This window comes from Terrabacter sp. Soil811, from assembly GCF_001429655.1.
In the GTDB taxonomy this organism is placed as follows: domain Bacteria; phylum Actinomycetota; class Actinomycetes; order Actinomycetales; family Dermatophilaceae; genus Terrabacter.
In genome coordinates, this window is record NZ_LMSX01000001.1 from 1 (window position 1) to 57671 (window position 57671).

General features: G+C 72.4%; 49 protein-coding genes (1 of these 49 running past the window's edge). 12 read left to right on the forward strand and 37 right to left on the reverse strand.

Annotation, left to right across the window (positions count from 1 at the left end):
- Window positions 1-108: 108 nt before the first annotated feature.
- Entirely contained in the window at window positions 109-1425 is a 1317-nt protein-coding gene (locus ASH01_RS00005; RefSeq protein WP_082619310.1) for an IS30 family transposase, read from the forward strand.
- 222 nt (window positions 1426-1647) lie between these two features.
- On the opposite strand, the gene ASH01_RS00010 is transcribed toward ASH01_RS00005, so the two are convergent.
- The 11 genes from ASH01_RS00010 to ileS are packed head-to-tail and all read right to left on the reverse strand — an operon-like array spanning window position 1648 to window position 13893.
- A complete protein-coding gene (locus tag ASH01_RS00010; RefSeq protein ID WP_056769792.1) occupies window positions 1648-2784 on the reverse strand; it encodes an FUSC family protein in 1137 nt (378 codons plus the stop codon).
- A gap of 54 nt (window positions 2785-2838) precedes the next feature.
- The gene (locus tag ASH01_RS00015; protein WP_056769795.1) at window positions 2839-4845 is read right to left on the reverse strand and encodes a peptidoglycan D,D-transpeptidase FtsI family protein; all 2007 of its coding nucleotides are present in this window, start codon (window positions 4843-4845) and stop codon (window positions 2839-2841) included.
- Complete coding sequence (locus ASH01_RS00020) at window positions 4842-5342, reverse strand: hypothetical protein (protein WP_056769798.1); 501 nt, start codon at window positions 5340-5342, stop codon at window positions 4842-4844. Before ASH01_RS00020 ends, ASH01_RS00015 begins: the two co-directional genes overlap by 4 nt.
- Window positions 5339-6163, reverse strand: a complete 825-nt coding sequence (mreC, locus tag ASH01_RS00025; protein ID WP_056769801.1) for a rod shape-determining protein MreC — start codon at window positions 6161-6163, stop codon at window positions 5339-5341. Before mreC ends, ASH01_RS00020 begins: the two co-directional genes overlap by 4 nt.
- A 4-nt stretch (window positions 6164-6167) precedes the next feature.
- The gene (locus ASH01_RS00030; protein WP_056769804.1) at window positions 6168-7202 is read right to left on the reverse strand and encodes a rod shape-determining protein; all 1035 of its coding nucleotides are present in this window, start codon (window positions 7200-7202) and stop codon (window positions 6168-6170) included.
- Window positions 7203-7220: 18 nt separating this feature from the next.
- Window positions 7221-7649, reverse strand: coding sequence for a nucleoside-diphosphate kinase (gene ndk / locus ASH01_RS00035; protein ID WP_056769807.1), 429 nt, complete (start codon window positions 7647-7649; stop codon window positions 7221-7223).
- Window positions 7646-8080 (reverse strand): DUF4233 domain-containing protein, encoded by a 435-nt coding sequence (locus ASH01_RS00040; protein WP_056769809.1) that lies wholly within the window; start codon window positions 8078-8080, stop codon window positions 7646-7648. Before ASH01_RS00040 ends, ndk begins: the two co-directional genes overlap by 4 nt.
- A gap of 42 nt (window positions 8081-8122) precedes the next feature.
- The gene (locus tag ASH01_RS00045; RefSeq protein ID WP_056769811.1) at window positions 8123-8569 is read right to left on the reverse strand and encodes a hypothetical protein; all 447 of its coding nucleotides are present in this window, start codon (window positions 8567-8569) and stop codon (window positions 8123-8125) included.
- Window positions 8570-8606: 37 nt separating this feature from the next.
- Window positions 8607-9998, reverse strand: a complete 1392-nt coding sequence (locus ASH01_RS00050) for a bifunctional folylpolyglutamate synthase/dihydrofolate synthase (protein WP_056769813.1) — start codon at window positions 9996-9998, stop codon at window positions 8607-8609.
- Window positions 9995-10570, reverse strand: coding sequence for a GNAT family N-acetyltransferase (locus tag ASH01_RS00055; RefSeq protein ID WP_235509483.1), 576 nt, complete (start codon window positions 10568-10570; stop codon window positions 9995-9997). The genes ASH01_RS00050 and ASH01_RS00055 overlap by 4 nt, the downstream gene beginning before the upstream one ends.
- Before the next feature lie 38 nt (window positions 10571-10608).
- On the reverse strand, window positions 10609-13893 hold the full coding sequence (ileS, locus tag ASH01_RS00060) for an isoleucine--tRNA ligase (protein ID WP_056772389.1): 3285 nt from the start codon (window positions 13891-13893) through the stop codon (window positions 10609-10611).
- 274 nt (window positions 13894-14167) lie between these two features.
- Between ileS and ASH01_RS00065 the strand changes: the two genes are divergently transcribed.
- From ASH01_RS00065 to ASH01_RS00075, 3 genes are all read left to right on the forward strand, one after another.
- Entirely contained in the window at window positions 14168-15538 is a 1371-nt protein-coding gene (locus ASH01_RS00065) for an FAD-binding oxidoreductase (RefSeq protein WP_056769820.1), read from the forward strand.
- Between the two features lie 107 nt (window positions 15539-15645).
- Window positions 15646-16704, forward strand: coding sequence for a M28 family metallopeptidase (locus ASH01_RS00070; protein WP_235509484.1), 1059 nt, complete (start codon window positions 15646-15648; stop codon window positions 16702-16704).
- A 63-nt stretch (window positions 16705-16767) separates the two neighbouring features.
- Complete coding sequence (locus tag ASH01_RS00075; protein ID WP_056769823.1) at window positions 16768-17301, forward strand: NUDIX hydrolase family protein; 534 nt, start codon at window positions 16768-16770, stop codon at window positions 17299-17301.
- Window positions 17302-17379: 78 nt separating this feature from the next.
- Here the strand turns inward: ASH01_RS00075 and ASH01_RS00080 are convergent, their stop codons facing one another.
- Window positions 17380-19539, reverse strand: coding sequence for a hypothetical protein (locus tag ASH01_RS00080; RefSeq protein WP_156415346.1), 2160 nt, complete (start codon window positions 19537-19539; stop codon window positions 17380-17382).
- An 824-nt stretch (window positions 19540-20363) separates the two neighbouring features.
- Between ASH01_RS00080 and ASH01_RS00085 the strand changes: the two genes are divergently transcribed.
- A complete protein-coding gene (locus ASH01_RS00085; protein WP_056769829.1) occupies window positions 20364-20561 on the forward strand; it encodes a hypothetical protein in 198 nt (65 codons plus the stop codon).
- A 262-nt stretch (window positions 20562-20823) separates the two neighbouring features.
- On the opposite strand, the gene ASH01_RS00090 is transcribed toward ASH01_RS00085, so the two are convergent.
- Complete coding sequence (locus ASH01_RS00090; protein ID WP_056769831.1) at window positions 20824-22815, reverse strand: TIGR03960 family B12-binding radical SAM protein; 1992 nt, start codon at window positions 22813-22815, stop codon at window positions 20824-20826.
- Window positions 22816-22932: 117 nt separating this feature from the next.
- Here ASH01_RS00090 and ASH01_RS00095 point away from each other — a divergent pair, with 117 nt between their 5' ends.
- On the forward strand, window positions 22933-24072 hold the full coding sequence (locus ASH01_RS00095) for an MBL fold metallo-hydrolase (RefSeq protein ID WP_056769834.1): 1140 nt from the start codon (window positions 22933-22935) through the stop codon (window positions 24070-24072).
- A gap of 9 nt (window positions 24073-24081) precedes the next feature.
- Here the strand turns inward: ASH01_RS00095 and ASH01_RS00100 are convergent, their stop codons facing one another.
- From ASH01_RS00100 to ASH01_RS00135, 9 genes are all read right to left on the reverse strand, one after another.
- On the reverse strand, window positions 24082-25944 hold the full coding sequence (locus tag ASH01_RS00100; RefSeq protein WP_056769836.1) for an AMP-dependent synthetase/ligase: 1863 nt from the start codon (window positions 25942-25944) through the stop codon (window positions 24082-24084).
- Between the two features lie 145 nt (window positions 25945-26089).
- Window positions 26090-27322 carry a rod shape-determining protein RodA gene (rodA, locus tag ASH01_RS00105; protein ID WP_056769841.1) on the reverse strand — a complete coding sequence of 411 codons (1233 nt, stop codon included), beginning with the start codon at window positions 27320-27322 and terminating at the stop codon, window positions 26090-26092.
- On the reverse strand, window positions 27286-28257 hold the full coding sequence (locus ASH01_RS00110) for a bifunctional riboflavin kinase/FAD synthetase (protein ID WP_056772393.1): 972 nt from the start codon (window positions 28255-28257) through the stop codon (window positions 27286-27288). Before ASH01_RS00110 ends, rodA begins: the two co-directional genes overlap by 37 nt.
- 56 nt (window positions 28258-28313) lie before the next feature.
- Window positions 28314-29264, reverse strand: a complete 951-nt coding sequence (truB, locus tag ASH01_RS00115; RefSeq protein WP_056769844.1) for a tRNA pseudouridine(55) synthase TruB — start codon at window positions 29262-29264, stop codon at window positions 28314-28316.
- Window positions 29261-29749 carry a 30S ribosome-binding factor RbfA gene (gene rbfA, locus ASH01_RS00120; RefSeq protein WP_056769847.1) on the reverse strand — a complete coding sequence of 163 codons (489 nt, stop codon included), beginning with the start codon at window positions 29747-29749 and terminating at the stop codon, window positions 29261-29263. Before rbfA ends, truB begins: the two co-directional genes overlap by 4 nt.
- A 183-nt stretch (window positions 29750-29932) precedes the next feature.
- Window positions 29933-32848: a translation initiation factor IF-2 gene (gene infB / locus ASH01_RS00125; RefSeq protein ID WP_056769851.1), complete on the reverse strand. Its 2916-nt coding sequence runs from the start codon at window positions 32846-32848 to the stop codon at window positions 29933-29935.
- A 92-nt stretch (window positions 32849-32940) separates the two neighbouring features.
- Window positions 32941-33327, reverse strand: a complete 387-nt coding sequence (locus ASH01_RS22310) for a YlxR family protein (RefSeq protein WP_082619313.1) — start codon at window positions 33325-33327, stop codon at window positions 32941-32943.
- A 162-nt stretch (window positions 33328-33489) separates the two neighbouring features.
- Window positions 33490-34791, reverse strand: a complete 1302-nt coding sequence (locus tag ASH01_RS00130; protein ID WP_056769856.1) for a sensor histidine kinase — start codon at window positions 34789-34791, stop codon at window positions 33490-33492.
- The gene (locus ASH01_RS00135; RefSeq protein ID WP_056769859.1) at window positions 34791-35480 is read right to left on the reverse strand and encodes a response regulator transcription factor; all 690 of its coding nucleotides are present in this window, start codon (window positions 35478-35480) and stop codon (window positions 34791-34793) included. The genes ASH01_RS00130 and ASH01_RS00135 overlap by 1 nt, the downstream gene beginning before the upstream one ends.
- An 80-nt stretch (window positions 35481-35560) precedes the next feature.
- Here ASH01_RS00135 and ASH01_RS00140 point away from each other — a divergent pair, with 80 nt between their 5' ends.
- Complete coding sequence (locus tag ASH01_RS00140; RefSeq protein ID WP_056769861.1) at window positions 35561-36253, forward strand: hypothetical protein; 693 nt, start codon at window positions 35561-35563, stop codon at window positions 36251-36253.
- Window positions 36254-36274: 21 nt separating this feature from the next.
- Here the strand turns inward: ASH01_RS00140 and nusA are convergent, their stop codons facing one another.
- Together nusA and rimP are read right to left on the reverse strand one after the other, a co-directional pair.
- Window positions 36275-37318, reverse strand: coding sequence for a transcription termination factor NusA (gene nusA, locus ASH01_RS00145; protein ID WP_056769863.1), 1044 nt, complete (start codon window positions 37316-37318; stop codon window positions 36275-36277).
- The gene (gene rimP, locus ASH01_RS00150; RefSeq protein WP_056769877.1) at window positions 37318-37932 is read right to left on the reverse strand and encodes a ribosome maturation factor RimP; all 615 of its coding nucleotides are present in this window, start codon (window positions 37930-37932) and stop codon (window positions 37318-37320) included. Before rimP ends, nusA begins: the two co-directional genes overlap by 1 nt.
- A gap of 133 nt (window positions 37933-38065) precedes the next feature.
- On the opposite strand from rimP, the gene ASH01_RS00155 reads away from it, so the two are divergent.
- From ASH01_RS00155 to ASH01_RS00165, 3 genes are all read left to right on the forward strand, one after another.
- Complete coding sequence (locus tag ASH01_RS00155; RefSeq protein ID WP_056769880.1) at window positions 38066-39070, forward strand: hypothetical protein; 1005 nt, start codon at window positions 38066-38068, stop codon at window positions 39068-39070.
- On the forward strand, window positions 39067-40035 hold the full coding sequence (locus ASH01_RS00160; protein WP_082619314.1) for an aminoglycoside phosphotransferase family protein: 969 nt from the start codon (window positions 39067-39069) through the stop codon (window positions 40033-40035). The genes ASH01_RS00155 and ASH01_RS00160 overlap by 4 nt, the downstream gene beginning before the upstream one ends.
- 159 nt (window positions 40036-40194) lie before the next feature.
- On the forward strand, window positions 40195-41595 hold the full coding sequence (locus tag ASH01_RS00165) for an MATE family efflux transporter (protein ID WP_235508606.1): 1401 nt from the start codon (window positions 40195-40197) through the stop codon (window positions 41593-41595).
- Between the two features lie 24 nt (window positions 41596-41619).
- On the opposite strand, the gene ASH01_RS00170 is transcribed toward ASH01_RS00165, so the two are convergent.
- A complete protein-coding gene (locus ASH01_RS00170) occupies window positions 41620-42234 on the reverse strand; it encodes a hypothetical protein (RefSeq protein WP_156415350.1) in 615 nt (204 codons plus the stop codon).
- 90 nt (window positions 42235-42324) lie between these two features.
- Here ASH01_RS00170 and ASH01_RS00175 point away from each other — a divergent pair, with 90 nt between their 5' ends.
- A complete protein-coding gene (locus ASH01_RS00175) occupies window positions 42325-44331 on the forward strand; it encodes a thioredoxin domain-containing protein (protein ID WP_056769887.1) in 2007 nt (668 codons plus the stop codon).
- Window positions 44332-44396: 65 nt separating this feature from the next.
- Window positions 44397-45194, forward strand: a complete 798-nt coding sequence (locus tag ASH01_RS00180) for a response regulator transcription factor (protein WP_056769890.1) — start codon at window positions 44397-44399, stop codon at window positions 45192-45194.
- A 60-nt stretch (window positions 45195-45254) separates the two neighbouring features.
- Here ASH01_RS00180 and ASH01_RS00185 read toward each other — a convergent pair whose 3' ends face one another.
- From ASH01_RS00185 to ASH01_RS00240, 12 genes are all read right to left on the reverse strand, one after another.
- Complete coding sequence (locus ASH01_RS00185; protein ID WP_056769892.1) at window positions 45255-45665, reverse strand: hypothetical protein; 411 nt, start codon at window positions 45663-45665, stop codon at window positions 45255-45257.
- A 463-nt stretch (window positions 45666-46128) separates the two neighbouring features.
- Window positions 46129-46929, reverse strand: coding sequence for an FAD:protein FMN transferase (locus tag ASH01_RS00190; protein WP_056769896.1), 801 nt, complete (start codon window positions 46927-46929; stop codon window positions 46129-46131).
- A gap of 34 nt (window positions 46930-46963) precedes the next feature.
- A complete protein-coding gene (locus tag ASH01_RS00195) occupies window positions 46964-47557 on the reverse strand; it encodes an FMN-binding protein (protein WP_056769900.1) in 594 nt (197 codons plus the stop codon).
- 69 nt (window positions 47558-47626) lie between these two features.
- Window positions 47627-49048 (reverse strand): ferredoxin reductase family protein, encoded by a 1422-nt coding sequence (locus tag ASH01_RS00200; protein WP_082619315.1) that lies wholly within the window; start codon window positions 49046-49048, stop codon window positions 47627-47629.
- A gap of 50 nt (window positions 49049-49098) precedes the next feature.
- Window positions 49099-50049, reverse strand: a complete 951-nt coding sequence (locus ASH01_RS00205; protein ID WP_162263852.1) for an NAD-dependent epimerase/dehydratase family protein — start codon at window positions 50047-50049, stop codon at window positions 49099-49101.
- Between the two features lie 11 nt (window positions 50050-50060).
- A complete protein-coding gene (locus tag ASH01_RS00210) occupies window positions 50061-51632 on the reverse strand; it encodes a class I adenylate-forming enzyme family protein (RefSeq protein WP_056769904.1) in 1572 nt (523 codons plus the stop codon).
- Window positions 51629-52906, reverse strand: a complete 1278-nt coding sequence (locus ASH01_RS00215) for a cytochrome P450 (RefSeq protein ID WP_056769907.1) — start codon at window positions 52904-52906, stop codon at window positions 51629-51631. The genes ASH01_RS00210 and ASH01_RS00215 overlap by 4 nt, the downstream gene beginning before the upstream one ends.
- Complete coding sequence (locus tag ASH01_RS00220; protein WP_235509486.1) at window positions 52903-53697, reverse strand: glycosyltransferase family 2 protein; 795 nt, start codon at window positions 53695-53697, stop codon at window positions 52903-52905. The genes ASH01_RS00215 and ASH01_RS00220 overlap by 4 nt, the downstream gene beginning before the upstream one ends.
- Window positions 53691-54713 (reverse strand): 3-oxoacyl-ACP synthase III family protein, encoded by a 1023-nt coding sequence (locus ASH01_RS00225; RefSeq protein WP_056769911.1) that lies wholly within the window; start codon window positions 54711-54713, stop codon window positions 53691-53693. The genes ASH01_RS00220 and ASH01_RS00225 overlap by 7 nt, the downstream gene beginning before the upstream one ends.
- 224 nt (window positions 54714-54937) lie before the next feature.
- Window positions 54938-55720 carry a TSUP family transporter gene (locus ASH01_RS00230; protein ID WP_056769918.1) on the reverse strand — a complete coding sequence of 261 codons (783 nt, stop codon included), beginning with the start codon at window positions 55718-55720 and terminating at the stop codon, window positions 54938-54940.
- Complete coding sequence (locus ASH01_RS00235; RefSeq protein WP_056769921.1) at window positions 55717-56466, reverse strand: HAD family hydrolase; 750 nt, start codon at window positions 56464-56466, stop codon at window positions 55717-55719. Before ASH01_RS00235 ends, ASH01_RS00230 begins: the two co-directional genes overlap by 4 nt.
- Window positions 56463-57671: the 3' portion of a proline--tRNA ligase gene (locus tag ASH01_RS00240; RefSeq protein WP_056769924.1), read on the reverse strand. 570 nt of this gene lie beyond the right edge of the window; 1209 of the gene's 1779 nt are visible here — the last part of the coding sequence; its start codon lies off the right edge, out of view; its stop codon occupies window positions 56463-56465. Before ASH01_RS00240 ends, ASH01_RS00235 begins: the two co-directional genes overlap by 4 nt.

The following is a 57671-nucleotide window of genomic DNA, read 5'->3' on the forward strand; positions in this document are numbered from 1 at the left end:
TAGAGCCGTGGGGGTTTGATGGGAGCCGTCGAGTGAGCGCGCAACCACACTCGAGTGAGGGCGGTCTCAGATCGTCTGCGCAACACGGATGTCGTGTGAGGCGGGACGATGACTGCAGGGCTGAGGCGGTATTCGTGGGGTCAGCGGGAGCAGGCGTTGGGGTTGCTCGAGGCGGGCTTGTCGGGGCTGGAGGTGGCTCGGCAGGTCGGGGTGGACCGGTTCGCGGTCGCTCGTTGGGCCAAGGTGGCCGGCATGAGGATGCGGATGGGACCGGTCGGTGGATTGGTGGGTGGCCGGGTCGATGGCCGGGTGGGCGGTCTGGTCAACCCGACGGTCGCGACGCCGTCAGCGCCGTCAGCGCCGTCAGCGCCGTCAGCGCCCTCGGCGGCGTTGGTGCATGGCGACTTCACCGACGCTCGGGGCCGGTTGACCGAGGCCGGTCGGGGCCTGATCGCGGTGCGGCTACGTGAGGGCCGCTGCCCGGCGCAGATCGCGGCCGAGCTGGGCGTGCACCGCGCGAGCGTGACCCGCGAGCTGCGCCGCAACCGCGTCGCCGGGGTGTACTCGGTACGGGTCGCCCAGGCACGCACCGTCACCAACCGGGCCCGCCCGCAGCCGCGGAAGCTGGACCGGCCCGAGCACGCCGGCCTGCGCACGGTCGTCCTCGAGGGATTGACCTCGCACTGGTCCCCGCAGCAGATCCAGGGCGAGCTGCTCGCGCGGTTCCCCCACGATGAGTCCATGCGGATCTCCCACGAAACTCTCTACCAGGCCCTCTACGTGCAAGGCCGCGGCAGCCTGCGCGCCGAGCTGGCCCGGGAGAAAGCCCTGCGCAGCGGGCGCACCTCGCGCGTACCGGCCTCGAAGCTGGCCGCCCGGCCCCGTGGGAAGTCCTGGGTCGGGGACGCCACGATCACCGCCCGACCGGCCGAGGCCACCGACCGCGCCGTCCCCGGGCACTGGGAAGGCGACCTGGTCATCGGCGCCCGCGGCTCCAGCGCCCTGATCACCCTGGTCGAGCGGGCCACCCGGTACGTGATGCTCGCGCGGCTACCGGGCCGGCGCGACGCCGCCACCGTCACCGACCGGCTCACCGCGATGATCACCACGCTGCCCGCCCACCTGGCCAAGACCCTGACCTGGGACCAGGGCGCCGAGCTCGCCGACCACGCCCGGTTCACCGTCGCCACCGACTGCAAGGTCTACTTCTGCGACCCGCACTCGCCCTGGCAACGCGGCACCAACGAGAACACCAACGGCCTGATCCGAGAGTTCTTCCCCAAAGGCACCAGCTTCACCACCGTCACCGACGAGCAGATCGCCCACGTCGAACAACTGCTCAACACCCGCCCCCGAGCCACCCTCGGCTTCCACACCCCCGCCCATAAACTCAACGAACTACTCAACGTTGCGCACACGCCCTGAAACCGCCTACTGCTCAACACCCGCCCCCGAGCCACCCTCGGCTTCCACACCCCCGCCCATAAACTCAACGAACTACTCAACGTTGCGCACACGCCCTGAAACCGCCGAGCGCGCAACCACACTCGAGTGAGCGCGCAACCACACTCGAGTGGGCGCGCGACCACACCCGCTGGGACAGGGCGCTCACTCGACTGGGACGGAGCGCTCACTCGAGTGGGTGGGTCAGGGGTCTCTGGGGCGCTCGGGTGGGAGGGCGGCGATGGCCTCGTCGACGTCGAGACCGGTGACCTGGAGCAGGTCGACGACGGTGGAGCGGACCTGGGCGAGCACCGTCTCGGTCGCGAGGCTCGGCGTGCGCGGCACCTCCCCCGTCGCCGCGGCCACGGCCAGCAGCGCCGGCCGACCGATCTCGGGAGAGGCGTTCTCGGACAGGGCCCGTCCGATGACGTCCGTCGCCGACGCGAGCTCGAGCAGCAGGGTCTCGTAGCCGGGCGGCAGCTGCTCTCCGCGCCCGACCGCGACCGTGACGCGGCGGACGAGCACGCGGGTGCTCCGCACCGCGCGGTCGAGTGGCTCGACGAGGTCGACCATCTTGCGCACCCCCGCCGCGTGGTGACGCTTGAAGGGCGACGAGGTGATGACCGACAGGCCCTCGTCGGCTGCCTGCCGCAGCTCGCGCAGCAGCGACTCGGTGCCTCGGGCCGAGGCCAGCACCTCGGCCGCCCCCTCGACGTCGCCGTCGTGGGCGCTGGCGGCCGCCCGGCGGAGCAGCTCACCGATCTTGCGGACGGCCTCGGCGGCGGCGACCCGGGGCCGCCGCAGTGGCGCCTGGGGCACGACCGTCGCGGCGACGAGGGCGATGCCGCCGCCGATGAGCGCGTCGGTCCACCGGCCGAAGGCCTGGCCCGGGCTCGCGACGAGAGCCGCGATGACGATGCCCTGGACGGCCGACTGGGTGACGATGACCGGGCCGCCGTCGAGCAGGGTCGCGATCGCCATCGACACGAGCACCACGGCGGCGATCTGCCACGGACCGCTGCCGGCGACGTGCACGAAGACGTCTGCCGTGAAGACCCCGACGGCGACGCCGATCGCGACCTCGAAGACCCGCCGCAGCCGCTGACCGTAGGACATGCCGAGGCAGACGACGGCGACGATGGGGGCGAAGAAGGGGGACTTGTGGCCGAAGACGTCGGTCGCGAGCCACCACGCGACACCCGCCGAGACGGCGCACTGGACGAGGAGGAAGACGCGCGAGCGCAGCCGCTCGAACCGGGTGCGGACGCTGAGCCGGCTCCGGTCCCAGGCCCGGTCGAGCGCCTCGACGACCGGGGCGTCGCTCCTCAGGTAGTCGTCCACGAACGCGCCTCTCGGTCGGTCCCTGCGGCGGGTGCCACCGGGGAGCGGAGGGGGCTAGAGCCCCAGGGCAAGGATCGCATCGAAGATCTGTCGCACGGCAGGGGCGGCCACCTTCGAGCCCGAGCCACCCTGGCCGACGACGACCACGACGGCATACTTCGGCTTCGTCGTCGGTCCGTAGCCGGCGAACCAGGCGGTGGCCTGCTTGCCGAAGACCTCACCGGTCCCCGTCTTGCCCGCGAGCGGGTAGCGGTCCTGCGGGAAGCCCTTGAAGGCCGTGCCGGCCGACCCACCGGGTCGGGTCACGTCGCCCAGGGCCGAGCGGACGTATGCCAGCACGTCGCGTCGCAGCGGCACCGTGGCCACCCGCTTCGGCGCGATCACCGTCGTCGCGCCGGCAGCCGTCCGGTAGCCGGCCGCCACCTGCGGCTGCCACAGGGTGCCCCCGTTGGCGATGGCGGCGTAGACCCCCGCCATCTGGAGGATCGTCACGGCCGTGTCACCTTGTCCGATGGAGAAGTTTACGGCGTCGCCGGCGCGGTACTGGTAGCCGGCCGAGCAGTTCTCGGTGGCAAGCCGCTCGAGGTAGTCGGCGCGCGCCCGGTCGGTGCGGGCGACCTCGGGGTAGCCGGTGCTCGCCCGCCGGCACGTCTCGCCCTTCGTCGCGAGCCAGGACTGCTCCTTCCAGGCGCGGTCCGGGACGCGTCCGGCCGCCTCACCCGGCAGGTCGACGCCGGTGCGCCGCCCCAGTCCGAAGGCCTTCGCCATCGAGACGAAGGGGTCGGCGGCGCTGACCGGCGCGGCGAGGCCGCCCTGCTCGAGCCACGCGGCATACGCGAGGCGGTAGAAGACGGTGTCGCACGAGACGACGAGGGCGCGGTGGAGGTCGATGGGGCCGTAGCCCCGCGACTCGAAGTTGTTGAAGAGCCGACCGCCGACGGACACGTTGGGCGAGCAGTCATACGTCCCGTCGAGCCGGGCCCCGGAGTTGACGGCGGCGGGCACCGAGATGACCTTGAAGGTCGAGGCCGGCGGGAACGTCTCGGCCGTCAGCCGGGAGCGCAGTGGTGTGCCGGCCCGCTCGTCGGTGAGGCGGGCGAGCTCGGTCGTGCTGATGCCGCCGGAGAAGACGGCGGGGTCGTAGGACGGGTAGCTGGCTGCCGCGACGACGCCACCGTTCGTCACGTCGACGACGACCGCGGCCGCCGTGTCGGCGCGCAGCTTCTGCGCCCGGGCTGACGCGACGGCTCGCACGAGCGCGGCCTCGGTGCGGGCCTGCAGCCGGGCCTCGAGGTGGGTCACGACGTCGCGCCCCGCGACAGGGGCGGTCGAGCTGACGGTGTCGGTGACGATGCCCCGGGGGTCGATGGCGACGACGGTGCGTCCGTTCGTGCCGCGCAGCACCTCGTCGTACTGCGCCTCGAGTCCGGAGCGCCCGACGACGTCCTCCGCGTCGATGCGCCCCCCGCTCCCGGTCACGTCGTCGGCACCGGCCCGGGCGACCCAGCCGAGCAGGTGGGCGGCGAGGGCTCCGTCGGGCCGGGGGTAGGCCCGCGCGGGCTCGGTCGTGACGCCGACGCCGGGGTACTTCTCGGGCTGCTCGAGCAGCGTCAGCGCCCGGCGCGCGTCGACGCCGGTCGCGACGGGGATCGGCACGTAGGGCGATCCGTTGAAGCACGCCGGGGCCGGCGGCGCCCCAGCCGTGCCGCAGAGCATCGTCTTGCCCCACAGACGCTCGAACGGCTGCCCGACCGCGGTCGCGAGACGGGTCACGAGGTCGCGTCCGCCGTCGTCCGCCCCGACGAGCACCGAGCGCTGCACCGTGACGACGGTGTCGAAGGTGTTGGCGACGAAGGGCGTTCCGCTGCGGTCGAGGATCCGGCCGCGCAGCGCGTGCTCGGTGACGGTGCGCGTGTTGACCGTGACCGCGGCGCGGGCCAGCTCGGGCCCGTCCACGAGCTGGAGCTGTCCGAGACGACCGAGCAGCAGCCCGAAGAGTGTGACGAGCAGGACGAGCACGACACCGGCGACGCCGACCCGACGGCGCGGGCCGCGCCTCACCCGAGCCTCCGCCGCACGAGGGCCCGGTCGAGCCCGAGGAAGGCCGGCAGCAGCAGACCGCCGACGAGCACCGTCACGAGCAGCCGCCACAGCCCGTCGGTCAGGTCCACGCTGCCCTCGGCGAGCACGGCCGAGCCGAGGCGTCCGACGAGGACGACGGCAGCGGCGGCAAGCAGCGCCGCCGGGGCGCGCAGCGACGAGCGCGACGACGCCCTGCGGAAGAAGCCCGCGACGAGCCCCGCGAGCATCATGACGAGCGGGGCCAGCCCGAGCGGGCTGCCGACGGGTGGGACGAGCTCGACGACCCACCCGGCCAGCAGCCCCACGAGGGCACCGTGCACGGGACCCCGGAGCACGGCGGTCGCCACGACCCCGACGAGCACGAGGTCGGGCACCCACCGGGGCTCCGCACCGAGACGCGGCAGCAGCGTCGCCACGACGAGGGCAGCCACGAGGACGTATGCCGTCCGCAGCACTCCCAGAAGCGTCGGCCTCATCGTCGGGCGCCCACCGTCGGACGCGGGGTCGTGCGCGGGGTCGGGACGAGGACGGCGACGACGTCGATCGCGTCGGGGTCGACGCTCGGCCGCACCGTGGCACCACGCGTCAGCTGGCCCCGGTCGGGGTCGACGGCGGTCACGGTGCCGACGACGATCCCGGCGGCATACGGCGTCTCGTCGACGCTGCCGAGCGTGCGCACGACATCGCCGACGACGGGGGTGGACGGCGCGATGCCGACGAGCCGGAGCGAGCCGCGGGGGCGGGACTCCGAGTCCCCCGGTGCCGACGGCGACACCGTGCCGAGCGTGCCGGCGGGGCCGACGCGCACTGCCACGACCGAGGCGGCGCTGCCGAGCACCTGCACGTCGCTCGTCCACGGCGACACGGACACGACGCGACCGACGAGACCGTCGGCCGCCACGACCGTCGAGTCGACCCGGACCCCGTCCTGGGAGCCGACGTCGATCGTCACGCTCCGGCCGCCGAGCGCGCTGACGTCGGTGGCGACGACGCGGGCGGGCAGGAGCGTGCGCCCCGTCGTGGCGCTCGATCCGAGCAGCTCGTCGAGCCGTCCGAGATCGTCGAGGTGGTGCTGCTGTTCGGCGGCAGCGGCACGCAGACGGACGTTCTCGCTCTCGAGGGCGGCGAGGTCGTCACGCGGCGCCCCGGCGAGGGCCCGTTGGACCGGCCCCAGCACGAGCCCGCCGGCCCGGCGCACCCCGTCGGCGACCGCGAGGTGGGCGAGGTCGGCGACGAGCAGGGCGACGGTGAGCGTGGCGAGGACGACGAGGAGACGGCGGCGGACGGTCGGCTGCATGCGACTAGAGGCGGTGGTCCCCGACGAGGACGCGCTCGAGGCTGGCGAACTCGTCGACGCACCGGCCGGCGCCGCGGGCCACGGCTCGGAGCGGGTCGTCGGCGACCTGGACCGGCACGCCGAGCTCGTGGCGCATCCGCTCGTCGAGGCCGCGCAGCAGGGCACCTCCCCCGGTCAGCGTGATGCCGCGGTCGAGGATGTCGCCGGCGAGCTCGGGTGGGCACACGTCGAGCGTCGCGCGGACGAGCTCGATGATCTGCAGGACCGGCGTCTCGATGGCTCGGCGCACCTCGACCGAGCTCACCTGGACGGTCTTGGGCAGGCCGGTCACGAGGTCACGTCCGCGCAGCCGGGTCGTCAGCTCCTCGCGCAGCGGGAAGACCGACCCGACGGCGACCTTGATGTCCTCCGCGCTGCGCTCGCCGAGCAGGAGGGAGTACTCGCTCTTGACGTAGCCGATGAGGGCCTCGTCGATCTCGTCGCCGGCGATCCGCAGCGAGCTCGACGTGACGATGCCGCCGAGGCTGATGACCGCGACGTCGGTCGTGCCGCCGCCGATGTCGACGACCATGCTCGCCGCCGTCTCGTAGACGGGCAGGCCGGCACCGATGGCCGCCGCCATCGGCTCCTCGATCATGTAGACGCGTCGCGCACCGCACCGGGTCGCGGCGTCCTCGAGGGCCCGGCGCTCGACACCGGTCACCTCGCTCGGCACGCAGAGCACCATGCGGGGGCGGACGAGTCGCGAGGTGCGCACCTGGTCGATGAACCACCGCAGCATCCGCTCGGTCTCGTCGGCGTCGGAGACGACGCCGTCACGCAGGGGCCGGACCGCCCGGATGGTGCCCGGCGCGCGGCCGAGCATCTCCTTGGCCCGGGTGCCCGCGGCGACGAGCCGACCGGTGCCCACCTCGACGGCCACGACCGACGGCTCCTCGACGACGACCCCGCGACCCCGGACGTGGATCAGGGTGTTGGCGGTGCCGAGGTCGATCGCGAGGTCACGCCCCAGGGGGCGCAGCCACGGTCGGGAGGTCATGCCGCGATTGTGCCCCGATCAGCCCTCGAGATCGGGGAACCAGATGCCGATCTCGCGTGTGGCGGACTCGTGGGAGTCGGATCCGTGCACGATGTTCTGCTGGACCTTGGTGCCCCAGTCGCGGCCGAGGTCGCCGCGGATCGTGCCGGGTGCGGCGTCCGTCGGGTTGGTGGCGCCGGCGAGGCTGCGGAAGCCCTTGACGCAGTCCTGGCCCTCGACGACGACCGCCGTGACGGCACCGGAGCTCATGAACTCGACGAGCGGCTCGTAGAAGGGCTTGCCCTCGTGCTCGGCGTAGTGCGCGGCGAGCTGCTCACGGGTGGGCGTCAGCACGGAGAGGGCGACCAGTCGGTAGCCCTTCCCCTCGATGCGACGCAGCACCTCACCGGTGAGGCCGCGCTGGAAACCGTCGGGCTTGACGAGGACGAGGGAACGTTCGGTGGTCACCCGTCCACCCTATCGGCCGCCTCGCCGTCGGCCGCCTCGCCGTCGGCCGCGGCCGCTTCACGACGGGCCACGACGGCGTCGACCTGGGTGCCCTTGACGAGACAGGTGACCCACAGCGCGAGGAAGAAGAGACCGACGATGAGCATCATCGGCACGACGAGAGCGCTGAGCAGGGTCAGCACCTGGACGACCCAGCCGAGCGTGACGCCCCACGGGCGGCGCATGAGCCCGGCGGCCACGATGCTCAGCGCGCCGAGCCCGAGGCCGACGACGAGGTATGCCGTGCTCGGCCCGCTCCCCTCGTCGGTGGCCGCGACGGCCCGGGCCACGAGGGCACCGAGCAGGATGCAGATGGCCTGGCCGCCGAGCACCGTCGCGAGCATGCGGAAGGTGAACTTGCCGGTCTGGCCGTAGAAGATGATCGAACGCATCGGTGTGTGTCTGCCTCGGTGTGGGTCTCGTGGCCGGTGGGCTCAGTAGTTCTGGGTGGTGTCCCAGGTGCGGATGATGGCCTGGGCCTCGGCCCCGCTCGCCCCCGTCGCCTCGGCGTAGAGGCTCATCGCGTCCTCGCGCCGACCGGCGACGATGAGCTCGCTGATGCGCGACCGGGCCTCGTCGGTGAGCCGGCCGTCGGTGTAGGACGCCGCCGCATCGCGCACGCCCGGCCCCTGGCCCGGGACGAACCAGCTGTCGACGGCCCGCTTGGCGTCGGCGAGCGGAGCCCCGGTCGCCTCGCGGTAGATCTTGATGGCGTTGATCTTGTGACCGGCGCTGATCTCGCGGCTCACCCTGGCGCGCACGGTGTCCGTCAGGCCGACGAGCTCGCGGTCGGGGTCCTTGCGTCCCATGACCCGTCCCCACACGACGACTGCGACGACGACGATGACGACGATGAGGACGAGCTTCACCAGGGGATGCATGGGGCCAGCCTAAGTCGGGGTCGAGGAGGGTCGGGGGTCAGAGGTCCGTGTGGCCGAGGAGCATCCGGACCTCGCCCGCGGTGATGACCGACCCCGTGGCGACGACGCCGCCACCCATGCCATCGGCCTCGGCGATGGTCACGGCCTGCTCGAGCGCATCGGGCAGGTCGCGGACGACCGTCACCCGGGACTCGCCGAAGAGCTCGACGGCGAGGGCGCCGAGGGCCTCGGGCCGCATCGCGCGCGGGGACGAGCTGCGCGTGACGACGATGTGGTCGAGGGCCGGCTCGAGCACCTCGAGCATCCCGGCGGCGTCCTTGTCGGCGACGATGCCGACGAGCCCGACGAGACGGGTGAAGGAGAACGCCTCCCCGAGCGCAGCCACGAGGGACCGGGCACCGTGCGGGTTGTGGGCCGCGTCGACGAGGACGGTCGGTGACCGCCGGACGATCTCGAGGCGCCCCGGCGAGGTCATCCCCGCGACGGCCGCGGTCAGCACCTCCGGCTCGATGCGCTGCTCGCCGCCACCGAGGAAGGACTCGACCGCCGCGACGGCGGTGGCGAGGTTGCTCGCCTGGTGCGCGCCGTGGAGCGGGAGGAAGAGGTCGGCGTACTCCCCCGCGAGACCTCGGATCGACACCTGCTGGCCACCGATGGCGACCTCGCGGGCGAGAACACCGAAGTCGTTGCCCTCGAAGACGATCCGGGCCCCGCCGACCTCCTCGACACGGTCGAGGAGGACGCGCGCGACGTCCTCGTCCTGCACGCCCGAGACGGTGACGGAGTCGGCCTTGATGATGCCGCTCTTCTCCTCCGCGATGGAGACGACGTCGTCACCGAGGAGGTGGGTGTGGTCGAGGTCGACGGGCGTCACGACGGCGACCTGGGCGTCGATGACGTTGGTGGCGTCCCACGAGCCGCCGAGACCCACCTCGATGATCGCGACGTCGACGGGGGCGTCGGCGAACGCGGCGTAGGCGAGGGCGACGAGCACCTCGAAGAAGTTCATCCGGCGACCGCCCGACTCGAGCGACCGGGCGTCGACGAGCTCGATGAGGGGCGCGACCTCGTCGTAGGCCGCGATGAACTTCTCACGCGGGATCGGCTTGCCCGACAGGGTGATCCGCTCACGGATGTCGTGCAGGTGGGGCGACGTGAAGCGGCCGGTGGACAGCCCGGTCTCGCGCAGGATCGAGTCGATCATGCGGCTCGTCGACGTCTTGCCGTTCGTGCCGGTCAGGTGGATCGAGGGGTAGGTGCGCTGCGGGTCGCCGGCGAGCTCCATGACCGCGCGGATGCGGTCGAGCGACGGACCGATGTCGTTCTCGGGCGCCCGGGCGAGGATCTCCTCCTCGATCTCGCGCATCCGCTTCATCTCCTCGAGGTTGCGCGCGGCCTCCACCGCGGCGGCGTCCGGGCGGCCGTTCATGCGGACTCCCCCGTGCCCAGCTCGCGGACCATCCACACGCTCTCGGGCAGGCCCGATCCCGGGGCCTCTCGGTGCGTCTCGACGAAGCCGTGTCGCGCGTAGAAGCGCGCCGCCTGCTGGTTGCCCTCGAGGTAGGAGAGCGTGATCCGCGGGTGCTCGTTCTCGCGGGCCCGCTCCACGACGGCGTCCATGAGGCGCGAGCCGATCCCGTGCCCGTGGTGGCCGGGCAGCACGTAGAGCTTCCACAGCACGAACGACTCGTCCTGGGGCCCGAACGTCGCGACCCCGACGACCTCGTCGTCCTCGACGGCCACGAGGGTGCGGCCCTTGCGGATGGAGTCGGTGACGACGTCGCTCGTCCACCACTTCGCGAGACCCATGGCGACGTACTCGGGTCCGGCGATCGGCTCGTAGGTCGCGAGCCAGGTCCGGTGCCCGACGGACAGGACGCCCGCCAGGTCGTCGCCGACGGCGCCGCGCACGATCACCCCGTCGGTCGGCTGCGTGTCGGTGCGAGCCCCGGAGTCGGCCAGGTTGGAGTCGGTCGGGTCGGGGTCGGGGGTCGTGCTCACGTCGGCAGCCTCCAGCTCGTCCTCGCGGTTCGCGGCGATCATCGCTTGACCACGAGGATCGTCGCCGGGTGGTTGTCGCCGACGAGGACGTCGGTCGGCGTGCCCGGCAGCCCGTCGGGCAGGGCGTGGTCGGGTCCGGCCGCGGCGAACTGCGTCGCGAGCGTCTCGCCGACGATGAGGTCGCGGTGCGTCACCGTGGCCTCGAACACCTCGGCACCGCCCTGGACGGTCAGGCTGATGCGGTCGCTGACGTGCAGGCCGGTGTCGCGCCGGGCCTGCTGCACCGCGCGGACGAGGTCACGGGCCAGGCCCTCGGAGGCCAGCTCGGACGTCACGGTCGTGTCGAGCACGACGAAGCCACCCGACGGCAGCATCGCCGTGGCCCCCGCGTCGGCGTCACCGGCGACGACGGTCTCGAGGGCGTACTCGCCCTCGACGAGCGCGAGACCCCCGGACGTCACCGTGCCGTCGGCGTCGACGGTCCAGTCGCCCGACTTGCTGCCCTTGATGGCGCGCTGGACGTCCTTGCCCAGGCGAGGACCCGCGGCGCGGGCGTTGACGGTCAGGCGCTGGCTGACACCGAAGTCGGCCTCGCTCGCCGTCGCGACGTCGACGAGGGTCAGCGCCTTGACGTTGAGCTCGTCCTGGATGATCGCCCGGAACGGCTCGAGGCTCGCGGGCTCGGCCGCGACGACGGTCAGCTCGGCCAGCGGCAGGCGGGCACGCAGGCCCCGGGCCTTGCGCAGGCTCGAGCCCGTCGAGCAGATCTCCCGCGCCCGGTCCATCGCGACGACGAGCTCGTGGTCGGCCGGCAGGTCGTCGACCGTCGGGTAGTCGGCGAGGTGCACCGAGCGCTCGCCCGTCAGGCCGCGCCAGATCTGCTCGGTCACGAGCGGCAGCAGGGGCGCCGTGGCACGCGTGACCGTCTCGAGCGCGGTCCACAGGGTGTCGAAGGCCGCGAGCGACTCGTCGGTCTCGCCGCCCCAGAAGCGGTCGCGGGAGCGGCGGATGTACCAGTTGGTCAGGACGTCGAGGAAGCCGCGCATCGTGTCGCACGCCGCCGCGATCTCGTAGGCGTCGAGCTGCTCGGTCATGTCGCCGACGAACTCGCGCAGCTTGGCGAGCAGGTAGCGGTCGAGGACGTCCGTCGAGCTCGTCGAGCGCTTGGCCTCGTAGCCCTCCCCGCCGCGCGCCGTGTTGGCGTAGAGCGAGAAGAACGACCACGCGTTCCAGAGCGGGATCATCACCTGGCGCACGCCGTCACGGATGCCCTGCTCGGTGACGACGAGGTTGCCGCCGCGCAGGATCGGGCTGCTCATGAGGAACCAGCGCATCGCGTCGGCGCCGTCGCGGTCGAAGACCTCGCGGACGTCGGGGTAGTTGCGCAGCGACTTGCTCATCTTCTGGCCGTCGGAGCCGAGCACGATGCCATGGCTGACGCACGTCTTGAAGGCGGGCCGGTCGAAGAGGGCCGTCGCGAGGATGTGCAGGGTGTAGAACCAGCCGCGCGTCTGGCCGATGTACTCGACGATGAAGTCACCCGGGAAGTGGTGCTCGAACCAGTCGGCGTTCTCGAACGGGTAGTGCACCTGGGCGAAGCTCATCGAACCGGAGTCGAACCAGACGTCGAGGACGTCCTCGACGCGGCGCATCGTCGACCGGCCCGACGGGTCGTCGGGGTTCGGACGCGTCAGGCTGTCGATGAAGGGGCGGTGCAGGTCGGTGACCTCGACGCCGAAGTCACGCTCGAGCTCCTCGAAGGAGCCGTAGACGTCGAGGCGCGGGAACTCCGGGTTGTCGGACTTCCACACCGGGATCGGGCTGCCCCAGAAGCGGTTTCGCGAGATGGACCAGTCGCGGGCGTTGGCGAGCCACTTGCCGAACTGGCCGTCCTTGATGTGCGAGGGCGTCCACTCGATCTCCTGGTTGAGCTCGAGCATCCGCTCCTTGATCTTCGTGACCTCGACGAACCACGACGAGACCGCCATGTAGATGAGGGGCTCGCGGCAGCGCCAGCAGTGCGGGTAGCTGTGGTCGTAGGTCTCGCGGCGCAGCAGCACCGTGCCGGCCGTGACCGAGCCGGTCTCTCCCTCGCCCCGCGTCGCCGCCTTGAGGTGGTCGATGATGTGGGCGTTGGCGTCGAAGACGTGCATGCCCTCGTAGTCGGTGACGGGCCAGAGGAACCGGCCGTCGGCGCCCACGGGGACGACGGGCTCGATGCCGGCCGCGTCGGTGACGATCTTGTCCTCCTCACCGAAGGCGCCGGCGGTGTGGACGAGCCCGGTGCCGTCCTCGGTGGTGACGAAGTCCGCGGGGAAGACCTGGTGCGCGCGCTCGTGTCCCTGGTAGTACGAGAAGGGCGGCGTGAAGGAGCGGCCGAGCAGGTCACGGCCCGTGAGCCGCTCGACGACGCGCTCGTCGAGCGTGGACAGGTCGACGTCGGCCCCGAAGAGGTCCTTGGCGTAGGCCGCTAGCCGGGCCGCACCGATGACGTAGCGCTCGGCCGTGCCGGTGACGTCGGACTCGACGACGACGTAGTCGATGTCGGGGCCGACCATGATGCCGAGGTTGGCCGGCAGCGTCCACGGCGTCGTCGTCCAGACGAGCGCGAGCTCGCCGGTCTCGAGCCGCAGCCCGATGGTGACGGCGGGGTCCTGACGCATCTTGTAGACGTCGTCGTCCATGCGCAGCTCGTGGTTGGACAACGGCGTCTGGTCGTTCCAGCAGTAGGGCAGGACGCGGAAGCCCTCGTAGACGAGGCCCTTGTCGTGCAGCTGCTTGAAGGCCCAGATGACCGACTCCATGTAGGAGGGCTCGAGCGTCTTGTAGTCGTGGTCGAAGTCGACCCAGCGCGCCTGGCGCGTCACGTAGTCGCGCCACTCGCCGGTGTACTTGAGCACCGAGCTGCGGCAGGCGTCGTTGAACGTGTCGATGCCGAGCTCGACGATGTCCTGCTTCGTCTTGAGACCGAGCTGGCGTTGCGCCTCGAGCTCGGCGGGGAGGCCGTGGGTGTCCCAGCCGAAGCGGCGCTCGACGCGCTTTCCGCGCATCGTCTGGTAGCGCGGGACGATGTCCTTGACGTAGCCGGTGAGCAGGTGGCCGTAGTGCGGCAGGCCGTTGGCGAAGGGCGGTCCGTCGTAGAAGACGAACTCGTTGGAGCCGTCGGTGCCCGCGTCGCGGCCCTCGACCGAGGCGATGAACGTGCCGTCCTCGTCCCAGTACTTCAGGACCCGCTGCTCGATCTCGGGGAAGCGCGGGTTGGACGGGACCCCGCCCGTCGTGGACTGGTCGGCGTCGTTCGTGGTGACCTTGGGATAGGTCATGCTCGTGGTCTCCTGCGTTCGCGTCTGTTGGTCGCTCGTCTCTGCCACGAGGACGACGTCTCCTGCCGGAGGCTGCCGCGGTACCACCCCGCTTGCCGCACGTGCCCGCCCGCTCGGGCAGACGGCATACGGCCGCTCTTGTCGAAGGCTGTGACGGGCCCACCCGTCCGGTTCTAGTGGGGGTCACCCGCCGAGGAGGGTGACCCTGTTCTTCCGGAGGCTCGCCGCTGATACACGGCTCCGACGCCTGTGCCCTCCAGTCTAGCCTGTCAGCATGCCCAGCCTGCCCGAGCAGATCGCCCATCGTGAGGTCACCGACGCGGACGTGCGCCGGTCGTACGCGCTCGACGCGACCGTCGCCCTCGCTCCCCCACCCGACGACTTCGCCGTCATCCGGGCGCGCGACGTCAGCGATGTCGTGGCCGTGCTCGAGCACGCCCAGGCCACCGGCACCGCGGTCGTCCCGCAGGGAGCGCGCACGTCCCGGTCGGGCGGTGCCGTCGCCACCGAGGACTGCATCGTGCTCAACGTCGAGGCGCTCGACACCATCCACGAGGTGAACGAGCTCGAGGGGTATGCCGTCGTCGGCCCCGGCGTCGTCAACGCGGACCTCAAGCGTGCGGCGGCGTCGGCAGGCCTCTTCTACGGGCCCGACCCCGCGTCGTGGGAGACGTGCACCATCGGCGGCAACATCGCGACGAACGCCGGCGGCCTGTGCTGCGTCAAGTACGGCGTCACGTCCGACTGGGTCAAGGCCCTGCAGGTCGTGCTCCCGGGCGGCGAGGTCATGCGCACGGGTCACCGCACCGCCAAGGGCGTCGCCGGCTACGACCTGACCGGCCTCTTCGTCGGGTCCGAGGGCACGCTCGGCGTCGTCACCGAGGCCGTCGTGCGGCTCGAGCCGGCGCCCGACCCGGCCCTGACGGCCCTGGCCGTCTTCGACTCGCTCGACGCCGCCGTCGCCGGCATCGTCGCGCTGCGCCGCGACCCGCACCGCCCGTGCCTGCTCGAGATCATCGACCGCACGAGCGTCCGGGCCATCCAGGCGTTCGGCGACTTCGGGTTCCCCGACGACTGCGCCGCCGTGCTGCTCGTGCAGTCCGACCGCCCGGGTCACGTCGCCGACGACGTCGCGAGGTATGCCGCCCTGCTGGAGTCCGCGGGGGCGACCGACGTCGCGGTGGCCGACGACGCGCAGGAGTCGGAGGCGCTGCTCGCGGGGCGCCGCGTCATGAGCACCGCGTTCGAGGCGATGGGCGGTCGCCTCGCCGAGGACATGTGCGTGCCGATCGGCCGGCTCGCCGAGTTCGTGCGCGGCATCGAGGCCATCGCCGAGCGCCGGTCGGTGCTCATCCCGGTGAGCGGCCACGGCGGCGACGGCAACCTGCACCCCTCGATCGTCTTCGCCCACGACGACCCCGACAGCCTGGCGCGCGCGTGGGAGGCCTTCGACGACCTCATCCGGCTCGGGCTGTCGCTCGACGGCACCATCACCGGCGAGCACGGCATCGGGTCGGTCAAGGTGCCGTGGCTCGGCCTCGAGCTCGGGGACGCCGAGCTCGACCGGCAGCGTCGCCTCAAGGCCGTCTTCGACCCGCTCGGCATCATGAACCCGGGCAAGGTCTTCGCGGTTCCCGGCGCCTGAGGCCCGCGGCGCGGGTTTCGTGGAGTCGTGTCGGCACCAGGCGCCGGTGGATCTCCACGACCCTGCGGCTCGGCGGCCACCCACAGGTGACCGGGTTAGCGTGCCGGATGGCCGCCTCGACCCGTCGCCGGCGCCGGTCGCGCACCGCGCTGGCCGTCGTCGCCCTCCTCGCGGCTGCGACCGCGTGCACCGGCGGAGCCCCGGGTCCCGGGTCCGAGGGCGCGTCCCCCTTGTCCGCGCCGACCTCCGCGCCGACCTCCTCGCTGCCCTCGGCGTCGACGGCGGCGGCCGCCCAGACGCCTCTGTCGACCTCCCCCTCCGACTCACCCTCGCGCTCGGCCTCGCCTGTGCCCCCACCCCGCGCGCACCCCTTCGACGTCGACACGGTGCTCGGCGGCATCCGTGCTCTGGCGGGGATCGGTCCGCGTGACGCGGCGAGCCCGGCGAGCGACCGGGCTGCGGCCTACGTCGCGGGGCAGCTGCGTGCAGCCGGCTACCGCGTCACCCTCCAGCCCGTCGCCGTGCCCGCCGGTGTGTCGTGGGGCGTGCGGGTCCCCGCCGGCACGACGGTGGACGTCGTCGCCGACCCGCCCGGCTTCGACCCGACGCAGCCGCACGTCGTCGTGGGCGCGCACCTCGACACGGTGCCGCAGTCGCCCGGGGCCGAGGACAACGCGTCCGGGCTCATGGTCATGGCCGAGGTGGCCCGGATGACGCTCCAGCAGCCCGGCGCGCTCCCCGTGCGGTTCGTCGCGTTCGGTGCCGAGGAGGCGCGGGGCGGCAACGGCACGCTGTACGCGTTCGGCTCGCGGCACTTCGTCGCCGGACTGGGCGCGTCCGAACGTCGTGCGGTCCGCGGCATGGTCGCCCTCGACCGGGTCGGCGTGCGAGCCGCTGCGGTGCCGGTGTGCCACGTCGGCGGCGCCGACACCTCCCTCGCGGACGCGATCCGTCGCGCGGCGGTCCCCGTCGCCGCGACCAGGGCGTGCGTCAACAGGGCGAGCGACCACGTGTGGTTCGAGAGGGTCGGCATCCCCGCCGTCCGGCTCGGCAGCGTGCCGTATGCGGCATACCACTCGGCCACCGACGTGCCCACCGTCGTGGACCGGCGGCAGCTCGCCCGCTCGGGGGCCGTCCTCTGGGCGTGGATCCGGTCTCTCCGGTGACCCCCGACGCGCCGCGGATGGACCGCGCCTGGGCTCGGCGCACGCGTTTGGCAGGATGACGTCATGACCGAAGTGGACACGACGGGTGCGTGGCTGAGCCGCGAGGACCTCGACAACGCCCGTGACCGACTGCCGATCCTCTACGTCCACGCCATCCCGGTCCGCGTCGACGACCGCGGCGTCGTCACCCACGTCGGGCTGCTGCTCCGCGCCGACAGCGACGGCGGCATCGGCCAGGAGGTCGTCGGCGGTCGCGTGCTCTACCACGAGCGCATCCGCGACGCCCTGACCCGGCACGTCGAGAGCGACCTCGGTCCGATGGCGCTCCCGCGCATCCCCCTGTCGCCGCAGCCGTTCACGGTCGCCGAGTTCTTCCCGACGCCCGGCGTCACGCCCTTCCACGACCCGCGGCAGCACGCCGTCTCACTCGCGTTCGTCGTCGCCGTCATGGGTGACTGCCGGCCTCAGCAGGACGCCCTCGACCTCTCCTGGGTCACACCGGAGGAGGCCGCGTCTCTCGCCGTGCGCGGTGAGATGCCCGGCTCGCACGGCGTCCTCGTCCGGCAGGCCCTGGCCCACGTCGGATACCCCGTCTGAGCACCGAGCACGAGGAGAGGGCCCCGGTCGGTGACCGGGGCCTCTCCCTTTCTCGCTCAGGTCGTCACGCGACGGGGGTCACGGGAACACCGTTCCCGGACCAGCGTCGTTGGTGAAGTCCAGCGCCGTGGTCTCGGCGCAGTTGCTCTGACGTCCCGTGAACGTGTTGCTGCCCGTGGCGTAGGTCACGTACCAGGCAACGGTGCTGTCCGCGCTGACGGACACACTGGTGTTGTTGGTCGCCGCCGACTCGGACTGTGCCCCACCGGCGATGCTCTTCGACTCCTTGTACAGCAACCCGCCACTGCCGACGGTGTCACCGTGCAGCTGGCAGTTTGCCAGCGTGTTGTAGAGCCGGAAGGTCACCGTGCCGCCGCTCGGCAGGTTCTTGCCGGCCACGGACGACGCGACGGTGGCGGAATCGTTCGGGAAGACCTTCTGTGCCGTCGTGATCGTTGTCGGAATCTGCCGGACCACCACGTCCTCGTCCGTGTCATTGCACGCGGTGTTGTGGTCGGAACTCAGGGTGTTGGGGCTGTCCCCGCCGTATGCCGCCACCCAGTGGTAGGTACCCGGAGCGTCCGGCGTGAAGCTGACCGGGCCATAGGTGCCGTCACCGCTGACGGGCGTCACGCCCTGTGGGTTGGTCCCTGTGCCTGTTGCGAGCGTGCTGCAGTCCGCCTTGTACAGGGTGAAGGTGATCGTGCCGCCGGCCGGGCCGCCTGGGGTCGTCGGGTTGATCGACCCGTTGGTGCCGATGCCCCCGCTACCCGGTCGGTTGGCCGTGCCGGTCAGCGTTGCCGTGTCCGTCACAGGTTGACCGAAGTCGACAGGCCCTGCTCCGGCCTGAGTGTCGAGGGTCGTCGGACGCGGGTTCACCACGAAGCACTCAGACGTGCTCGTGCTCGGCAGGCCCGTGACGGGGTCGATGCCAGGATCGCTTGAGCCCGGCACCCCGGCGGTCGCGTCGCCCGAGAAGACCGCGCGCCAGCAGTAGCGCCCGGCCGAGGTGACCGTGACCGGATCCGATGTGTAGGTGCCAGATGTGGTGACCGCCTTGGGCGACCCCACCTGGCTGCCGCCACTGAAGCAGTTCGTCGTTGAGGCGAGCGCCAGTGGTCCACAGATGCTCCACGTGATCGTCCCACTGAACGTCGAGATCCCGTTGACGGTGAGCAGCGCGGAGTCGGTGACTCCCGAGATGGTGCCCGAAGCCGGAATGGTGACCGGCGCCGAGATGCTCGGCGCCGTGACAGTCGTCGAGGTGCACTCGCCGAGAGTGCCGAGCGAGTAGTCGAACAGCGTCGCCGTCAGCGACTGCGACGACCGCGTGTCAGCCATGAACGTGTTGAAGCACTTGCCGCCGAGGCCGGTCGCAGTCAGGTTCAGGCCACCCTCGAAGAACTCCGTCGAGCGCAGAGAGCTTCCGGTGCCGTCTTGCTTGTTTGCGGTCGGCCATGGGGTCGAGATCGTTCCGCTGTTGACGGTCGCGCAGGCGTTGTCGTTGGCTGCGGTGGACTTGCAGTCGGCGCCATGGGCCGAGGCGACCGGGGTGGGGTTCAGCGTGCCGTTGGCGCCGCCGTTCCAGCGGTAGGCGTCAATGTTGCTCACGACACCGCCGTTGGTGAAGGCTGACACGATGAGCAGGTCGCCATCCGTGTGGACTCCGCTGAAGGTTGCGGTGCCGCCGTTGTCGTCACAGCCAACGTTCTGGTCCTGGAGGAACCAGAACGCGACGTTTGCATCACCGGTGTTGGCGTTGCGCTCGAGCGCGAAGTAGAGGATCTGGTCGCCGTTTTGAGCGGTGTACGCCGTGGCGTACGAGTTCATCACGTCGATCTTGCTGTTGACGTTGGCCGAGGCCGTGCACTGCCAGCCACTGATGGGCAGCGTGTCCTTGCTACCCGTCGTGAACGTGGTCTCGTCGCTCGTGTTGAACGTACCGTTGGCATTCGTGACGAAGTCGCGGTCGAAGACCGCGGCCGTGAAGCCGGTCGGAAGCGGGTTCTGCTTCGCACCGGCCGCGGTGAAGATGCTGTTCCAGTCGACGGACTGCGTCGTCCCGCCGACGGTGGTCGTGCTCGACGCGACGACGTCGCCATCGAGCTGGAACGTCTCGTCATGTACAGCGAAGGCTGCCGGCACGTTGCCGGCAAACATCATCGCCGCACCGACCGCGATGCCGGCCGTAATGGCCTTGAGTGTCCGCCTGCGCGAACTCTTCTTGGGTATACCCATGTTGCTTGCCCCTTGAGGAACTGAAGCCCAGTGGTGAGCGCCCGCGCTGCCCCCCTCCGCCGCTCGGTCGCGAGTCAGCCCCCGAGACCTGATGCAGTGCGCCGGGCTCCGTCACCCGTCGCCAGCTCGGCGTCCCTCCCGAGGCGCCCCGGTGTCCGCGTGTCGCCGGCGGCGCCGGCCGGAGCCTGCCACGGCAAGCGCAGCCCTCGGCCGCGAACATCCATATCCGATGGTAGAGACGGGTCTTGATAAACGCAGGTCAATCCGAAATGCTGCGCATTCTCTGGGCATTCCCTCCGACAATTCCCGTCTTGTCGTGACGGCCTCCGAATAGGCACCTCTATATCCATATTTTCACATCAAGGTGCGAAGCGTCGCGACGAGAGCGGATATGTCTGGATGTGGTTGCCGCCAGAGGCGTCTCAGGTCGACCGCTTGCCCGGACCGGGCCGGACAACCGCCCTTTCCTTGGACAGCCCGGCCCTTCCAGATGCAAAAGCGGACACGTTCTCCTTGCTTCAATTCCCTGACAAAAGCCGCTGGCTTCGGGATTCACTCATCGGCCTTCGGCTCATGGCTCTATTTCGTTAACGACAGTGCCGGAGCAGTCACGTCCGGGGCCGCGGACGATCCGTGATGCGGGGCCATCCCCGCGTCGGCCGTGGGCCGGCAGTGTCGTCCAACCCGGATCGGGGGCCGGATCACCGGCACACAGTGGAGACACGAGCACGAGTCGTTCATGGATCGTCCCTCGGGGAAAGAACAGCACGTCGCCCAACCCCTCGAACCCACGTCGCCGCAAGGGCATCGCTGCCCTCACCGGCGTGGCCCTGGCTCTGGGTGTATCCGTCGTCGTGGCGCCCATAGCACGTGCGGCCGACGAACCCTGGGCCATCGACGGCACCGTCGCCGACGCGGGCGCAACGCTGTTGGAGCCACCCGTCGAGCCCTTCGGCAACGTCAAGGACGCCTGCGGGCAGCACCCGCAGGCCGCCCACGAGGAGACCGTGAACGGTGACTGAGCGCCGCCGGCAGTTTCGAGCCGAGCAGTTTCGAGCCGAGGAACGGCCGCGTCCAGGCGAGCCTCTCCGCAAGCCCGATCTCGGCAGGCGGCTTCACCTGCCCGAACGGACAGCGCCTCGTGCTCGCTGCCGTCTCCTACTCGAACATCGTCATGACCGACACGACGAACAGCACGAGCGTCTCCGTGCCTGACACGTCGCGCGAATTCTTCGCCGTCTGAAGGCACTCCGGACGGGCGCATGCCGTGACCGGCCGGGGGGCTCAGTGCTGGTGCTCGAGGAGGTCCTCCCGGCCGGAGCCGAGGACCGTGAGCGGCAGCAGGGTCTTGCCGGTGGGCCCGATCTCGATCTCGGTACCCATCTGCGGGCAGACGCCACAGTCGAAGCACGGGGTCCAGCGGCAGTCGTCGACCTCGGTCTCGTCGAGCGAGTCCTGCCAGTCCTCCCAGAGCCAGTCCTTGTCGAGACCGGAGTCGAGGTGATCCCAGGGCAGCACCTCGGACTCGCCGCGCTCGCGCGTGGTGTACCAGGCGAGATCGACCGGCACGTCGGCGAAGGCCTCGTCGGCGCTGCGCATCCAGCGCTCGTAGGAGAAGTGCTCGCTCCACCCGTCGAAGCGGCCGCCGTCGCGCCACACGGCCTCGATGACCTTGCCGACGCGGCGGTCACCGCGGGAGAGCAGCCCCTCGACGATGCCGGGCTGGCCGTCGTGGTAGCGGAACCCGATGGACGACCCGTAGCGCTTGTCGGCGCGGATCGCCTCGCGGAGCTTGGCCAGGCGCGCGTCGGTCTCCTCGACGCCGAGCTGCGAGGCCCACTGGAACGGCGTGTGCGGCTTGGGCACGAAGCCGCCGATCGAGACGGTGCAGCGGATGTCGCGGCGACCCGAGACCTGTCGGCCGGTCTCGATGACCTTCTTGGCGAGCTCGGCGATCTGGAGCACGTCCTCGTCGGTCTCGGTGGGCAGGCCGCACATGAAGTAGAGCTTGACCTGCCGCCAGCCGGCGCCGTAGGCCGCGGCGACCGTGTTGATGAGGTCCTCCTCGGACACCATCTTGTTGATCACCTTGCGGATGCGCTCGGACCCGCCCTCGGGTGCGAACGTCAGGCCCGAGCGGCGACCGTTGCGGGTCAGCTCGTTGGCGAGGTCGATGTTGAAGGCGTCGACGCGGGTCGACGGGAGCGACAGGCCGGTCTGGGTGCCCTCGTAGCGGTCGGCGAGCCCCTTGGTGAGGTCGGCGATCTCCGAGTGGTCGGCCGAGCTCAGCGAGAGCAGGCCCACCTCCTCGAATCCCGTGGCGGCCAGGCCACGCTCGACCATCTCGCCGATGCCGGTGATCGACCGCTCGCGCACCGGGCGCGTGATCATGCCGGCCTGGCAGAAGCGGCAGCCGCGCGTGCACCCGCGGAAGATCTCGACGGACATGCGCTCGTGGACCGACTCGGCGAGCGGCACGAGAGGCTGCTTGGGGTACGGCCACGCGTCGAGGTCCATGACGGTGTGCTTGGACACGCGCCACGGCACGCCCGTGGCGTCGGCAGCCGGCGCGACCCGCTGGATCCGCCCGTCGGGCAGGTAGGAGACGTCGTAGAAGGCGGGGACGTAGACGCCACCGGTGCGGGCGAGGCGCAGCAGCACCTCGCGGCGACCGCCGGGCCGGCCCTGGGCCTTCCACTCCCCCACGATGTCGGTGACGGTGAGGACGGCCTGCTCGCCGTCGCCGACGATGGCGGCGTCGATGAACGAGGCGACCGGCTCGGGGTTGAAGGCCGCGTGACCGCCCGCGATGACGATCGGGTCGTCGACGTCGCGGTCGATCGCGTGCAGCGGGATGCCGGCGAGGTCGAGCGCCGTCAGCATGTTGGTGTAGCCGAGCTCCGTCGAGAAGCTGAGGCCGAAGAGGTCGAAGTCACGCACCGAACGGTGCCCGTCGACGGTGAACTGCGGCAGGCCCGCCTCCCGCAGCTGCGCCTCCATGTCGGGCCACACGGCATACGTGCGCTCGGCGAGGGCGTCAGCGCGCTCGTTGAGGACCTCGTAGAGGATCATGACGCCCTGGTTGGGGACGCCGACCTCGTACGCGTCGGGGTACATCAGCGCCCACCGCGTGGTCAGCTCCTCGCCGTCGGGGCCGTGACCGCCGACGTGCCAGTCCTTGACCGTGGAGTTGAGCTCGCCGCCGACGTACTGGATGGGCTTGTTGACCCGCTCCAGCAGGGGCTCGAGGGCGTTGAACAGGGACTCTCCGGGCATCCCGCCATGGTACGTGGGTCTGCCGCTGCACCGAAAACACGGCGAACCGCCCACCCTCGGCCAAGGCCCGGACACGCCGGGAACCCGGACCTAGTCTGGGTGGGCGGAGGTGGAGAGGTGGCGACGGTGCCGACGGCGATCCACGTGGAGGTGCTGCCCGCGCGACTGGGCGACTGCCTCCTCGTCGAGTGTCAGCGCCCCGACGGCACGACGTGGCGGATGCTCGTGGACGGCGGCCCTCCGGACACGTGGCCCCTCCTCGAGGCGCGGCTGCGCCGCCTCGACCCGGGTGACCGGCACATCGACGTCGCCGTCATCACGCACATCGACAACGACCACATCGGCGGCATGCTGCCGTTCCTCGCCAGCGACCTGGCCGCCGACGTCGGGGACTTCTGGTTCAACGGGCGCCCGCACCTCCCGGTCACGGGGCCCGACCGGCCCCGCAGCGTCGACCAGGGCGAGAGCCTCGTCGCGGCGCTCCGCGGCTCCGATGGAGACCCCCTGGCCGGCGGGCCCGCCGCGCTGGCGTCCCGCACCCGCGCCCTGCCGTGGAACGCCGCGTTCGGTGGCGGGCCGGTCGACACCGGCGCCGCGGGCGGCTTCGTCGAGGTCGCGGTGCCGGGTGGGCCGACGGTGACCGTGCTCTCCCCGACGACGAAGCGGCTCACCCGGCTGGCCGACACGTGGTCGAAGAGCCTCCGTGCTGCCCTCGGCGCACCCGACCGCGACGTGGGTCTCGACGTGCTCGGGCCCCTCGACGACCTGGAGCACCTCGCCGACACACGGACGCCCCAGGACTCCTCGGTGCCCAACGGCAGCAGCATCGCCCTGCTCGTCGAGCATCGCGGGGCGAGCGTCGTGCTCGGCGCCGACGCCTACGGCGGCGTGCTCGCGGCGGCCCTGCAGGGCGTGGCCCGGGCCCGTGGGGACGAGACCCTCAGCGTCGACGCGTTCAAGCTGCCCCACCACGGCAGCGAGGCCAACGTCGTCGCAGCCCTGCTCCGGGCGGCACCGGCCCGGCACTACCTCGTCTCGACGAACGGCGACGTCTTCCACCACCCCGACGACGCGGCCGTGGCCCGGGTCGTGCTCGGTGCCCCGGCCGGACCGACCCTGTGGTTCAACTACCGCACCCCACGCACCGAGCGCTGGGCCGACCCGCGACTCGTCGCGAGCCACGGGCACCACGTCGCGTTCCCCGACCCGGGGCGCGCCGACGCCGGGGCCGTCATCGACCTCCCGGCGCGGCGCTGAGCCTCGGCGTCAGGAGCCGTCGTACATCGCGTCGAGCTCGGCGCGGTGCTTCTCGGTGACGGCCTTGCGGCGCAGCTTCATGCTCGGGGTGAGGTCGCCCTCCTCGACGGTGAGGTCCTTGTCGAGGATGGTGAACTTCTTGATCGTCTCCCAGCGGTTGAGCCCGTCGTTGAGCTGGTCGACGTAGCGCTGGACGAGGGCGTGCGCCTGCGGCGAGGCCACCACCTCGGCGTACGTCTTGCCGTCGAGCCCGACGGTCGGGGCCCATCCGGCCACCGCGTCGGGGTCGAGCGTCACGAGCGCCGTCGCGTAGTTGTGGCCAGCCCCGTGCACGAGGAACTGGCTGACGAAGGGGCACAGTCCCTTGAAGCGGGCCTCGATCTCGGCCGGGGCGATGTACTTGCCGCCCGAGGTCTTGAAGACGTCCTTCTTGCGGTCGGTGACGTAGAGGAAGCCGCGCTCGTCGATGCGCCCGATGTCGCCGGTGTGGAACCAGCCGTCCTCGGTCAGCACCTCGGCGGTCGCCTCGGGGTTGTTGTGGTAGCCGCGCATGACGCCGGGGCCCTTGACGAGGATCTCACCGTCCTCGTCGGCGATGCGGACCTCCGTGCCCGGCAGCGGCCAGCCCACGGAGCCGTACTGGTACGAGCCGTGCTCGGGGGCGTTCACCGTCGTGCCCGATGACGTCTCGGTCAGGCCGTAGCCCTCCTGGACGAGCAGGCCGACCGACCCGAACCAGCGCGCGACGTCCGCGTTGAGCGGCGCGGAACCGCTGATCATGAAGCGGACCCGCCCGCCGAATCGCTCCTGCACCTTGTGCAGCACGAGCTTCGTCGCGAGCGCGTGCCGGCGCTGGAGGCCCGACGAGGGCTGCTCACCGCGGGCCTGCACGTCGCGCAGCTCACCGCCCACCTTGAGCGCCCAGTCGATGAGCTTCTTCTTGACCCCCTTCTCGCCGGCGAACATCAGGGCGATGCGTCCGTGCGCCTTCTCGAAGATGCGCGGCGGGCCGGCCATGAAGGTCGGCTTGATGACGGCCATGTTCTCGACGATCTTGTCGACCCGGCCGTCGACGGCGGTCGGGAAGCCGATCTGGAGCCCGGTCGCGACGAGCATCTTGCCGAACACGTGCGACAGCGGCAGCCAGAGGAACTGGAGGTCGTCCTTGGTGAAGGTGCCGATGGCGTCGATGACGGCGCCCTCGTAGACGACGCTGTCCTGGACGAGGCGCACGCCCTTGGGCCGCCCGGTCGTGCCGGACGTGTAGATGACGACGGCGAGGGACTCGGGACCGAGCTGGTCGATGCGCGAGTCGACGAGGTCGGGCGTCGCGGCCAGCCACTCGCGGCCGCGCTCGGCGAGCTCGTCGGTGGTGATGACCCAGCCGTCGTCGCTGCCCGGTCCGGTCAGGGCGATGACCTGCCGGACGCCCGGCACCTCCGAGCGCACGTGCTGGAGCTTGGCGACCTGCTCGGCGTTCTCGGCGAAGACGATGCCGCTGCCGGAGTCGGTGAGGATGTAGGCGACGTCCTCGGCGATCGTCGTCGGGTAGACGGTCGTCGTCGCACCGCCGGCGCAGATGACGGCGAGGTCGGCGAGGATCCACTCCACGCGGGTCGTCGACGCGATGGCGACGCGGTCCTCCAGCGCCACCCCGAGGCTGACGAGCCCGGCGGCCCACTGCTCCACGACCTCGTGCGTCTGCCGCCACGTCAGCGTGGTGAGCTCGCTCGACCCCTCCGCGAAGTAGAGGTAGGCCGGCGCGTCGGGCGTGGCCCGGACCCGGCTGCGGAAGAGCGCACCCACGCTGGGAGCGCGTCCGTCGAGGACGTTCTGGTCGACGTCCCGGTCGGCAAGGGCCTGGAGGGGCATGTGGACTCCTTTGTCACTGCGGTTGCGCGTCATCGGCGTCTGCGGGCGACCGCCATGCCGGGATGATGTCAACAATCGTCGTGCCAGTCACGCATCCGTCGGCGTCCACGTCGAAACGTGACCCCTCGGTAACCGGAGGCGGGGCTCAACCCCGCCGAAGGCGACCCGCGACGGGTCGTCCGCCTCGCCGCTGCGACGCCGCGGCGACGTTGCCGACGAGGCCGACGGCGATCCACGAGGCGATGAGCGAGGAGCCACCGCTCGACACGAACGGCAGCGGCAGCCCCGTGACGGGCATGAGCCCGAGGTTCATCCCGATGTTCTCGAAGGCCTGCACCCCCAGCCAGACGGCGACACCGATCGCGACCAGGCGCCCGAACGCGTCGGCGCGGCGCGCCACGACGACGCACCGCACGACGATGAACCCGATGAGCACGACGAGCCCTGCCGCGCCGAGGAAGCCGAGCTCCTCCCCCGCGACGGAGAAGACGAAGTCCGTCTCCTGGAAGGGGATGAACCCGCCCTGGGTCTGGCGACCCTCGAAGAGCCCCTGGCCGCCGAGCCCGCCCGAGCCGACGGCGATGCGCACCTGCCGGGTCTGGTAGCCGATACCCTGCGGGTCGAGCGAGGGATCGAGGAAGGCGCGCAGCCGGTTGCGCTGGTAGGCCGACAGGACCGGCGTCAGGAAGGCAGCAGCCACGGCCGCCGCGCCGGCCACGAGGACGCCGAGCGTCCACAGGGCCGGGGCGCCGGCCGCCGCGATGATGACGACCGCCATGGCGACGAGCACGAGCGCAGAGCCGAGGTCGGGCTGGGCGAGCACGAGAACCACCGGTATGCCGGCCACGACCCACGCGAGCGCGACGTCCCGGTGGCGCTGGCGCAGCCCGCGCTCGGCCCGCTCCGCGAGGAGCATCGCGAGCCCGATCGCCAGGGCCACCTTCATCAGCTCCGACGGCTGCAGGCTCATGCCGCCCGGCAGCCGGATCCAGGAGCGCGAGCCGTTGACGGTCGACCCGAGCGGCGAGACGACGGCCGCGAGCCCGAGGACGGCAAGGACGTAGACGACGGGAGCGACCGCCCGCACCACGCGCACGTCGAGCCGCGTCACCACGGCGGCGCACGCGATGCCGACGCCCAGCGCGACGAGCTGCTTGAGCGCCGCGGTCCCGCCGACCGACGCGCGGGTGGCCGACCAGACGAGGACGACGCCGACGACCGACAGGCCGAGGGCGCCGATGAGCAGTCCGAGGTCGACCCGCAGCCACGACGGCCCGGCGGGGCCCCGTACCGCCCGACGGCCGCCCGCGGAAGGCCGCGTCGGCGGCAGGAGCGGCCCGGCTACGACGGGACGATCGCCGAGAGGATCTCGCGACACCGGACCACGTCCTGGGCCATCTGCTCGACGAGGGTGTCGATCGACTCGAACTTCAGGGTGGGACGCAGGTGCGAGACGAACTCCACCGCGACGCGCTCGCCGTAGAGGTCGAGGTCGGTGCGATCGAGGACGTAGGCCTCGACCCTGCGCTGATGACCGTCGAACGTCGGGTTGGTGCCCACGGAGACGGCCGCCGGGAGGGTGCGGTCGGGGGCACCCTCGTCGAGGCCGAGACGGACGAGCCACCCGGCATACACCCCATCGGCCGGCACGAGGCCCTCGTGGTCCTGCGAGAGGTTGGCCGTCGGGTAGCCGAGCTCGCGGCCCCTGTGGTCGCCGTGCACGACGGTGCCGGTGACCCGGTGCGGACGGCCGATGATCTGGGCGGCGTGGTCGACGTTGCCGGCGAGCAGCTCGGCGCGCAGCTGCGTCGAGCTCCAGCGCGCGCCCTCGTCGGCCCCCTCGCCGATGTCGTCGAGGGCGATGACCTCGAAGCCGTGCGCGGCGCCGAGCTCGCGCAGCGTGCCGACGTCGCCGGAGTTGCGCACGCCGAAGCGGGTGTCCTTGCCGACGACGACGGCGCAGGCACCGAGGGCGTCCACGAACGTGCCGCGGACGAACTCCTCGGGGGTCTGCTGGGCGAAGTCACGCGTGAACTCGATGACGAGCACCGCGCCGACGCCCACCGACGCGAGCGCGTCCAGTCGCTGCTCGAGCGACATGACGGCAGCCGGGGCGCGGTCGGGGTAGAGCACGGCGATCGGGTGCGGCTCGAAGGTGACGGCCACGGGAAGGGCCCCGCGGTCGGCGGCCTCGCGCACGACGCGCGTCAGGACCTCGCGGTGCCCGCGGTGCACCCCGTCGAAGTTGCCGAGGGTGACGACGGTGGGCCCGAGGTCGGCCGGGATGTCGTCGAGTCCGTACCAGCGCTGCACGGCGACCACTGTAGTGGCCCCGTCGGAGCGGACGTCCGAGGGCTCGGGCACGAAGCTCAGGCCCCCGCCCCGGACGCGGCGAAGACCACCTTGGCCCGGGCGGTCGGACGCGTCTCGTCGAGCACGGCGACGAGACGCCCGTCGGGGTCGATGGCGGCCACCGCGTCGGAACCGTCCACCGCGCTCTGGATGCGCTGGCCGTAGCCGAGGGCGACGGCCTCCTCGGCCGTCACCTCGTGGACGGGCAGCTGCGCCCGGGCCGCGTCGGCGATCAGGAGCAGGGGTATGCCGTCCGGCCCGTCGGTCTCCGACGTGGCCGTGAGGTCGTCGAGCGAGACCGCGGCGTCGAGCCCGAAGCGGCCGACCCGCGTACGCCGGAGCGCCGTCAGGTGGCCGCCGACGCCGAGCGCCTCGCCGAGGTCGCGGGCGAGCGCGCGGACGTAGGTGCCGGACGACACGTCGACCTCGACCTCGACGTCGACGACGTCGATCGGGGGGCCCACCTCGACCGTCGCGGTGCCGGGGCGCACCGAGAGCACGTCGAAACGGCTCACCGTGACCGGGCGGGCCGGAAGGTCGACCGAGTCGCCCTGCCGGACGCGCGTGTAGCTGCGCACACCCTTGACCTTGATGGCGCTGACCGAGCTCGGCACCTGCTGGATGTCGCCCGTCAGGGCAGCGACGGCCGCGGGCAGGGCCGCCTCGAGCGCGGGCACGTCGTCGACCCCGAGCGCCTGGGTCGTCTCACCCTCGGCGTCGTCGGTGAGGGTGGCCATCCCGAGACGGATCGTGGCGGCATACGACTTGTCGCAGCCGACGAGGAAGGTCAGCAGCTTCGTGCCGCGCTCGACGCCGAGCACGAGGACGCCGGTCGCCATCGGGTCGAGCGTGCCGGCGTGGCCGACCCGGCGCGTGCCACAGAGACGACGGGCACGCGCGACGACGTCATGGCTCGTCCATCCGGCCGGCTTGTCGACGACGAGCAGGCCACCCGAGCGGTCGGTCATCGGGCGTCGACGTCCGCGTCCACCTCGGCGTCCACGTCGTCGCTGTCCTCGTCGTCCGCCGAGCGGTCGACCGGCTTGCGGTAGGGGTCGGGGTCGCCGGCGGGCTTGGCGTTGGCCGCGGCGCGGGCCAGCTCCTCGTCCCTCGCCCGCGTCTGGGCCACGAGGTCCTCGAGGTGGGCGGCGCCCTCGGGCAGCGCGTCGGCGATGAACTCGATCGACGGCGTCAGACGGATGCCGATGCCCTTGCCGACGGCCGAGCGGATGCGGCCCTTGTTGGCCTCGAGCACCTCGGCCGTGGCCTGGCGGTCCTCGTTGCTGCCGAAGACGGTGTAGAAGACGGAGGCCTGCTGGAGGTCACCGGTGACGCGGGCGTCGGTGATGGTGACGAAACCGAGGCGCTCGTCCTTGAGCCGGAACTCGAGGTACTCGGCGACGATGACCTTGATCCGGTCGGCGATCTTGCGGGCGCGGGCGGGGTCAGCCATGGCTACCTCTTTCGTGTGCTGTGCGGTCGGGCCGTGACAGCCGGGCCGACGTGGTGTTCACCCTAGTAGCGGGCCGGGGGCCCCGCGCATTCCCACCCGGGCGTCCGCGGGGCGGGTGGGGACCGCCGCGGACGGCGACGGCGCCGACCCCCGTGGGGGCCGGCGCCGTCGGACCGGTCGAGCTCAGGCGCGCGGCTTCTCGCGCATCTCGAACGTCTCGATGACGTCGTCGATCTCGATGTTGTTGAAGTTGCCGAGGTTGATACCGCACTCGAAGCCCTCGCGGACCTCGGTGACGTCGTCCTTGAAGCGACGCAGACCGGTGATCTCGATGCCCTCGCCGATGACGGTGCCGTCGCGGATGATCCGCGCACGGGTCCCGCGCTTGATCTCGCCGGAGCGCACGAGCGAACCCGCGACGTTGCCGAACTTGCTCGACTTGAAGACCTCGCGGACCTCGGCCGTGCCCAGCTGGACCTCTTCGTACTCCGGCTTGAGCATGCCCTTGAGCGCTGCCTCGACGTCGTCGATCGCCTGGTAGATGACCGAGTAGAAGCGCATGTCGACGCCCTCCCGGTCGGCCAGCTCGGCGACACGCTCCGCGGGGCGGACGTTGAAGCCGATGATGATCGCGTTGTCGACCGTCGCGAGGTTGACGTCGTTCTGCGTGATCGCACCGACACCGCGGTGGATGATCCGCAGGTCGACCTCGTCGCCCACGTCGATCTTGAGCAGCGCGTCCTCGAGCGCCTCGACCGAACCCGACACGTCACCCTTGAGGATGAGGTTGAGGGTGTCGACCTTGCCCGCGGCGAGGGCCTCGTTGAGGTCCTCGAGCGAGATGCGCTTGCGGCGCTTGGCGAGGCTCGCCGCACGCGACGCGGCCTCACGACGCTCGGCGATCTGGCGCGCGGTGCGGTCGTCGGGTGCCACGAGGAACGTGTCACCGGCGCCCGGCACCGACGTCAGACCGAGCACCATGACCGGACGCGAGGGACCGGCCTGCTCGACGTTGTTGCCGTGCTCGTCGAGCATGGCACGCACGCGGCCGTGACCGCTGCCGGCCACGATCGAGTCGCCCACGCTGAGGGTTCCCGACTGGACGAGGACGGTCGCGACCGGGCCGCGGCCCTTGTCGAGGTGCGCCTCGATGGCGACACCACGGGCGTCCTTGTCGGGGTTGGCCCGCAGGTCGAGAGCCGCGTCGGCGGTGAGCAGGACGGCCTCGAGGAGCCCGTCGATGTTCGTGCCGTTCTTGGCCGAGACGTCGACGAACATCGTGTCGCCGCCGTACTCCTCAGCGATGAGGTTGTACTCGGTCAGCTGCTGGCGGATCTTGGCCGGGTTGGCGTCCGGCTTGTCGACCTTGTTGACGGCCACGACGATCGGCACGTTGGCCGCCTGGGCGTGGTTGAGCGCCTCGATGGTCTGCGGCATGACGCCGTCGTCGGCGGCGACGACGAGGATCGCGATGTCCGTCACCGACGCACCACGGGCACGCATGGCCGTGAAGGCCTCGTGACCGGGGGTGTCGATGAACGTGATGGCGCGCTTCTCGCCCTCGTGCGTCGTGGCGACCTGGTAGGCACCGATGTGCTGGGTGATGCCACCGGCCTCGCCCTCGGCGACCTCCTCGGAGCGGATCGCGTCGAGGAGCTTCGTCTTTCCGTGGTCGACGTGGCCCATGACGGTCACGACCGGCGGACGCGCCTCGAGGTCCTCGTCCTCCTCGGCCTCGAGCTCGGCGTCGAGGTCGATGTTGAACGAGCCGAGCAGCTCGCGCTCCTCGTCCTCGGGCGACACGACCTCGATCTCGTAGCCGAGCTCGGCGCCGAGCACCTTGAAGGTCTCCTCGTCGAGGGACTGCGTGGCCGTGGCCATCTCGCCGAGGTGGAACAGCACGGTGACGAGCGACGCCGGGTTGGCGTTGATCTTGTCGGCGAAGTCGGTCAGCGAGGCACCACGACGGACGCGGATGGTCGTCTTGCCGTCGCCACGGGGGACGCTGACGCCACCCAGGCTCGGCGCCTGCATCTGCTCGAACTCCTGGCGCTTCGCGCGCTTGGACTTGCGGCCTCGGACCGGACGACCGCCGCCGCGACCGAAGGCACCAGCCGTCGAGCCACGACCGCCACCGCCACCGCGAGGACCGCCGAAGCCGCCGGGGCGACCGCCACCGGGGGCGCCGCCGGGGCCACCACCGAAGCCACCACGGCCACCGGCGCCACCCGGGCCGCCACGGCCGGGGCCGCCGGCCGGGCGCTGGCCGGGACGGCCGACGGTGCTGCGCTCGGGCATCATGCCCGGGCTGGGACGCGGACCACCGGGACGCGGGGCGCCGCCGGGAGCACCCGGACGACCGCCTGCGGCGGGGGCACCGGGACGCGGGGCGCCGCCGGGAGCACCCGGACGCTGGCCACCCTGACCGCCCTGGCGCTGCTGCGGACGCGGCATGCCCTGGCTCGGGCTGAACGGGTTGTTGCCCGGACGCGGCGCGGTGTCGCCACCGGGACGCGGGGCGCGGGACTGGCCCATGCCCTGGCTCGGGGCGAACGGGTTGTTGCCCGGACGCGGCTGACCCGGACGGGGCGCCGGACGCGGGGAGGCCGGGACGCCGGAGGTCTGCTGACCACCGTCACGGCTGGACTGCACCCGAGCCGGAGCCGACGCCGCAGGAGCGGCGGGGGGCGGAGCAGCCGGGGCCGGAGCCTTCGGTGCCGGGGCGGCGGGTGCGGGAGCTGCCTTGGCGGGGGCCGGAGCGGCTTCGCGGGCAGCAGGTGCTGCGGGAGCAGCCGGGGCGGGAGCCGCCGGTGCTGCGGCTGCGGGAGCGGCCGGCGCGGGGGCCGACGGCGCCGGAGCAGCCTTCTGGGGCGCGGCGGGGGCCGCGCTCGTGGGGGCGGCCTTGGGGGCCGCCGGCTTCTTGTCGCCGCTGGACGAGCCTTCCCGGGGGAAGGTCTCGATGATCTTGCGGACGACGGGGGGCTCGATGGTCGACGATGCCGACCGGACGAACTCTCCTTGGCTCTTCAAGTGTGCGAGCAGTGTCTTGCTCTCGACTCCGAGCTCCTTTGCGAGCTCGTAGACCCGGACCTTAGCCACATCTCTCCTGTTCCTGGTCCGGCCTGAACAGGAAGTGGCCGAACCGTGGGTTATTGCTGGGGCTTGCTCATCGCTGAGTACTCATCGGGTGCTCATAGCGTTTTCAACCCGCCTTGGTTCGTTGACTGATCTCTGACTGATCGGTGCGACCCGTGTGGGGCACCGGAGCGTTGCTGCGCGTCCTGGACTCCGAGATGTCGTGCCACCGCGCTGACGTCGAGGGCGACCTGCAGGCGCAGGGCACGTCCGAACGCCTTGCGGCGCACTGCCAACTCGAAACAGTCGGGCGTCGGGTGCAGCCATGCACCACGTCCCGGCATCCGGTGTCTCGGGTCGGGACGGAGCGTGACCGGGGAGGTGTCCCCGGCATCTCTGTCCGTCGCCGCGACCACTCGCAGCAGAGCCGACCAGCTATCCATTCCTCGACATCCCACACAGGTGCGGGACGGCTCAGCACGGAGTCCAGTCCGGTCGGCCACAGGTAAGTCTACCGCGCCACAGCGCGAGACCGCGCATCGGGCATCCTCCCCCGCCTGGAAGAGGGGCCGAACCCGTGCTGCCCTGCCATCGTATGCGTGGGGTGCGGACGCGGCGCACGATCCCTGCTCGTCCGTCGTCGCGCGACTCCGCCCGGGTCGCTCTCAGCCTGGGCGTGTACCGCTCCCTGGTCGCAGGGGTAGGGAGACCTCCACCAGAAGGCCGCCCAGGTCGGAGCGGGCCAGGGCGACCGAGCCACCGGCGGCCTCCGCGACCCGACGGGTGATGTCGAGCCCGAGACCTGTCGACCCACTGCCGCTGCGGCCCCGGTCGAGGGCGGACTCGGCGGCGCCCGGCCCGCCGTCGGCCACGGTGAGGTGGGCCCGGCCCTCGTCGACGCGCACGGCGACCTCGACGCCCGCCCCTTCGGGCGTGTGCGCGAAGACGTTGTCGAGCAGCACGTCCACGACGTCGCTCACGTCCTCCTCCGGGACGTCGACGACACACGGACCGTCGGGGCCCGTCACGGCGAAGGCCCGTTCCTGGTCCTGCGCGAGGGGCTCCCAGAAGGCGGCTCGTCGGCGGACGACGACCCCGAGGTCACACCCGCTCGGCATCGCACGGCGCAACGGGCGGCGGGCCTCGTGGACGATGGCGTCGACGCTGCGCTGGAGCTCGTCGACATGGTGGCGCAGCCGCCTGGAGACCTCCGGGTCCGTCACGAGGTCGCTGTCGAGCCGCAGGGCGGTGACCGGTGTGCGCAGTCGGTGACCGAGGTCGGCGACGGCCGCACGCTCGGACGTCACGAGCACGTCGATGCGGTCGGCGAGCTGGTTGAGCGCCCCCGCGAGCTCGACCGTCTCGGGTGGCCCTTCGGGGACGGCACGGGTGCCGAGCTCGCCCTCGCGGATGCGGTGGGCGACCGCCGCCAGCCGGGTCACGGGCACGCTCACGCGGCGGCCCAGACGGAGGGCGATCACGGCCGCCACCCCGACGAGGAGCAGCCCGAGACCGATGATCGTGGCCCAGGCGGCCGCGACCCCCTGACGCAGCTCGTCGTTGCTCACGGTGGACTCGACGACCGTGACCCCGCTCTCGGTCTGCACCGGGATGATGACGTCGAGACCCGTGTCGGTGCGATGGGTGAACGCCGTGCGGGTCGACTTCGCCTGGGCGACCTCGGCGTCGTCGTCTCCCACCGAGGTGTCACGACCGATGACCCGGCCGGACGGCGTGTGCACGGCAACGACCATGCCCTGCGCCGTGAAGAGCCCGACGGCCTCGGAGAGCACCTGCTCGCTGTCGACGCTGGCGACGACGGTGGCGACGCTGTGCGCCTGTTGACGGGCCCGGTTCACGGCACGGTCCTCGGCGACGTTCGACACGAGCAGGCAGAGGGGGATGATGAAGGCGACGACGACCGCAGACGTCGTCGCGGCCACGAGCCACGTGATCTGACGACGCATCAGGGCACGTCCTCCGGGGCCGCCAGCCGAACCCCCACCCCTCGGACGCTGTGGAGGTACCGCGGATGAGCCGCCGACTCGCCGAGCTTGCGACGCAGCCACGACAGGTGCACGTCCACGGTGCGCTCGCCGCCTCCGTAGACCTGCTGCCACACCTCCACGATGATCTCGCGCTTGGTCACGACCTCACCGACGCGACCGGCGAGCATGAGGAGGAGGTCGAACTCACGTCGCGAGAGGTCCACGGGCACGTCGTCGAGGGTCACGCCCCTGCGGGACGGCTCGATGACGAGACCACCGACGGTGATCCGCTCGTCGGCGTGGGCCGGTTCGCTGCGCCGCAGCACCGCCCGCATCCGGGCCTCGAGCTGGTCGAGGGTGAAGGGCTTCGGCACGTAGTCGTCGGCCCCCGAGTCGAGGGCGCGGACGATCGAGCCGTCGTCGTCACGCGCCGTGACGACGATGACCGGGGTCGCGGTGACCGAGCGCAGCATGGTCAGCACCGTGTGGCCGTCGACGTCGGGCAGGCCCAGGTCGAGCAGGACGACGTCCGGGTGCTCGTTGAGCACCTGCTCGAGCCCGCCGAGCCCGCTGGCGGCGCTCGACACGGCGTGCCCACGGCCGGTCAGGGCCCGTACGAGCGATCCCCGGATCGCGGGGTCGTCCTCGATGACGAGCACGTGGGTCACACGCCTCACGGTACGCCCGGGCCGACCTGCGCAGACCCGGTCGTGACGCATCCGCCGGGCCCGCGGGACGGGGGTCCGCGATGACGTCGGGACGCGCGGGTCCGCTGCGCCTCGCGCTCGGCTGGCTGACCGTCGTGGCGGTCACCGCCACGGTGACGACGACCGTCGTGACGCGCGTGGGTCAGGACGTCGCGGGCGAGCTCGAGCAGCCACTCCCCTCCGCGACGGCGACCCTGCCGAGCACCACCGTAACGTCCACGGCCGGCGGCACGCTCGTGCCGGGCCCCACGACCACGGGGCCGTCGCCGGACCCCGCCCTGCTCCCGCCTGCGGAGCCGGGAGGCACCCAGACCCAGGCACCCCACGAGGCGTCCACCCGCAGCGCGGACACCGTCGCGCCGATCGGCCCGGTCGTCGCCGGCCGGACCGACAGTCCACCCGTCGACGGGGACACCTCCGCCGCGGCGCCGGGACCCGAGGGTCCGTCGTCCACCTCGGACGCACCCGCCGGGTCCCGCACCACCGCCCAGCATGACGGGAGGGCTTCCACGAGTCCCACCGCAAGCTTCTCGACGACGGGCGGCTCCCTGACGGCCCGTTGCGGGGACGGTCAGGTGCAGCTGCGCTCGGTCACCCCGAGCAACGGCTACCGCTACGAGGTGGAGCGCGAGGACGGCGGCATACGGGCGACGTTCAAGAGCGACTCGCGCGAGGACCGCCTCCTCGTGACCTGCCGCTCCGGCCAGCCGGTCCTCGTCCTCAAGGACTCCTGAGCCCGTCGGCGCGAGCCGACCTCAGGAGCCGTCGGTCGTCCCGCGCCCCGCTGCCGCGTCGGCGGCCTCGGTGTCGGGACGGATGTCGATGCGCCATCCGGTGAGCTTGGCGGCGAGGCGGGCGTTCTGGCCCTCCTTGCCGATCGCGAGGCTCAGCTGGTAGTCGGGCACGACGACCCGCGCGGCGCGGGCCGCGGCGTCGACGATCTCGACGGACTGCACCCGGGCGGGCGACAGGGCGGCCGCGACGAAGGTGGCGGGGTCGTCGGCATAGTCGACGATGTCGATCTTCTCGCCGCGCAGCTCGGTCATGACGGCACGGACGCGGGCGCCCATCGGGCCGATGCACGCGCCCTTGGCGTTGACGCCGGCGACCCGGCTGTGGACCGCGATCTTCGTGCGGTGTCCGGCCTCGCGGGCCAGGGCGGCGATCTCGACGGTGCCGTCGGCGATCTCGGGCACCTCGAACTTGAAGAGCGTGCGCACGAGGTTGGGGTGGGTGCGGCTCAGGCCCACCTGGGGGCCCTTGGGCCCACGCTTGACGCTGACGACGAAGCAGCGCAGGCGCTCGCCGTGGACGTAGCGCTCGCCCGGCACCTGCTCGGCCAGCGGCAGGATGCCCTCGACCGTGCCGAAGTCGACGAGGACGTTCCGGGGGTCCTGGCTCTGCTGGATGATGCCGGAGATGACGTCACCCTCGCGGCCCTTGAAGTCGCCGAGGATCGCCTCGTCCTCGAGGTCGCGCAGGCGCTGGACGATGACCTGCCGCGCCGTCGAGGCGGCGATGCGGCCGAAGCCGACCGGGGTGTCGTCGAACTCGGGTCCGGGCTCGCCGCGCTGCGGACGCTCGCCCTCCTCGGTGACCGGGAGCAGGTCGCCCTCCTCACGGGCCCAGACGATGACGTGGCCGGTCTTGCGGTCCAGCTCGACCCGCGCGATGCGCTGGCTGCCGTCGGTGCGGTGGTAGGCGACGAGGAGCGCCTGCTCGATGGCGGGGATGAGCACGTCGAGGCTGATGTCGCGCTCCCGTTCCAAGGCGCGCAGGGCTGCGAGGTCGATGTCCATCAGTGGTCCCCTTCCAGGGCGGACGTCTCGTCCGGGTCGTGGGTGTCGTCGTGCGCGTCGTCGGAGGCGTCGTCCCCCGCGTCGTCGACGGCGGCGTCGTTCGTGGTCTCGGCGCGCGTGAACTCGACCTGCACGGTGCCACGCTGGACGGTGTCGAGGTCGAGGGTCAGGTGGCGCGCCGGAGTCTTCTTCGTGGCCTGGACCTCGAGGGTGAGCGAGTCCGTGCCGACCTCGGTGAGCCGCCCGGTGTCGGTGCCGTCCTGGTGGACGACCTCGACGAGCCGCCCCACCTGACGCCGGAGCTGGTCGCGGGAGGCGAGCGGCCGGCCGACCCCGGGTGAGGACACCTCGAGGACGTAGGGGGCCTCACCCATCACGTCGCTCGCGTCCAGCTCGTCGCTCACGGCACGAGTCGCCTCGGCGACGGCGTCGAGCGAGAGCGGCGGGACGGCACTCGTCGTGTCGGCTGCGTCGAGACCGGCGATGTCGGCGTCGACGAGCACGCGAACCAGCCGCCGCTTGCCGGCGGGAGACACGGAGACGTCCTCGACGACGAGCCCGAGGGGCGCGAGCACCGGCTCGAGCGTCGCTCTGATCTCCTGGGCCGTGCTCATCAGTCGACGCCTCCTGCTCTTCTCGAATGTCCGGCGCCGACGCCCCGAAGGACGCGACGGGCACCGCGTGCCCACCACTCTATCGGCGCCGGGGGGTCGTCGCAGACCGCCGCCCGCGTGCGAAGATCTCGGCATGGACGGCGACACCCGTGGGCTCGGGTCACGGGTGATGGACGGTCTCGGCCGTCCCCCGCGCCGCCTTCTCGTGCTCGGCGGCGGTGCCGCCGCGCTCGCGCTGCTCGTCGACCGCGGCCTGCGCCTCGACGTGCCGCCGCCTCCCCCGCCGGTGCCCACCCGCCGTCCGGCCCCGGACGAGGCCCTCCTGCTCTCGGCCGTGGCCGACCTCGAACACATCGTGGCGGCCGAGACGTCGGTCCTCGCGGGCGACGAGGGTGGCGGCCTGGTCCGTCGGCTCCGCACCGTCAACCGGGAGCAGCTGCGCGTCCTGCGCGGCCGGCTCACGAACGCCGGCGTGCCGACGGCCGTGATCGACGCCGCCGTGGCCGCCAGGCCGGCGCCGTCGTCGCGGACCGGCTCCACGGGCACCCCCACACCCTCGGCCGCCCCGCCGACGAGCCAGCGGCCCGTCCGCACCCGCCGGGAGCTCGCCGCCCTGCTCGACTCGCTCGGGCCCGAGGACTGGTCCGCGCTCACGACGGCGACCGTCGACACCCGCGAGCTGCTCGCGGCCGCCTACGGACAACGCCTCGCCGGCGCGGTGCTCCTCGGACGGGACGTCGCCACGTCGCCGCCCAGCCCCGTGCGACCCGAGATCGTCTCCCGGACCTCCCCCCTCGTGTACGCCTTCGAGGTGGTCGCGGCCCAGAGCTCTGGCGACCAGCGGTCGCGGGCCGAGGACACGCTCGCCGCCCTGGTGCGCCTCGACATCGCCGTGTCCGGCGCGAGCTCGACGACGCCTGCCGGGTGGGCGCTGCCCTACCCCGTCACGACACCCGAGGCGGCCGGACGCCTCGCGACCGAGACCCTGTCGTCCGCCGTGGACGCGGGCACCGAGGTGGCCGGCCCGAGCCCGAGCGCCGCCTCCCTCGAGGACGTCGCGCGCTGGAGCGCCGACCTCCAGGCACTCGCCGTCGACTGGGACGTGCCCCTGACCGCCTTCCCGGGAGCCACCGCGTGAGCTACGACCCGATGTACGACCTCATCCCCGCCCTGTTCGCCCACGAGGTGAGCGGCTACGAGCCCGACGGCTACGTCTCCGGCGAGGACTGGATCGACGCACTGCCGGGGCTCATCACCGACCTGCTCGCCGACTGGGAGCTCGAGCCCATCGGGCGAGCCACCAACGGCGTGTGCGCGGTGGCCATCCCGGTGCGCCTGCTGGGCTCGGGCCGCGACGTCGTCGGGGTGAGCGGCGAGGGCATCCTCAAGATCACCTGGCCGCACCCTGAGGCCGCGACCGAGCACCTCGCGCTCCAGACGTGGAACGGGCACGGTGCGGCGCGCCTCGTGCGGGCCGACCCCGCGCGCTTCGCCCTGCTCCTCGAGCGGCTGCACACCCGCGACCTGACCCGCGTCGACATCGACGAGGCGTGCGGCGTCATCGGCGACCTGCTCCGGGTGCTGCGACGGCCCCCGCACCCGCGCGTGCCCAGCCTCACGGCATACGCCCTCCGTCAGGCCGAGGAGCTGGCGGCCGCACCCGCGGTGCTGCCGCGGCGCTACCTCGACCAGGCGTCGACGCTGGCCCGCGAGCTCGTCGAGCGGGCCCCCGCCGAGGACCGGCTGCTGCACACCGACCTGCACTACACCAACGTGCTCGCCGCCTACCGCTCCCCGTGGCTCGCCATCGACCCCAAGCCGATGGCCGGCGACCCGGCGTTCGAGGTGGCCCCCGCCCTGTGGAACCGGGCCGACGAGCTCGGGACCGGGTCCGAGGTCCGGTGGTCGCTGCGCCGGCGGCTCGAGATCATCTGCGAGCGCGCCGGCCTCGACGAGGGGCGGGCCCGTGCGTGGACGATCGTCCGGGAGGCCGACAACGCCCTCGACGCCGCCGAGGCGCTGGCGAAGGGCCCCGCCGACGACGCCTGGGCACACGACCGGATCAGCCTCGCGGTGACGATCATCAAGGCGATGAACGACTGAGCCGGCGGGCTCTCGAGCGCTGACTCGACACGCTCGTGACAGCCTCAGCACCGTCGACGACACGCGCTCGACGTCGTCGATCAAATCGTTTCGACTCCGGGGTGCTTGAAGCCTTAACCTTGTCGCGCTCCCCCACCTTCGTTGTCGAAAGGCACTCGCATGCCTCGCCTTGCCATGCCCACCTCCCGCGACCAGCGCTCGGCCACGCCGACCCCTGCTCGCGAGATCGCGCGCATCGCCGTGCCGGTGAGCATGGAGTTCGTCCTCATGCTCGTGCTCAACTTCGTCAACCAGATCGTCGTCGGGAGCCTCGGGGCCACGGCGATCGCCGCGGTGGGCTTCTCCAACAGCCTCACCTTCATCCTCGCGGTGACGCTCGGCTGTCTCGGCACGTCGGTGAGCATCCTCGTGGCGCGGGCGCACGGCGCCGGTCGCCGGGACGCCCTCGACCACACGGTCACGGCGGCGCTTCTCGTCGCCGTCGGGCTCGGCGTCGTCGTCTCGCTCGTGCCGTGGTTCTTCGCCGACCACCTCATGTCGCTCGTCGGGGCCTCCCCGTCGGTGGCGGCGGCGGGCACCGACTACTTCCGCCTCACCGTCCTCGCGACGCTGCCGGTCATGCTCAGCGCGATCCTCTCGGGTGTCCTCCGCTCGGCCGGCCGACCGACGAGCCCGATGATCGCGACGATGGTCACCGTCTTCGCGAACTCGGCAATCGCGTACTCCCTCGTCGTCGGGCTCGGCCCGCTGCCCTCGCTCGGCGTCGCCGGCGCCGGCTGGGCCACGCTCGTGACCGCCGTCGTCAAGACGCTCATCCTGCTGTGGATGGCCTACGGCCGGCGCGCCGTCGTCGGCTGGAGCCTGCCCGACAGCGTCCGGCAGTGGCGTGCCGTCATCGTGCCCCTCTTCGTCCTCGCGCTCCCCCTCGGCGTCACCGAGCTCTTCTGGACCGTCGGGACCTTCCTCTACAACGTCGTGTTCCAGCAGCTCGGCGACGAGGCGCTGGCCGCCGCGCAGATCGTCACGACGCTGGAGGGCGTCTTCGTCGTCGGCAGCATCGGGCTGATGAGCGCCACGACCACCCTCGTGGGCCGCTCCGTCGGTCGCGGGGACGTCCACGACGCGATGGCCTGGGTGCGGCGGCTGACCCGCGCGGGCGTCGGGACCGCCGCCGTCTTCGGGGTCCTCTTCGCCGCCTCGGTGCTGCTGCTCGACGTCCTCTTCGGGGAGGCCGGTCGAGACGTGCGCACCATGGCCGGCGTCGGCATCCTCATCAACGCGGCGTTCCAGGTGGTCAAGGTGCGCAACATGATCGTCGGAGCGGGCGTGCTGCCCAGCGCCAACGACGTGCGCGGGGTCATCATGGGCGACGTCGCCGGTGCCTTCCTGATCGGGCTGCCGCTCGCCGTCCTCCTCGGCCTGCACACGCCGCTCGGCTACGTCGGCATCTTCGTGGCCCGCATCCTCGAGGAGCTCGCCAAGCTCGCCATCTTCACGTGGCGTGCGCGTCGGATCCGCTGGGAGCGCCTCGTCGCGCCGCGCGAGGCCGTCGCCGCCTGACGGCCCGGCCGGTCGCCCCCGGCCTCAGCCGGTGACGACGAGCCCCTGGCGCATCCCGTCGGCGTAGTGGTTCTCGAGGTTGCAGACGAGCTCGTAGTGGCCCGGCGCCAGGGTCACCGTCACCCAGCCGACGGCGCCGGAGACGATGCCGTCACCGTGGCCCGCGGCGCAGGACGCCGAAGCCTCCCCGAGGCTGCCCGACTCGTCGACCGTGCCGTCCCGGCCCGGCACGCGCTGTCCGGCGACGGCGTCGGCGACGAGCGGCAGGACGACGAGCTCGTGGGTGCGCCACCCGGAGTTCTCCACGACGACGCTCACCGGTCCGGAGTGGACGGTCGCGGGCCGCGCGACGAGCAGCATCCGGGCCCCCATCGGGGCGACGCCGCCCATCATCCGCGACATGCCCATGTCGACGAGGCTGACGGTCACCCGCGACCCGGGAAGGTCGGTCGGGGCCGCACACGCCAGCGGCGCCGCCATCGGGACGCCGCTGCTCGACCCGGCGCGCACGCCACCCATGGCGCCGCCCATCGGGTTCGTCGCCGCGGGCGCTGCCGAACAGCCCGTGAGCACCAGGGCGGCAGCTGCGAACGCAGCCCCGCCCGTCCACGAGCGGCGGATGCTCCAGCCTCTGGCCATGCCTCGACACTAACCCCGGGGGGTATGCGTGGGCTGGGTGTGTGACGCACCAGTCCCCGGCCGGCGACCGGCGTGCGCGAGAGTGGAGCCATGCCCAACCGCCTCGACCGAGCGACGAGCCCCTACCTGCTCCAGCACCGCGACAACCCGGTGCACTGGCAGGAGTGGGGCGAGGCCGCGTTCGCGGAGGCGCGCGAGCGCAACGTCCCGGTGCTCCTGTCGGTCGGCTACGCGGCCTGCCACTGGTGCCACGTCATGGCCCACGAGTCGTTCGAGGACGAGGCCGTCGCCGCCGCGCTCAACGCCCGCTTCGTCCCGGTCAAGGTCGACCGCGAGGAGCGACCCGACATCGACGCCGTCTACATGTCGGCGGTCACGGCGACGACCGGCCACGGCGGCTGGCCGATGACGGTCTTCCTCACCCCCGAGGGCGAGCCGTTCTTCTGCGGCACCTACTTCCCGCGCGACCACTTCCTCCGCGTCCTGGCGGCCCTCGACGAGGCCTGGCGCACCCGCGAGGACGAGGTGCGCGCGTCGGGCTCGCACATCGCCACCAGCCTCGCCGAGGCCCTCCAGCCGCCGACGCCGTATGCCGTCGAGCCGGCAGCGCTGTCGTCCGCGGTCGGGCTGCTGGCCCGCCAGTTCGACCACGTGGCAGGCGGTTTCGGCGGCGCACCGAAGTTCCCGCCGTCGATGGTGCTCGAGTTCCTGCTGCGCCACCACGCCCGGACCGGGGACCGGGACGCCCTCGCGATGGCGTCCCGCACGCTCGAGGCGATGGCGCGCAGCGGCCTCTACGACCAGCTCGCCGGTGGCTTCGCGCGCTACGCCGTCGACGCCGGCTGGGTCGTGCCGCACTTCGAGAAGATGCTCTACGACAACGCCCTGCTGCTGCGCGCCTACACGACGTGGTGGAAGGTGACCCGCGACCCGCTGGCCGAGCGCATCGTCCGTGAGACGGCCGACTTCGTCGTGCGCGACCTCGGCACCGAGACGGGAGGCCTCGCGTCGTCGCTCGACGCCGACGCTGCCGGCGTCGAGGGGCTGACGTACGCGTGGACACCGGAGCAGCTGCGAGAGGTCCTCGGGGACGACGACGGCCCCGTCGCGGCCGAGCTGCTCGGCGTGACGACCGAGGGCACGTTCGAGCACGGCGCCTCGACCTTGCAGCTGCCGTCAGAGCCGGGTGACCGCGACTGGTTCGACGACGTGAGAGCACGACTGCTGGCAGCCCGCGCCGGGCGACCACAGCCCGGTCGTGACGACAAGGTCGTGACGTCGTGGAACGGGCTCGCGATCGCCGCGCTCGCGGATGCCGGCGCCGCGCTCGAGCGGCCGGACTGGGTGGCCGCCGCGACCCGGTGCGCCGCGCACGTCCTCGACGTCCACGTCGTCGACGGGGAGCTGCGGCGTGCGTCACGAGTCGGCACCGTCGGGACGGCTCGTGCCGTCGCGGACGACCACGGCAACCTCGCGGACGGCCTGCTCGTGCTGCACCAGGTGTCGGGTGAGCCACGCTGGCTGGAGGCCGCCCGACAGGTCCTGGACGCCGCGAGCGACTTCGCGGCCGACGACGGCGGGTTCCACGACACCGCCTCGGACGCCGAGCCGCTCTACCTGCGCCCGCGCAGCGCCGCGGACAACGCCGAGCCGGCGGGGCAGTCCGCTCTGGCGGGAGCGCTCGTCACCCTCGGCGCGGTGACCGGTGACCCGGCCGCCCTCGCGGCGGGCGCCACCTCCACCGCTGCGGGGATGGGGCTCGCCGTCCGCGAGCCGCGGTTCGGCGGGTGGTCGCTCGCGGTCGCCGAGTCCCTCGTCAGCGGACCGCTGCAGGTCGCCGTCGTCGGGTCCGGTCGCGACGCCGACGCGCTCGAGGTGGTGGCGCGCCGGTCCCCGAGCCCCGGACTCGTCGTCGTGCGCGGCGAGCCGGACGCGCCCGGCGTCCCGCTGCTGGCCGACCGCCCGCTCGTCGGCGGACGCGCTGCGGCCTACGTCTGCCGCGGGATGGTCTGCGAGCTGCCCACGACCGACCCAGAGCAGCTGGCTGCGCAGCTGGGTGCGGTGGCTGGCGAGGGGCTCGGTGGAGTGGTCGGCTGAGGAGACGAACCGCCCGACATTCGCATCTGGCGGGCCAAACCCCCGCATTCTGCAACAATCACCGCATGATGGGCTCAGCGCGCACCGCGGTCGTCGTCGAGGACGACGACGACATCCGTGAGCTCATCACGCACAGCCTGACCATGCAGGGCTTCGAGGTCTCGGCGGCGTCCTCGGGACAGGCGGGCCTCGAGCTCGTCGTCGCGACCGACCCCGACCTCGTCACCCTCGACCTGGGCCTGCCCGACCTCGACGGGATCGAGGTGTGCCGCCGGGTGCGCGACGTGAGCCAGGCCTACGTCGTCATGATCAGCGCGCGCACCGACGAGATCGACCGCCTCATGGGCCTCGAGATCGGCGCCGACGACTACCTCACCAAGCCGTTCAGCCCTCGCGAGCTGCAGGCCCGCGTCAACGCGATGTTCCGGCGGCCGCGCACCGGCGGACCCAACGGCTCCGACGACGCGACGGGTCCGGCCGGCACCGTCTCGGCCGTCTCGGCGGGCGGGCCGCCCGCCGACGGCGCGACACCGGACGAGCCGGCACCCGAGCTCGTGCGTCACGGCCGCATCGCCGTCGACCCGGAAGGCCGCGTCGCCACGGTCGACGACCACGAGGTCGACCTGACCCGCACCGAGTTCGACCTGCTCTCGACCCTGATCAGCGCACCGCGCCGCGTGTGGTCGCGCGCCGTCCTCCTCGACAGCCTGTGGGGCCCCGGTTGGTCCGAGGAGCACCTCGTCGAGGTGCACGTGGGCAACCTCCGCCGCAAGCTGAGCCGTCTGGGCCCCGACGGCACGCGTGCCCCGATCCGGACCGTGCGGGGCGTCGGCTACCGCATGGAGGAGCCCGACGCGTTCTGACGCCGACGGCGCTGTGGCTGGGGCCGCTGGGCCGCCCGCACGTGTCGACGCGTTCGGAGGTCAGGCGACGACGGGCGGTGCCGAGCGGTCGAGGTGCGACCGCAGCGCGACGCGCGCACCCGGGGCCACGCCGAGCATCGACGTCCCGCGTTCGCGGGCCAGCTCGGTCTCACCGCGACTGACCGCGTCGATGACGCAGAGCACGGCCGACTCGAGCCGGACGAGTCCGACGGTGGCCGACGAGACGCGCAGGCTGAGCAGGACATCCATCGCCGCGACCTCGTCGCGGCGGTCGAGCGCGGACGCGGCGCGGGCCAGCCGGGCATCGAGCATCCGCAGGTAGGTCTGGGCGATGGAGCGGGCGAGGTCGTCGCTCTCGAGCTCCGATGCGAGACGGGTCAGGGCCCTCGGGTCGAGCTCGTCGACCGTGAGTCCGGGACAGGCCGGGCTCACGACCTGCTCAGCGGCCACGGCCGGCGCCGAAGGCGTCCCGGGCCAGAGCCGTCCCGGGGCGCCGCGGACGTCGGGCGATGTCCCGGGTCGGGACGGGCCGGCCTCCCACCGGCTGGCCCGTCCCGCTCCGGTCCACTCCCCCCACCGAAGGCTCCGAGTGGGCCCGCCGACCGGGGAGGGCGCCGCGACCGCGCACCGTCACTGCAGGGTCAGTGTCGGTGCTGATGGTCATGGCGCTCTCCTCCCCGGATCGGCGGGCACTCGCCCGAAGGTCTCTGAGTCAGCGAGCCGGTCCCCCGACCGTTGCTGCTGATGAAGACGACTCTTCCGCGCCAACTGCAAGGTGCGAACCCCGGGGCACGCATGGTTTCCGCAAGAAAGCCTCAAGGCCTTCCCGGTTCGGGCAGCCGTGCGCCTTTTGTCCTTGCGGAGCATCCCGCCGGGCGGCCGAGCGGCCGGCGCCCGGGCGCGCCAGGTCGGGTCAGAGGGCCGTCGAGAGGTAGTCCGTCGCGTTCGCGGCGAAGGCCTCGCTCGTGCGCTCCGAGCCGACGAAGAGTGCCGTGGCCCAGATGTCGGCCCAGAGCAGGGTCGGTCCGGTCACCGTCACCGATCCGGGACGTCCGACGAGCTCACCGGACGCCGGGTCGTAGAGGTGGGCACCCCGGGCGGCGGTCCCCGAGGTCGCCACGGCCCCGCGCGTCAGCGTCAGGGTGTTCGCGATCCGCTGCCGGTCGAGAGGGTCCTCCACGCCGATCCGCCAGGCGATGGACTCGGGTCCGTCGGCGGGCATGTCGGCGTGGGCGCCGATCAGGATGTCGCCACCGGCGTTGATGCAGAAGGAGATCCGTTCCAGGCCGGACAGGGGCACGGACGCACGGTCGACGGCCCACCCCTTGACGAGGCCGGTCGGGTCGAACGCGAGGTCACCGTCGCCCGTGGGCAGCAGGGTCGTGAACGCCCCCCGGGTGAGCACCTCGGCCTCCTGCCCGATGCGCAGCGCCTCCTCCACGAGGGGACTGCACTGCGAGACCTGGACCTCCTCGCGGCGCAGTCGCATGAGGTCGGAGTCCTCGCGGTAGGTCGAGAAGATCGAGTCCATCTCGCGCAGGATCCGGAAGGCCGACGCCACCGCCTCGTGGGCGGCGAGACCGTCGACGTCGGCGCCCCGCAGGTGGATGGAGATCGGCATGCCCATGATCTGCTCGACCCACGCGCGCCGTGCCGGGGCCGGGGCGGGGTCGGGGACGCCGGGCTGGCGCGGTCGGGTGACGGGTCGGCTCATGGTTCGCTCCTTGGTCGCCTGTCTCAAGAGTGCCTCAGAGATTGGCCTGGTCGATGGCGGACTGCAGGGACTGCGTGTAGCCGTCCCACGTGTACGTGGCACCGGACACGACGTCGATCTGCGCCGACTGGGCGCTGACGGCCTCCTGGTTGTAGACCGGGACGGCGGCCGAGTTGATCATCTGGTCGTGCCGGTCGTTCCAGGGGACCTGGAGCACCTCGGCGGCCGTGATCTTGCCGCTCTTGACGGTGATCTGGACCTGGACGTTGCCGTAGCGGGTCATGACGGCGTCACCGGCATACGTCTTGGCCGCGGACGAGGTGCTCGTCGAGCCGGACGAGCCCGAGGACGAGCCCGACGAGCTCGAGCCCGAGCCGGACGAGGTCGTGCCCGAGGTGGTCGTGTCGTCGGTGGCGGTGTCGTCGGCCGGCTCCTGGCCGGAGGAGTCGGTCGAGGACGCGGACGACGACCCGGACGTGGAGCCGGTGCTGTCGGACGTCTTGCTGCTCGCCGTCACCGGCCGGGTCTCGGCGGCCACGACGGCGGACGAGCTGCGGGACGTGCTGTAGCTGAAGAGGAGGACGAGCACGGTCAGGGTGCTCATGGCCCAGAGGACGATGCGACGCATTGGGGGGCTCGATTCGGTTCGGTTCGGGTCGGTGCAGGTCACGGAGTCGGGCGCGACGGCTGCGAGGTCTCAGTAGGCGAAGCGCTCGTGGTGGACGGCGTCCTGGGGTACGCCGGCCTCGTGGGCGGCGGTGATGACCGTGTCCATCCAGGCGGGGTTGCCGCACACGTAGACGTCGCGTTCGGCGATGTCGGGGACGATCCGGGTCAGGGCCTCGACGTCGCTGAGGTGTCGTGAGTCGACGGGGAGCCAGCTGTCGCGCTCGCGGTTGCGGTGGCCCACGACGGCGACGACGCGGCCGCCCTTGGCGCGGGCGAGGTCGAGCAGCTCGTCGCCGAGGACGATGTCGGACTGGCTTCCGACGCGATAGATGACGACGACACCGTCCGGCGACGCGGGCAGCTCCTCGAGGATGGCGCGCAGCGGCGTGATGCCGATGCCGGCTCCGATGAGCACGGCTTTCTCGCTCGTGCGGACCCCGGCGTGCAGGCGGCCGTACGGACCCTCGACGAGGACCTTGGTGCCCGGGCGGAGGGTCTCGAGGCGTGCGCTCGAGCCACCGACGGCCTCGGCCGTGATCCGGAGCGAGCGACCGTCGGGCGCGGCGGACAGCGAGTAGGGGTTGCCTCGGGTCCAGCCCGCGCCGTCGAGGAAGCGCCACTGGAAGAACTGGCCGGCACGGACGGGCAGACGGTCGAGGCGGCGGCCCGTCATGACGACCGAGGTCACGGTCGGGGACTCGGCGACGACCGCGGAGACGACCAGACGGTGGCGGCGCGAGCGGATGAGCGGCAGCCCCACCCGGTAGACGAGGACGGCGACCAGTGCGAAGGCGTACAGACCCCACCAGAACACCGTCGCGGTGACGTTCGCGTTGAAGTCCGCCCCCGTCCAGAGCTGGTGCGGCAGTGCGAGGCCGGCCCCGAGGTAGGCGTAGAGGTGCAGCAGGTGCCACGACTCGTAGCGCAGCCTGGCCCGAGCCTTCTTCACGGAGGTCACGACGACCATGACGAGCGCGATCGTGCCGGCGAGGGCGAGCAGCATGCCCGGGGAGTGCAGGACCTGGTCGACGAAGGTGGCGACGACGCCGAGGTCGGTGCCGGCGCTGTAGCCGACGGTGACGAGGGCGATGTGGGCGATCATGAGGTTGAACGAGGTGAAGCCGACGAGCCGGTGCACGCGTGCTAGCTCGTCCTGTCCCCAGGCCTGCTCGACGAGCGGGATGCGCGCCATGAGCAGCACCTGCAGGAGCATCAGCACCGAGGCGATGAGCCCGGCGAGGCGGCCGATGTTGGTGAGGCTCTCACCGAGCGAGCCGAAAGCGATCAGCCCTCCGCCCGCGACCCAGAGGGCCACGACGAAGAGCGTGACCCCCCAGGCGAAGACGGCGGAGGCGTCGCGCCACCAGCGGGGCGTCGGGGCAAGGGCCTGGCGTCGTGACGCGGCCGGCACCGAGAGGTCGCGGCTCTCGGGGAGGGCGAGTGAGGTCATGTCACACACATTTGTGGCGGACCCTGTGCGTGCGCTGTGTCGCCGGGGTGTCAGTCGTATGAGTCGCCGTCCCCGTGGCCCGTGCGCTCGTGGCGCCATCGGGACAGGTCTGTCGCAGCGGGCAGGACGCCGAGCTGCTCGCGCAGCCTGGTCGTGTCGAAGACGCGGGTGACCGCGAGGTGCGAGACGGCGTATGCCGTGAGCAGCGGAGGCGTGGACGCCCGGGTCAGCCGGGCCGTGGCCTCCAGGGCCAGCGCCGCGGCCCAGGCGACGCCCGCTCCGGTGAGAAGTGGGCGCTCGGGCCATCCGTTGGCCTTGGCGACACCGGCCGCGACCACGGCGAGCGGCAGAGCGTGATCATCGGCGACGTTGAGCACCGCTGTGCCGCAAGCGGATTCGCTGGCGGCGACGGCGGCATCTGCCACCAGACGCACGTCCGTGAGGTGGACGAGCGTGTCAGCGCTGCCGGGGCACAGCAGCCGGCCGCGGCGTCGGGCGCGCTCGAGCCGCGGGAGCAGGGTCGGGTCGCCGGGACCGTGGACGGCGTGGGGTCGCAGCACGACGCTGCCCGCGCGCCCGAGGACGAGCCGCTCCTGGTCGGCCTTGGCGCGCGAGTAGGAGGACAGGTGGTGCGTCGTCACCGGCACGTCCTCGGTGAAGACGTGCCCAGAGCCGGCGGGGGGCCGAAGGGGGTAGACGCTGCACGACGAGACGAGGACGACCCGGGCCCGCGGCCACGTCGCGAGGACCGCACGCGTGCCGCCCACGGTGACGGCGTCGTGGACGGCCCGGGGTGCCCACTCGTCGACGTGCGCGGCGGCATGGACGACGACGTCGACGGGCGACGGGTCGGGCAGGACACCGGTCGTGAGGTCCCACGGACGGTGCACGAGCCCGGGGCGCGCCCGAACCGGTCGCCGGGACAGGGCGAGCACCTGGTGGCCACGCTCGAGCAGCCGGTCGACGACGGCGGCGCCGACGAAGCCGCTGGCTCCGGTCACGGCGACCCTCATCAGACCGCCCCCGACCGGTCGTGCGAGACGACGGCCCGCAGCGCATCGAGGTCGACCACGCCGGAGCGGCCCCGCCGCGGCAGCGCGTCGACGAGGACGACGTCGTCGGGTCGCCAGGTCTCGTCGGCGAGCGCCGCCCATGCGCCGTGGACGAGACGGCTCACCCGTGACGCCGTCGCCGGGCGGGCCCTGCCGAGCTCGCCGACCGGGACGACGGCGAGGATGACGTGCTCGTCGCCCGTGACCGCGTCGGGCAGCCCGACGAGGGCGCAGTCCCGGACGACGTCGCCGAGCCGGTCGAGGAGGAGCGGCTCGACGAGCTCCGGGTAGATGTTGGCCTGTCCGCGGATGATCATGTTCTTGGCTCGACCGGCGAGCAGGAGCGTACCGTCGGCGGCCAGCTCGCCGAGGTCGCCGGTACGCACCTCCTGACTCGGCGGCTCCCCCGCGAGACGGTGCCGCGCCTGCGCCGCCCGCACGACGACCTCGCCCACCCCGTCGGGCCCCGGCTCGTCGATGCGCACCGCGACGCCGGGTAGTGGCCGCCCGAGGCTCGTGCGCCCGGAGGGTGACGCCAGCACGTCGGCCCCGGTGGCGACGGCGACCGGCAGCGCTTCGGTGAGTCCGTAGACGGCGCGCACGTCCACGCCGGGGGCCAGCAACTCGAGACGTCGCACCGTGGCCGGCAGCACGGGGGCCCCGCCCATGGCGACGTGCCGCACGGTCGGTGGCAGTCCTCGGGTGGCCGCTGCGAGCACCTTGGCCGGGACGGCGTACGCGTGGGTCGCTGACTCGCGTGCCGCCTGACGCAGCCACGCGTCCGGTGACGCCGTGACCGGCGGCAGCGACCAGACCGCACCGGCCACGAGGGTCGGCAGGCCGATCATCAGCTGGTCGGTGTGCATGGTGTCGTCGGTGTCGAGGCCGAGTGCCGAGACGGCGGCGCCGACGCCGGCCGAGAGCGACGCGAGGGTGTGCACGACCGCCCGGGGCGCGGCGGTCGAGCCCGACGTGAAGACGACGAGTGCGTCGCGCTCGGGATCCCCGACGACCGGCGCCGACAGCGCCGCCGGCAGGCGTTCCCACCGGGTCGCGGTGCGCGGCACCCCGGGGAGCCGTGGACCGGTGACGACGTGGACGAGCCCGGCCGCCGACAGGTCGGGCAGCTGCAGGCCCGAGGTGGCCGGCAGCCGCGCGAGCAGTGAGGACAGCGGCCGGTGACCGGCGGCGTGCACGAGGGTGTCCGCGACCGCCGCGTGCACGGGCACGACGCGACGCCGCACGTCGAGCAGCGCCTGCCCCGCGCCGGGGTCGGCCACGACGACGACACCCCCGGCCAGCACGACACCGAGCGCAGCCGCCACGGCGCGCGGCGAGGGCCGGACGGCGAGCAGCACCCCGTCACCCGGGACGACCCCGTGGGCGGTGAGGTGGGCCGCCACGGCACGGACGTCGCTGCCGAGCTCGCCGTAGGTGACCGACCGGGCCCGGTGGTCCCGGATCGCCACCCGGTGCGGCTCGGTGGCCGCCCGGGCGAGGAGCGCCGTGACGAGGTCGGCCCCGCCGGTCATGCCGCTCGGCCCGCGCTCCTGGCGCCGGTCGCGCCCGCCCCCGAGCTCGCCCTCGCCCTCGCCCTCGCCCTCGCCCTCGCCCTCGCACGGTTGGCGTCCGGGCAGCGGACCGTGAGCTCGGCGTATCTCGGCACGAGAACGCGTCGGGCGGCCCGACGCGACGTCACGACGAGCCCGCGCTCTCCCGCGACCTCCAGGAGCATGCCGGTCATGGCCTGCAGCTCGGCGAGCGCGAGGGGGGCGCCGAGGCAGAAGTGCGAGCCGGCTCCGAACCACAGGTGGCGCAGGTCGCCCGTGGCGGGTCGTCCCGGCTCGAAGCCCCCGTCGCGTCGCGTCGCCCACCACAGGAGCACGACGACGCGCTCGTCGGCGCGAAGCCGGACCCCGTCGATCTCGGTCGGGCGAACGACCCGTCGCAGGGTCGCGAGGCTCGGCGTCGTCATGCGCAGACCCTCGGCGACCACGTCGTCGAGCCGGCACCCCTTCGCCGCGTGCGGCTCGAGCAGGCCCGCATCGGCCAGCTGGCCGACGATCCGCGGCAACGCACTGCTGACCGTGCCCGTGCCGGTGAGGAAGAGCGCGGCGGCCAGGGACCGCGCGTCGTCGAGCGATGCGTCCTGCTGCGCCAGCCGGCCCATGACCGTGTCCGACGAGCCCGCAGCATGGGCGGACTCGGCGGCGTCCTGCACCACGGCGAGCGCCGCGCGCGCCCGCTGTGCCGCAGCGTCGTCGAAGGTGCGGGTGCGCCACGTGACCATCGACTCGATGGCGTCGCTGGCCTCGAGGAGCACCGACGGCGGGGTCTCTGGGTCGAGCCCGACGACCGCCCCGATCACGGCAGCGGACACCTCACGGGCGAGCCGGACGACGTCGACCTCCTCCCCCTCCCGCAGCCGCGCCGCGGCCCCCGCGACGATGGGACGGGCCGCCGCGTCGCAGACCTCGCGCACGACCCGGGGCGAGAAGAGGTCGGCGAGGGTGTGCCTCAGGCCGCGGTGGTCGTCGCCCTCCATGTTGAGCAGCACCCGGTCGCCGAGCACCGGGGTCCAGAGTGCTCCGGACGACCCCGGGCCGTTCTTGGCGAAGGCCTCGGTGTCGGTGAGCACCCGTCGTGCCGACCGCGGGTCTGCCACGAGCACGCCGACGCCGGGCACGCGTACGACTCCGCGTCGCGACACGGCCGCGTCGACGACGCGGGCCACGACGGGGTGTGCCGAGCGGATCAGCCGTGACTCCCAGCGGCTCCCCGGGTCGGTGCGCGCGAGCGCCCTCACGCGACGCCTCGGACGTCGACGACGTCGGGGCGGTGGCCGTGGTCGAGGTACCACCGGAGGGTGTTGCGCAGGCCGTAGGCCCGGAGGCGTCGCACCGACGCGTGCACGACGAGGCCACGGTGGTACTCGATCCGGGAGCTGACCCGGCGCACCCGGTTGACGAGCTCCCGGTCCTCGTGGACCTCCTCGATGGCGGTGCGCGGGAAGCCACCGCTCGCCTCGTAGGCCGCGGCGCTGATGCCGATGTTGCAACCGGGGCTCATCCGGTAGGGACCGTGCAGCTCGGGAGACCTGTTGCTCGGACGGAAGCGGCCGAACGTCTGGCACAGGCCGATGACCCCCGGCAGCACGACCCGCTCCCACGGCTGCAGGCGCACCTCGTCGGTGCGTGCCCGCATCGGCCCGGTCACGAGGTCGGCGCCGCCGGCGAAGGCACGCCGACCGACGGCGGTCCACTCGCGGACCGGCAACGTGTCGGCGTCGGTGCGCAGCACGTGCGTTGCTCCGTGCGCGATGGCGTGGCGCACACCCGTGTCGGAGGCAGCGCCCGTGCCCTTGCGCGGCTCGGTGACGATCGAGACTCCGAGATCGTAGGCCGCACAGACCCTTTCGACCTCGTCCGCGGTCCCGTCCGTGCTGGCGTTGTCGACGACGACGAGCGTGAAGTCGCGGTCACGCTGCGCTGCGATCGCGGCGATGGTCCGCCCGATGCCCTCCTGCTCGTTGAAGGCCGGCACGATGACCCAGAGGCGGACTCCCCCGGCACCCAGGGGCGCCGGAGCGTTCACCACCGCACCGCCATCGTGCCCACGCTGATGCCTCCGGCCAGGCCCACGAGCAGGACGGGCTCACCCCGGCCGGCCAGATCGAGCCGCTCGATCTGCTGCCACTGGAGGGGCAGGGTGGCGGAGGCGCAGTTGCCGCGGTCGGGCAGCGTCTCGACGACGAGGTCGCGACGCAGGCCGAGGCGTGCGGCGAAGACGTCGAGGTAGGGCATCGCGACCTGGTGGACGGCGACCGCCGCGAAGTCCTCGACCCCGAGACCGTCGGCCTTGAGGGCTCGGTGGATCTCCTCCACGTCGACGCTGTCGAAGGCCTGGCGCAGGCGCGCGCCGTCCATGACGAAGTAGCCCTTGTCGACGTCGCGGGGATGGCGGGTGCCGCCGGCGGGGAGCTGGCCCACGGACCAGTGCCGCGACTCCGCAGTGAACCAGCGGTGCATGATCTCTCCGCGCGCGCCGGGAGAGGCTCGCTCGACGAGCGCTGCGGCCCCCGCGTCACTCATCGTGTAGCCGGGCACCGACTCGACGAACTGCCGGGCGTCGCGCACGCTCCAGCGCGCGGCGCGCGACGGCATCTCACCGGTGACGACGAGGACGCGTTCGTACTGCCCCATGGCGATGAGGGCCTCGGCGACCTGGACGCCGTTCAGCCAGGAGTTGCACGCGTTCTTGACGTCCATGACGGGGCACCGGGCACCGAGCAGGTCGGCCACGATGTGCGCGGTGGCGGGCTCGACGAGGTCCTGCGACGCCGAGGCGAAGACGAGGAGGTCGACGTCGGCGACGGCGAGGCCCAGCGACGCCAGCGACGTGCGCGCCGCCTCTGCGGCCAGGTCGGACGCCTGCGTGTCGGGACCGGCGTGGTGGATGCGCCGCACTCCGGTGAGGCGTCCGAGGACCCCGGTCGGAGGCACGAACCCGTCGCTCGCGCCGACCACGCGGGCCTCGACCTCCTCGATGGTGAGGACGTGCTCGGCAACGTGCGCGCTGACCCCGACGATCCGGCTGGACGGGCGACTGGACATGCGAACGCGGCCCTCCCTGACTCGGCGTCGTGGCCCCCTCCGGAGCCGTGCCGGCAGTTTACGGTGAGCGCATGCCACCCGCGCAGAGCCGACGTACTCAGGCCCGGGGCGTCGGCTCCGACCGCGAGCCGGCTCCTCGGGTGCTCGTCCCCACCTACCGCCGCCCCGTCGTGGCCCCGGCCTGAGACCCGACCCGACCGGTCCGACTCGACCGGTCCGACCCGTCAGGGCCACCAGCCGAGCAGGCTCCCGCCGATCTTGACGATGAAGGCGCTGACGACGAGGACGAAGACGACGCGCACGAAGCCGCTCCCCTTCGCCACGGCCGTTCGCGCCCCGACGTAGCCGCCGAGCAGGTTGGCCCCGGCGATGACGACCCCGACCTTGAAGATCACGAGACCCATTGGCAGGAAGACGGTGAGCGCACCGAGGTTCGTCGCGAAGTTCGCGATCTTGGCCTTGGCGCTCGCCTCGAGGAAGTTGTAGCCGAGCAGGCCCACGAGGGCGAAGACGAGGAAGCTGCCGGTGCCCGGACCCAGCGCGCCGTCGTAGACCCCGATGCTGAAGCCGGTCAGCATCGCGAGCACGGTGTGCTTGGCGCCGTGGTAGCGGCGGATCGACTCCGAGCCGAGGTCCGGCTTGAAGAGCGTGTACGCGCCGACGAGGACGAGGAGCACGAGGATGATCGGGTTGAAGGCCGACTTGGGGATGTGCAGCCCGATGAGCGCCCCGCCGATCGACCCGACGTAGGCGACGGCCGCCATCGGCAGCGCCGTGCGCAGGTCGGGGCGCACGCGACGGTAGAAGGTGACCGAGCTCGTCGCCGTGCCGAAGATCGACCCGAACTTGTTCGTCGCGAGCAGCTGCGCCGGCGACGCGCCGGGGAGGCCGATGAGCAGCGCCGGCAGCTGCACGAGGCCGCCGCCACCGACGACGGCGTCGATCCAGCCCGCGACGAACGCCGCGGCGGCGAGGAACGCGAGGGTCGTGAGGGTCGGGTCGCTCACGCGTCCGCACCGTCGGCGCGGGCGTTCCAGGACTCGACGATCGTCAGCACGTCGGTGATCTCGTGCGCCACGGCGTCGGGCGTCGCGTCGTGCGAGACCTGCTGGTCGAGCGGGATGCTCGAGTGCGGCACCCAGATGGCGCGCATGCCGACCTGCTGCGGACCGTGCACGTCCTCGTAGGACCGGTCACCGACGTAGGCGCACTCGGCGGGCTCGACACCGGCCACACGGGCGGCGTGGGCGAAGATCTCGGGCTGCGGCTTCACCCACGGGGTCTCGCTGGAGTAGACGTCGACGTCGACGAGGTCGAGCACGCCGTCGCGCTCGAAGAGCGACCGGTGGTAGTCGCGGTCCCACAGCGTGTTGGACAGCACGCCGACACGGATCCCCTTCTCGCGCAGGCTTTCCCACAGGGGGCGGATCTCCGGCGCCGTGATCGTGTGCGGCTCCCACAAGGCGCGGTATGCCGTGAGCGCCTCCTCGGCGCCCGGGTGGCCGTTTGTGACGCCGACCGACTCGAGCAGCTCGTGCAGGCGTGCGCTGCCGCCGCCGCTGCGCCCGCGGCGCCACGCGGCGTCCTCGGCGGCGCAGATGGCCGCGACGAACGCGGCGTGCGCGTCGCCCGTGTGACCGAGCCCGGCGGCATACGCCCCCCACGTCGCGTGGAAGTCCACCTCGTGCCAGGGCGTGATGGTGCCGCCCCAGTCGAAGAGGACGGCCCGCACGGGCGGGACGGCCGCCGTCACGAGCGCTCGACCTCCGCGGTGACCTCGGCGGTCAGGGCGGCGACGGCGTCGTCGACGGCGACCTCCCGGCGCTCGCCCGTGCGACGGTCCTTGATCTCGACCGTCCCGTCGGCGAGGCCGCGGCCGATGACGAGGATCGTCGGGATGCCGACGAGCTCGGAGTCCTTGAACTTCACGCCGGGGCTGACGCCCTTGCGGTCGTCGACGAGGACGGTGAGGCCCTGGATCTCGAGCTCGCGGGCGATCTCCTCGGCCTTGACGAAGAGGGCCTCGTCCTTGCCGGCCACGACGACGTGGACGTCGGCGGGTGCGAGCTCGCGCGGCCAGATGATCCCCGACTCGTCGTGGTTGCCCTCGACGACGCACGCCACGGCGCGCGAGACACCGACCCCGTAGGAGCCCATGACGACCGTGACGAGCTTGCCGTTCTGGTCAAGCACCTTGAGGTCGAGCGCCTCGGCGTACTTCGTGCCGAGCTGGAAGACGTGGCCCATCTCGATGCCGCGGGCCGTCGAGAGCGTGTGGTCGCAGTTCGGGCAGGCGTCACCGGCGCGGACCTCGGCGGCCTCGATGGTGCCGTCGGCCGCGAAGTCGCGACCGGCGACGAGGTCGATGACGTGCTGGCCGGCGACGTTGGCGCCGGTGACCCAGCGGCTGCCCTCGGCGATCCGGGGGTCGAGGAGGTAGCGGATGCCGGTCGTGCCCTCGAGCCCGAGCGCACCTGGACCGATGTAGCCCTTGACGAGCGCCGGGTTGGCCGCGAAGTCGGCCTCGGTGAAGGCTTCCACCTCCGCCGGCTCGACCTGCGCGCCGAGGCGCTTCTCGTCGACCTCGCGGTCACCGGGGACGCCGATGGCGAGCGGCTCGCGGGTGCCGTCGGGCTGCACGAGCGTCACGACGACGTTCTTCAACGTGTCGCCGGCGGCCCACGGGCGGTCCTCGCGCGGGAAGCGCTCGTTGAGGTGTGCGACGAGCGTGTCGATGGTCGGGGTGTCGGGGGTGTCCTCGGCGTGCGCGGCGGGCACGCCGTCCCAGCCGACGGGGTCGGGGGTGGGCACGCGCACGGCCTCGACGTTGGCGGCATACCCGCAGCTCGTGCACCGCACGTAGGTGTCCTCGCCGACCTCGGCCGTCGCGAGGAACTCCTCGCTCTTGCTGCCGCCCATGGCGCCCGCCATCGCCTCGACGATGACGTAGTGGAAGCC

Coding starts and splice junctions, on each gene's coding strand:
- ASH01_RS00005 (WP_082619310.1), top strand. CDS start 109: ATGACTGCAGGGCTGAGGCGGTATTCGTGGGGTCAGCGGGAGCAGGCG.
- ASH01_RS00020 (WP_056769798.1), bottom strand. CDS start 5,342: ATGAGGCCGACGCTTCTGGGAGTGCTGCGGACGGCATACGTCCTCGTG.
- mreC (WP_056769801.1), bottom strand. CDS start 6,163: ATGCAGCCGACCGTCCGCCGCCGTCTCCTCGTCGTCCTCGCCACGCTC.
- ASH01_RS00030 (WP_056769804.1), bottom strand. CDS start 7,202: ATGACCTCCCGACCGTGGCTGCGCCCCCTGGGGCGTGACCTCGCGATC.
- ASH01_RS00040 (WP_056769809.1), bottom strand. CDS start 8,080: ATGCGTTCGATCATCTTCTACGGCCAGACCGGCAAGTTCACCTTCCGC.
- ASH01_RS00045 (WP_056769811.1), bottom strand. CDS start 8,569: ATGCATCCCCTGGTGAAGCTCGTCCTCATCGTCGTCATCGTCGTCGTC.
- ASH01_RS00050 (WP_056769813.1), bottom strand. CDS start 9,998: ATGAACGGCCGCCCGGACGCCGCCGCGGTGGAGGCCGCGCGCAACCTC.
- ileS (WP_056772389.1), bottom strand. CDS start 13,893: ATGACCTATCCCAAGGTCACCACGAACGACGCCGACCAGTCCACGACG.
- ASH01_RS00065 (WP_056769820.1), top strand. CDS start 14,168: ATGCCCAGCCTGCCCGAGCAGATCGCCCATCGTGAGGTCACCGACGCG.
- ASH01_RS00070 (WP_235509484.1), top strand. CDS start 15,646: ATGGCCGCCTCGACCCGTCGCCGGCGCCGGTCGCGCACCGCGCTGGCC.
- ASH01_RS00075 (WP_056769823.1), top strand. CDS start 16,768: ATGACCGAAGTGGACACGACGGGTGCGTGGCTGAGCCGCGAGGACCTC.
- ASH01_RS00080 (WP_156415346.1), bottom strand. CDS start 19,539: ATGGGTATACCCAAGAAGAGTTCGCGCAGGCGGACACTCAAGGCCATT.
- ASH01_RS00090 (WP_056769831.1), bottom strand. CDS start 22,815: ATGCCCGGAGAGTCCCTGTTCAACGCCCTCGAGCCCCTGCTGGAGCGG.
- ASH01_RS00100 (WP_056769836.1), bottom strand. CDS start 25,944: ATGCCCCTCCAGGCCCTTGCCGACCGGGACGTCGACCAGAACGTCCTC.
- truB (WP_056769844.1), bottom strand. CDS start 29,264: ATGACCGACCGCTCGGGTGGCCTGCTCGTCGTCGACAAGCCGGCCGGA.
- rbfA (WP_056769847.1), bottom strand. CDS start 29,749: ATGGCTGACCCCGCCCGCGCCCGCAAGATCGCCGACCGGATCAAGGTC.
- ASH01_RS00130 (WP_056769856.1), bottom strand. CDS start 34,791: ATGCGTCGTCAGATCACGTGGCTCGTGGCCGCGACGACGTCTGCGGTC.
- ASH01_RS00140 (WP_056769861.1), top strand. CDS start 35,561: ATGACGTCGGGACGCGCGGGTCCGCTGCGCCTCGCGCTCGGCTGGCTG.
- nusA (WP_056769863.1), bottom strand. CDS start 37,318: ATGGACATCGACCTCGCAGCCCTGCGCGCCTTGGAACGGGAGCGCGAC.
- rimP (WP_056769877.1), bottom strand. CDS start 37,932: ATGAGCACGGCCCAGGAGATCAGAGCGACGCTCGAGCCGGTGCTCGCG.
- ASH01_RS00155 (WP_056769880.1), top strand. CDS start 38,066: ATGGACGGCGACACCCGTGGGCTCGGGTCACGGGTGATGGACGGTCTC.
- ASH01_RS00165 (WP_235508606.1), top strand. CDS start 40,195: ATGCCTCGCCTTGCCATGCCCACCTCCCGCGACCAGCGCTCGGCCACG.
- ASH01_RS00170 (WP_156415350.1), bottom strand. CDS start 42,234: ATGGCCAGAGGCTGGAGCATCCGCCGCTCGTGGACGGGCGGGGCTGCG.
- ASH01_RS00175 (WP_056769887.1), top strand. CDS start 42,325: ATGCCCAACCGCCTCGACCGAGCGACGAGCCCCTACCTGCTCCAGCAC.
- ASH01_RS00180 (WP_056769890.1), top strand. CDS start 44,397: ATGATGGGCTCAGCGCGCACCGCGGTCGTCGTCGAGGACGACGACGAC.
- ASH01_RS00190 (WP_056769896.1), bottom strand. CDS start 46,929: ATGAGCCGACCCGTCACCCGACCGCGCCAGCCCGGCGTCCCCGACCCC.
- ASH01_RS00195 (WP_056769900.1), bottom strand. CDS start 47,557: ATGCGTCGCATCGTCCTCTGGGCCATGAGCACCCTGACCGTGCTCGTC.
- ASH01_RS00200 (WP_082619315.1), bottom strand. CDS start 49,048: ATGACCTCACTCGCCCTCCCCGAGAGCCGCGACCTCTCGGTGCCGGCC.
- ASH01_RS00210 (WP_056769904.1), bottom strand. CDS start 51,632: ATGACCGGCGGGGCCGACCTCGTCACGGCGCTCCTCGCCCGGGCGGCC.
- ASH01_RS00225 (WP_056769911.1), bottom strand. CDS start 54,713: ATGTCCAGTCGCCCGTCCAGCCGGATCGTCGGGGTCAGCGCGCACGTT.